The organism is Blastococcus sp. VKM Ac-2987 (genome assembly GCF_026967805.1).
Lineage (GTDB): Bacteria > Actinomycetota > Actinomycetes > Mycobacteriales > Geodermatophilaceae > Blastococcus.
The window spans coordinates 1-40,614 of the sequence record NZ_JAPVBG010000006.1; the positions used below are offsets into that span (position 1 = coordinate 1).

38 protein-coding genes and 1 pseudogene are annotated in these 40,614 nt (G+C 75.3%); 27 read left to right on the forward strand and 12 right to left on the reverse strand.

The window, feature by feature from the left end:
* Positions 1 to 50: 50 nt before the first annotated feature.
* Both O2W17_RS21975 and O2W17_RS21980 read right to left on the reverse strand, forming a co-directional pair.
* Positions 51 to 839, reverse strand: a complete 789-nt coding sequence (locus O2W17_RS21975) for a PRC and DUF2382 domain-containing protein (RefSeq protein WP_269194620.1) — start codon at positions 837 to 839, stop codon at positions 51 to 53.
* A 134-nt stretch (positions 840 to 973) separates the two neighbouring features.
* Positions 974 to 1,768 carry a TetR/AcrR family transcriptional regulator C-terminal domain-containing protein gene (locus O2W17_RS21980; RefSeq protein WP_269194621.1) on the reverse strand — a complete coding sequence of 265 codons (795 nt, stop codon included), beginning with the start codon at positions 1,766 to 1,768 and terminating at the stop codon, positions 974 to 976.
* Positions 1,769 to 1,915: 147 nt separating this feature from the next.
* Between O2W17_RS21980 and O2W17_RS21985 the strand changes: the two genes are divergently transcribed.
* From O2W17_RS21985 to O2W17_RS21995, 3 genes are read left to right on the forward strand one after another with little or no spacing between them, the layout of a single operon-like run.
* Positions 1,916 to 4,516, forward strand: coding sequence for a molybdopterin oxidoreductase family protein (locus O2W17_RS21985; protein ID WP_269194622.1), 2,601 nt, complete (start codon positions 1,916 to 1,918; stop codon positions 4,514 to 4,516).
* Complete coding sequence (gene nirB / locus O2W17_RS21990) at positions 4,516 to 7,044, forward strand: nitrite reductase large subunit NirB (protein WP_269194623.1); 2,529 nt, start codon at positions 4,516 to 4,518, stop codon at positions 7,042 to 7,044. The genes O2W17_RS21985 and nirB overlap by 1 nt, the downstream gene beginning before the upstream one ends.
* A complete protein-coding gene (locus O2W17_RS21995; protein WP_269194624.1) occupies positions 7,041 to 7,445 on the forward strand; it encodes a Rieske (2Fe-2S) protein in 405 nt (134 codons plus the stop codon). Before nirB ends, O2W17_RS21995 begins: the two co-directional genes overlap by 4 nt.
* Here the strand turns inward: O2W17_RS21995 and O2W17_RS22000 are convergent, their stop codons facing one another.
* Positions 7,446 to 7,910: a DUF2000 domain-containing protein gene (locus O2W17_RS22000; RefSeq protein WP_269194625.1), complete on the reverse strand. Its 465-nt coding sequence runs from the start codon at positions 7,908 to 7,910 to the stop codon at positions 7,446 to 7,448.
* Between the two features lie 107 nt (positions 7,911 to 8,017).
* Between O2W17_RS22000 and O2W17_RS22235 the strand changes: the two are divergent.
* Both O2W17_RS22235 and O2W17_RS22005 read left to right on the forward strand, forming a co-directional pair.
* Positions 8,018 to 8,314 (forward strand): annotated as a pseudogene (locus tag O2W17_RS22235) (AraC family ligand binding domain-containing protein); the annotation flags it as partial.
* Between the two features lie 202 nt (positions 8,315 to 8,516).
* A complete protein-coding gene (locus O2W17_RS22005; protein WP_269194626.1) occupies positions 8,517 to 8,753 on the forward strand; it encodes a helix-turn-helix domain-containing protein in 237 nt (78 codons plus the stop codon).
* Here the strand turns inward: O2W17_RS22005 and O2W17_RS22010 are convergent.
* A complete protein-coding gene (locus O2W17_RS22010; protein WP_269194627.1) occupies positions 8,735 to 9,328 on the reverse strand; it encodes a helix-turn-helix domain-containing protein in 594 nt (197 codons plus the stop codon). The genes O2W17_RS22005 and O2W17_RS22010 overlap by 19 nt on opposite strands.
* A gap of 67 nt (positions 9,329 to 9,395) precedes the next feature.
* Between O2W17_RS22010 and O2W17_RS22015 the strand changes: the two genes are divergently transcribed.
* Positions 9,396 to 10,343 (forward strand): NAD(P)/FAD-dependent oxidoreductase, encoded by a 948-nt coding sequence (locus O2W17_RS22015; RefSeq protein WP_269194628.1) that lies wholly within the window; start codon positions 9,396 to 9,398, stop codon positions 10,341 to 10,343.
* Positions 10,340 to 10,987, forward strand: a complete 648-nt coding sequence (locus O2W17_RS22020; RefSeq protein WP_269194629.1) for a class I SAM-dependent methyltransferase — start codon at positions 10,340 to 10,342, stop codon at positions 10,985 to 10,987. Before O2W17_RS22015 ends, O2W17_RS22020 begins: the two co-directional genes overlap by 4 nt.
* 154 nt (positions 10,988 to 11,141) lie before the next feature.
* Here O2W17_RS22020 and O2W17_RS22025 read toward each other — a convergent pair whose 3' ends face one another.
* Complete coding sequence (locus tag O2W17_RS22025; RefSeq protein ID WP_269194630.1) at positions 11,142 to 11,933, reverse strand: hypothetical protein; 792 nt, start codon at positions 11,931 to 11,933, stop codon at positions 11,142 to 11,144.
* Between the two features lie 122 nt (positions 11,934 to 12,055).
* Positions 12,056 to 13,504: an MFS transporter gene (locus tag O2W17_RS22030; protein WP_269194631.1), complete on the reverse strand. Its 1,449-nt coding sequence runs from the start codon at positions 13,502 to 13,504 to the stop codon at positions 12,056 to 12,058.
* A gap of 164 nt (positions 13,505 to 13,668) precedes the next feature.
* Between O2W17_RS22030 and O2W17_RS22035 the strand changes: the two genes are divergently transcribed.
* Positions 13,669 to 14,241 carry a GNAT family N-acetyltransferase gene (locus O2W17_RS22035; protein WP_269194632.1) on the forward strand — a complete coding sequence of 191 codons (573 nt, stop codon included), beginning with the start codon at positions 13,669 to 13,671 and terminating at the stop codon, positions 14,239 to 14,241.
* Between the two features lie 33 nt (positions 14,242 to 14,274).
* Here O2W17_RS22035 and O2W17_RS22040 read toward each other — a convergent pair whose 3' ends face one another.
* The 3 genes from O2W17_RS22040 to O2W17_RS22050 form a co-directional block, all read right to left on the reverse strand.
* Positions 14,275 to 15,393 (reverse strand): uroporphyrinogen-III synthase, encoded by a 1,119-nt coding sequence (locus O2W17_RS22040; protein ID WP_269194633.1) that lies wholly within the window; start codon positions 15,391 to 15,393, stop codon positions 14,275 to 14,277.
* A gap of 95 nt (positions 15,394 to 15,488) precedes the next feature.
* On the reverse strand, positions 15,489 to 16,049 hold the full coding sequence (locus O2W17_RS22045) for a uridine kinase family protein (RefSeq protein WP_269194634.1): 561 nt from the start codon (positions 16,047 to 16,049) through the stop codon (positions 15,489 to 15,491).
* On the reverse strand, positions 16,028 to 17,077 hold the full coding sequence (locus tag O2W17_RS22050) for an MBL fold metallo-hydrolase (protein ID WP_269194635.1): 1,050 nt from the start codon (positions 17,075 to 17,077) through the stop codon (positions 16,028 to 16,030). The genes O2W17_RS22045 and O2W17_RS22050 overlap by 22 nt, the downstream gene beginning before the upstream one ends.
* Positions 17,078 to 17,130: 53 nt before the next feature.
* Between O2W17_RS22050 and O2W17_RS22055 the strand changes: the two genes are divergently transcribed.
* The 6 genes from O2W17_RS22055 (at position 17,131) to O2W17_RS22080 (ending at position 20,991) form a co-directional block, all read left to right on the forward strand.
* Entirely contained in the window at positions 17,131 to 17,622 is a 492-nt protein-coding gene (locus O2W17_RS22055; RefSeq protein WP_269194636.1) for a PH domain-containing protein, read from the forward strand.
* Between the two features lie 361 nt (positions 17,623 to 17,983).
* Entirely contained in the window at positions 17,984 to 18,571 is a 588-nt protein-coding gene (gene infC / locus O2W17_RS22060; protein WP_442864592.1) for a translation initiation factor IF-3, read from the forward strand.
* Between the two features lie 102 nt (positions 18,572 to 18,673).
* Complete coding sequence (gene rpmI / locus O2W17_RS22065) at positions 18,674 to 18,868, forward strand: 50S ribosomal protein L35 (protein ID WP_269194637.1); 195 nt, start codon at positions 18,674 to 18,676, stop codon at positions 18,866 to 18,868.
* A 40-nt stretch (positions 18,869 to 18,908) separates the two neighbouring features.
* On the forward strand, positions 18,909 to 19,292 hold the full coding sequence (gene rplT, locus O2W17_RS22070; RefSeq protein ID WP_269194638.1) for a 50S ribosomal protein L20: 384 nt from the start codon (positions 18,909 to 18,911) through the stop codon (positions 19,290 to 19,292).
* Between the two features lie 93 nt (positions 19,293 to 19,385).
* On the forward strand, positions 19,386 to 20,180 hold the full coding sequence (locus tag O2W17_RS22075; protein ID WP_269194639.1) for a TrmH family RNA methyltransferase: 795 nt from the start codon (positions 19,386 to 19,388) through the stop codon (positions 20,178 to 20,180).
* Positions 20,181 to 20,373: 193 nt separating this feature from the next.
* Positions 20,374 to 20,991, forward strand: coding sequence for a TetR/AcrR family transcriptional regulator (locus O2W17_RS22080; RefSeq protein WP_269194640.1), 618 nt, complete (start codon positions 20,374 to 20,376; stop codon positions 20,989 to 20,991).
* 24 nt (positions 20,992 to 21,015) lie between these two features.
* On the opposite strand, the gene O2W17_RS22085 is transcribed toward O2W17_RS22080, so the two are convergent.
* Both O2W17_RS22085 and O2W17_RS22090 read right to left on the reverse strand, forming a co-directional pair.
* Positions 21,016 to 23,196, reverse strand: a complete 2,181-nt coding sequence (locus O2W17_RS22085; protein ID WP_442864591.1) for an EAL domain-containing protein — start codon at positions 23,194 to 23,196, stop codon at positions 21,016 to 21,018.
* 138 nt (positions 23,197 to 23,334) lie between these two features.
* Positions 23,335 to 24,177, reverse strand: a complete 843-nt coding sequence (locus tag O2W17_RS22090) for an EamA family transporter (protein ID WP_269194642.1) — start codon at positions 24,175 to 24,177, stop codon at positions 23,335 to 23,337.
* 181 nt (positions 24,178 to 24,358) lie between these two features.
* Between O2W17_RS22090 and pheS the strand changes: the two genes are divergently transcribed.
* The 4 genes from pheS (at position 24,359) to O2W17_RS22110 (ending at position 29,217) form a co-directional block, all read left to right on the forward strand.
* Positions 24,359 to 25,426 (forward strand): phenylalanine--tRNA ligase subunit alpha, encoded by a 1,068-nt coding sequence (gene pheS, locus O2W17_RS22095; protein WP_269194643.1) that lies wholly within the window; start codon positions 24,359 to 24,361, stop codon positions 25,424 to 25,426.
* A gap of 49 nt (positions 25,427 to 25,475) precedes the next feature.
* Positions 25,476 to 27,971 (forward strand): phenylalanine--tRNA ligase subunit beta, encoded by a 2,496-nt coding sequence (gene pheT, locus O2W17_RS22100; RefSeq protein ID WP_269194644.1) that lies wholly within the window; start codon positions 25,476 to 25,478, stop codon positions 27,969 to 27,971.
* On the forward strand, positions 27,964 to 28,770 hold the full coding sequence (locus O2W17_RS22105; protein ID WP_269194645.1) for an SDR family NAD(P)-dependent oxidoreductase: 807 nt from the start codon (positions 27,964 to 27,966) through the stop codon (positions 28,768 to 28,770). The genes pheT and O2W17_RS22105 overlap by 8 nt, the downstream gene beginning before the upstream one ends.
* Before the next feature lie 90 nt (positions 28,771 to 28,860).
* The gene (locus O2W17_RS22110; RefSeq protein WP_269194646.1) at positions 28,861 to 29,217 is read left to right on the forward strand and encodes a hypothetical protein; all 357 of its coding nucleotides are present in this window, start codon (positions 28,861 to 28,863) and stop codon (positions 29,215 to 29,217) included.
* Positions 29,218 to 29,263: 46 nt separating this feature from the next.
* Here the strand turns inward: O2W17_RS22110 and O2W17_RS22115 are convergent, their stop codons facing one another.
* Positions 29,264 to 30,145, reverse strand: coding sequence for a diacylglycerol/lipid kinase family protein (locus O2W17_RS22115; RefSeq protein ID WP_269194647.1), 882 nt, complete (start codon positions 30,143 to 30,145; stop codon positions 29,264 to 29,266).
* 886 nt (positions 30,146 to 31,031) lie between these two features.
* On the opposite strand from O2W17_RS22115, the gene argC reads away from it, so the two are divergent.
* From argC to tyrS, 9 genes are all read left to right on the forward strand, one after another.
* Positions 31,032 to 32,072 carry an N-acetyl-gamma-glutamyl-phosphate reductase gene (gene argC, locus O2W17_RS22120; protein ID WP_269194648.1) on the forward strand — a complete coding sequence of 347 codons (1,041 nt, stop codon included), beginning with the start codon at positions 31,032 to 31,034 and terminating at the stop codon, positions 32,070 to 32,072.
* On the forward strand, positions 32,069 to 33,220 hold the full coding sequence (gene argJ / locus O2W17_RS22125) for a bifunctional glutamate N-acetyltransferase/amino-acid acetyltransferase ArgJ (RefSeq protein ID WP_269194649.1): 1,152 nt from the start codon (positions 32,069 to 32,071) through the stop codon (positions 33,218 to 33,220). The genes argC and argJ overlap by 4 nt, the downstream gene beginning before the upstream one ends.
* Positions 33,217 to 34,251 carry an acetylglutamate kinase gene (argB, locus tag O2W17_RS22130; RefSeq protein WP_269194650.1) on the forward strand — a complete coding sequence of 345 codons (1,035 nt, stop codon included), beginning with the start codon at positions 33,217 to 33,219 and terminating at the stop codon, positions 34,249 to 34,251. The genes argJ and argB overlap by 4 nt, the downstream gene beginning before the upstream one ends.
* Entirely contained in the window at positions 34,248 to 35,525 is a 1,278-nt protein-coding gene (locus O2W17_RS22135) for an acetylornithine transaminase (protein ID WP_269194651.1), read from the forward strand. The genes argB and O2W17_RS22135 overlap by 4 nt, the downstream gene beginning before the upstream one ends.
* Positions 35,522 to 36,469: an ornithine carbamoyltransferase gene (gene argF / locus O2W17_RS22140; protein WP_269194652.1), complete on the forward strand. Its 948-nt coding sequence runs from the start codon at positions 35,522 to 35,524 to the stop codon at positions 36,467 to 36,469. Before O2W17_RS22135 ends, argF begins: the two co-directional genes overlap by 4 nt.
* Before the next feature lie 61 nt (positions 36,470 to 36,530).
* On the forward strand, positions 36,531 to 37,070 hold the full coding sequence (locus O2W17_RS22145) for an arginine repressor (RefSeq protein WP_269194653.1): 540 nt from the start codon (positions 36,531 to 36,533) through the stop codon (positions 37,068 to 37,070).
* Positions 37,067 to 38,509: an argininosuccinate lyase gene (argH, locus tag O2W17_RS22150; RefSeq protein WP_269194654.1), complete on the forward strand. Its 1,443-nt coding sequence runs from the start codon at positions 37,067 to 37,069 to the stop codon at positions 38,507 to 38,509. The genes O2W17_RS22145 and argH overlap by 4 nt, the downstream gene beginning before the upstream one ends.
* Before the next feature lie 2 nt (positions 38,510 to 38,511).
* Positions 38,512 to 39,174, forward strand: coding sequence for a DNA-3-methyladenine glycosylase (locus O2W17_RS22155; RefSeq protein ID WP_269194655.1), 663 nt, complete (start codon positions 38,512 to 38,514; stop codon positions 39,172 to 39,174).
* Entirely contained in the window at positions 39,171 to 40,448 is a 1,278-nt protein-coding gene (gene tyrS, locus O2W17_RS22160) for a tyrosine--tRNA ligase (protein ID WP_269194656.1), read from the forward strand. Before O2W17_RS22155 ends, tyrS begins: the two co-directional genes overlap by 4 nt.
* Positions 40,449 to 40,614: the final 166 nt, after the last annotated feature.

The following is a 40,614-nucleotide window of genomic DNA, read 5'->3' on the forward strand; positions in this document are numbered from 1 at the left end:
ATCAGCAGGACTGCCAGCCCGCCGACGCCGCCCGACCGCTGCGGCCGGGGTCAGCGGCGGGTGCCGGTGCCGTCCGTGCCGTCGGTGTCCAGCTCCACCTGCTCCTTGCGGACCTGCTCGGTGACCGTCTCCTGCTCGGTGACGGTCTGGGTGTCCAGGCGCACGCGCTCTACCGGCACGGCACCCTTCTCCACGACCGGGCGCTCGCCGTGGAGCACGACCTCGTGCTCCTCCTCGGAGATGGCCGGGCCGTCGAGGGCGTTGCCGACGTTGGCGTCGGTGATCGGCTCGCGCTCGATGCGGATCTCCTCGTGCGAGACCGGCACGGTCTGCGAGACGTTCTCCGTGACGACGTACTTGCGCAGCCGGGCGCGGCCGGTCTCCACCCGCTGGGTGCCGACGTGCAGCTGCTCCTCCGACCGGGTCATCGCGTCGTCGGTCGTGGGCCCGGAGGTGTCGTGGCCGACGGCACCGCGCGTCGTGTCCGTCGTCGTGGTGCGGGTGGTGTCGGTGACGTCGGTACCGGTGCCGCCGGCCAGGCCGTAGTACCGGTAGAGCTCGGTCTCCTCCGCGGGGGAGAGGTGCCCCTCGCTCTCGATGTGCGGGGCGTTCTTGACCTTGTCCTTGGCGTAGGGCACGCGCAGCTCCTCGCCGGAGATGTCGGCGTCGGCCAGGGGGACGAAGGCCTCCTTGGTGCCGAACATCCCGGTGCGGACGGTGGCCCACTCGGGGCGGCCGGTCTCGTCGTCGAGGTAGACCTCGCCGACGGTGCCCAGCTTGCCGTCGGGGCCGACGGCGGTGCTGCCGATGACGTCGCTCAGCTGGTGCTCGGTGATCATGCGCAGGACTCCTGGGGCTCGAAGAACAGGGAGAGTGAGGCCTCGTCGCGGCGTGTGCTCGCCGACGGGGTCGTCCCTAGCGGTGCCCGCGCATTTACAGCGTAAACACTTGTGAGGGGTCTGACCTGGCCGGATCAGCTCCGCGGGTCGCCGCGCCGCGGGGTGCGCGACTCGGTCAGCACGACCTCCAGCCGGCCGAGCAGGTTCTCCAGCGCCTCCTCGAACTCGGCGGCCGACTCGTCGAGCGAGAGCAGCGACTCGAGCCGGACGACGGTGGGGTAGTCGCCGAGTTCGGTGCTCGCCGCCGCGTCGGGCACGCCCTCGGGCTGGTCCAGCGGGCTGATCTTCACGCCCTTCTGCGACACCTCGAGCAGCAGGTGGCCCAGCAGGAAGCTCGAGTACGCCCGGTAGGCCGCGACCGCGGCCTCCTCGGTGAAGCCGCTGTCGATGAGCGCGTCGAGGAAGGACTCCACCCAGCGCAGGCTGCGCAACGGCGGCCGGACCCAGGGGGCCGCGGGCGGCCGGGTCGCGACCAGGGGGAAGACCTCCGGGTGGGCCAGGGCGATCCGCCGCACCCCGTGCGCCAGCCGCTGCAGGTAGTCCTGCCAGCCGCGGGACGCGGCCAGGTGCACGTCGGGATCGCCGTAGAGCTCGTCGATGACCGACTCCACGACGCCGTCGAGCAGCTGCTCGCGGCCGGGCACGTAGCGGTACAGCGCCATGGCCTCCACGCCGAGGTGCGCCCCGAGCCGGCGCATCGTCAGCGCGTTCAGCCCGTGGGCGTCGATGTACTCGATCGCCGCGCCCAGGATGCGGCGCCGGTCGAGCCCGGCCCGGCCGGCACCGGGCGGCGCGGCCGGCACCGCCGCGGCCGCACCTCCGCGGCCCTCCGGGCTGTCGGGGTCGGCGGTCGGGTCCGGCTGGCTCATCGTGCTCTCCCTCGGTCGGCGCGATCTGCCGTGATGATGCGCGCTGGGGTACCGCACAGGGACCGGCGCCCTCGTGTGAGGCCGACGGAACCCAGCGTTGACGCCGGGGCCCACGAAGGGAAACGCCCGCCCCCGACGCTGGCTGCCGTGTCCGCTCCCGTGTCCCCCGCTCCCGCTCCGGCGGGGATGCGCGCCTCCCGGACCACGAACACCCACTGCCCGTACTGCTCGCTGCAGTGCGGCATGGCGGTCACCGCCGGCGCCCGACCGGCCACGCTGGTGCCGCTGGACTTCCCGACCAACCGCGGCGGCCTGTGCTCCAAGGGCTGGTCGTCGGCCGAGCTGCTCGACCACCCGGAGCGGCTGCTGCGGCCGCTGGTGCGGGCGGTCCCCGGCGACCGCACCAGCCCGCTGGTCGAGGGCAGCTGGGACGAGGCGCTGGACCGGGTGGTCGCGGCGATCGAGCGCACCCAGGCCCGCCACGGCCGTGACGCCGTCGGCTGCTTCGGCGGCGGGTCGCTGACCAACGAGCAGGCCTACCAGTTCGGCAAGTTCGCCCGGGTCGCGCTGCGCACCAGCGCCATCGACTACAACGGCCGCTTCTGCATGTCCTCGGCGGCCGGCGCGGCCAACCGCGCGTTCGGGCTGGACCGTGGCCTGCCCTTCCCGCTCAGCGACATCGCCGAGGCCGACGTCGTCGTCCTGGTGGGCAGCAACCCGGCCGACACCATGCCGCCGGCCATGCAGTGGTTCGACGCCGGCCGCGAGCGGGGCGCGCAGCACGTCGTCGTCGACCCGCGGCGCACCGCCACCGCCCGCAACGCCGCGCTGCACCTCCAGGCGCTGCCGGGCACCGACCTCGCGCTGGCCAACGGGCTGCTGCACATCGCGCTGGCCGAGGGGCTGGTCGACGAGGAGTACGTGGCCGCGCGCACCACCGGGTTCGACGCGGTGCGCGACGGGGTCGCCGCCTACTGGCCCGACCGCGTCGAACGGCTCACCGGGGTGCCGGTGCCCGACCAGCGGCGCACCGTCTTCGCCCTGGCCCGCGCCGAGAAGGCGATGATCCTCACGGCCCGGGGTGCCGAGCAGCACCGCAGCGGCACCGACACCGCCCAGGCGTGGATCAACCTCGCGCTCGCCCTCGGCCTGCCGGGCCGGCGGGGGAGCGGCTGGGGCACGATCACCGGCCAGGGCAACGGCCAGGGCGGCCGGGAGCACGGCCAGAAGGCCGACCAGCTCCCCGGCTACCGGTCGCTGGCCGACCCCGCCGCCCGGGCCCACGTGGCCGCCGTCTGGGGCGTCGACCCCGACGACCTGCCGCTACCGGGGAGGAGCGCCTTCGAGCTGCTCGACGCCCTCGGCACCGACGGCGGGGTGCGGACGCTGCTGGTCCTGGCCTCCAACGTCGCCGTCTCCGCACCCGACGCCCGCCGGGTGATCAGCCGGCTGGGCGACCTCGACTTCCTCGCCGTCAGCGACTTCTTCCTCTCCGAGACCGCCGAGCTCGCCGACGTCGTCCTGCCCAGTGCGATGTGGGCGGAGGAGGCCGGCACGACCACCAACCTCGAGGGCCGGGTGATCCGCCGCCGCCGGGCGCTGGACCCGCCCGACGGCGTCCGGGACGACCTGCAGCTGCTCGCCGAGCTCGCCGGCCGCCTGGGCGCCGGGGAGCGGTTCAGCGGCGACCCGGAGACGGTCTTCGACGAGCTGCGCCGGGCCAGCGCCGGCGGGACGGCGGACTACTCCGGCATCAGCTACCGGCGCGTCGACGAGGAGCAGGGCGTCTTCTGGCCGTGCCCGACCGACTCGCACCCCGGCACGCCCCGGCTGTTCCTGGACCGCTTCGCCACCCCCGACGGGCGGGCCCGGTTCCTCCGGGTCGAGCACGTCGACCCGCACGAGCGGCCCGACGCCGACTACCCCTACGTGCTCACCACCGGCCGGGTGCTGGCCCAGTACCAGTCGGGCACCCAGACCCGCCGGACGCGCAGCCTGCAGCTCATGGCCCCGACCCCCCGGGCCGAGCTGCACCCGGATCTCGCGCGGGCGCTGGGGGTGGGCGACACCGACGTCGTCGAGCTCGCCACCCGCCGCGGGCGGGCCCGCTTCCACGCGTCGGTCACCGACACCATCCGGCCCGACACGGTCTTCGTCCCGTTCCACTGGGGCGGCGGGGCCAGCGCCAACGCCCTCACCGACGCGGGCGTGCTCGACCCGGTCAGCCGGATGCCCGCGTTCAAGGTCTGCGCCGTCGCGATCACCCGCGTCGGCGGGCCGGAGGAACGCATCCCGCCCCCGGCCGCCGCCACCCAGCCCCGCTCGCCCGCGCACCGCCCGGCCGCGGCCCCCGTACCGCACCCGCCGTCCCGCTCGACGTCCACCCCGAGGAGAACACCCGTGAAGAGCACACCCCGCTTCCTGCAGGGCGTCTTCCCGATCACCGGCGAGGGGCTGGCCAAGCCCGGCCCGGTCGACCCGGCGCTGCGCTACACCGTGCCCGCCGGCCGGACGGCGCAGGCGCTGTACTTCCGCGGCGGGAACGCCACCGGCGAGCTGGTCTACGTGCTGCTCGTGCACGACGGCGAGCCGATGCGCTGGTTCCCGATCGGCGCCAGGGCCGACACCCACGTGCCGCTGCGCGTGGTCGAGGACCTGGTGGCCGGCTCGGTCGTGGAGCTGCACGCGGCGGCGCCCGAGGGCGTCACCGGCGAGATCGTGGTCGACCTCGGGCTGGTGGAGGTCTGATGACGTCGATCCTGGGCGGCCGGCTCGGCGGCGCCACGACCCTGCACCTGGACGACGCGCTGGACACCCGTAGCCGCCTGGTGGTCGTGGGCAACGGCATGGCCGGTGCGCGCTTCGTGGAGGAGGTGCTCGAGCGCGGGGGCGGCGAGCAGTTCCGGATCACCGTCTTCGGCGACGAGCCGCACGGCAACTACAACCGGATCATGCTCTCCCCGGTGCTGGCCGGGGAGTCGCACGAGGACGAGATCGTGCTCAACTCGCACGAGTGGTACGCCGACAACGGCGTCGACCTGCGTGCGGGGGTGCGGGTCGAGCGGATCGACACCGCGGCCAAGCAGGTGCACGCCGCCGACGGCAGCGTGACCGGCTACGACCACCTGGTGCTGGCCACCGGCAGCTACTCGTTCGTCCCGCCCATGACCGGGGTCCGCACCGACGACGGCTCGCTGCTGCCCGGCGTGTACGGCTTCCGCACCATCGACGAGACGCGGGCGATGCTGGAGGCGACCGGCCGGTGCACCCGCGCCGTCGTCATGGGCGGTGGGCTGCTCGGGCTGGAGGCCGCGCGGGCGCTGCAGGGCCACGGGCTGCAGGTGGAGCTCGTGCACGCCATGCCGTGGCTGATGAACGCCCAGCTCGACGCCGAGGCCGGGGCGATCCTGAAGCGGAGCGTCGAGTCGCTCGGCATCACCGTGCACCTCGACGTCCTGGCCACCGAGGTGCTGGGCACCGAGCACGTCCAGGGCGTGCTGCTCAAGGACGGCCGGCGGCTGGACTGCGACCTGCTCGTCGTCGCCGCCGGGGTGCGGCCGCACACCGACCTCGCGGTCCGGTCGGGGCTGGAGGTGCAGCGGGGGATCGTGGTCGACGACCAGCTGCGCACCGAGGACCCCGACGTCTACGCCATCGGGGAGTGCGCCCAGCACCGCGACCAGGTCTACGGCCTGGTCGCCCCGGCGTGGGAGCACGCCACGGTGCTCGCCGACGTCCTGACCGGCACCGACCCCGACGCCGAGTACCACGGCAGCCGGACGGCGACGAAGCTCAAGGTCGCCGGCGTCGACGTCGCCGTCATGGGCGTGAACACCCCCGAGCGCGACGACGACGAGTTCCTGGTCATCTCCGAGCCCCGGCGCGGGGTCCACCTGTCGGTGGTGATCCGCGACGACAGGCTCGTCGGTGCCACCCTGCTCGGCGACACCCGCAAGGTCGCCTTCCTCACCCAGGCCTTCGACCGCGGCGCGCCACTGCCCGAGGAGCGCATCCGGCTGCTGGTCGACCTCTCCGACGGCGTCGAGGAGGTGGGCGTCGCCGAGATGCCCGCCGACAGCCAGGTCTGCAACTGCAACGGCGTCACCAAGGGCGATCTCTGCGGTGCGGTCTCCGGGGGCTGCGCCACCGTCGGCGAGGTCATGGACCGCACCCGCGCCGGCAAGGGCTGCGGCTCCTGCAAGTCGCTGGTGAAGCAGATCGTCGAGTGGGCCGCCGACGGCGAGCTCACCGAGGACCCGGCGGCGTCCTGGTACGTGCCGGGCATCCCGATGCCGAAGCCCGAGCTGATCCGGGCCATCCGCGAGCACGACCTGCGCAGCGTGTCCGCGGTCTTCGCCACCCTCGCCCCGGACGGCAAGGACGACGCGAAGTCGAAGATGGGGCTGACCTCGCTGCTGAAGATGATCTGGGGCCACGACTTCGTGCCGGAGAAGGACGGCGAGTTCATCAACGACCGGGTGCACGCCAACATCCAGCGGGACGGCACCTTCTCCGTCGTCCCGCAGATGAAGGGCGGGGTGACCACGCCCGCGCAGCTGCGGAGGATCGCCGACGTCGCGGAGAAGTACGAGGTGCCGATGGTCAAGGTGACCGGCGGCCAGCGGATCGACCTGCTCGGCGTGCGCAAGGAGGACCTGCCGGCCATGTGGTCCGACCTCGGCATGCCGTCCGGGTACGCCTACGGCAAGAGCTTCCGCACCGTGAAGACCTGCGTGGGCAGCGACTTCTGCCGCTTCGGCCTGGGCGACTCCACCCAGCTCGGCATCGACCTGGAGACCCGGTTCCAGGGCATCGAGAGCCCGGCGAAGATGAAGCTCGCCGTCGTCGGCTGCCCGCGCAACTGCGCCGAGGCCTACGTCAAGGACGTCGGCGTCGTCGCCGTCGGCAACGGCAGATGGGAGGTCTACGTCGGCGGGGCCGCCGGGGCCACCATCCGCAAGGGGGACCTGCTGGCCACCGTCGGCTCCCCGGACGAGGTGATGACGCTGGCCGGGCGGTTCATGCAGTACTACCGGGAGAACGCCAACTGGCTCGAGCGCACCTACGACTTCGTGCCCCGCATCGGGCTGGAGAAGATCAAGGCGGTCCTGCTCGAGGACAGCGAGGGCATCTGCGCCGACCTCGACGCGGGCATGCAGCAGTCGATCGACGCCTACACCGACCCGTGGGGCCAGGACGCCGGCGAGCCGGCCACGCCCGGCCAGTTCCGCTCCGCGCTGCCGCTGGTCGCGCTGCCGCAGGTGCCGGTCCGATGAGCGCGCCGCACCTGGAGGCCGCCCGGCCCACGACGCCGGGCACCGAGCTGGGCACACCGGCGACGGAGACGCCGCCCGGCACGGCCGCGCCGGGCACCGGCACCCCGCACGTGGTCGGCCGGGTCGACGACGTCCCGCCGGGGGAGGGCCGGGCCTTCGTCGCGGGGGATGTGCAGGTGGCGGTGTTCCGGCTGCGCGACGGCTCGCTGCACGCCACGCAGGCGGCCTGCCCGCACGCCGGGGGACCGCTCGCCGACGGGCAGACCGACGTCGACGTCCTGGTCTGCCCGCTGCACCTGTTCGCCTACCGGTGGGCCGACGGCGCCGCGACGTCGGGCGCCGCCCCGGTCCGGGTCTACCCGGTGCGCGAGGAGGACGGCCTCCTCGTCGTCTCCGTGTAGCTAGGGGTGCATGCGAGCGCCCTTGACCACCTTGTCGACGGCGTTCTTCGGCCCGTGCAGCGCGATCCCGACCAGGTCGAGGTCCGCCCCGCGCACCGCCTGGACCGCGGCGCGGTTCTCGGCGTCACCGCCGGTGGCGAAGAGGTCCGCGGTGAACACCGACGTCGGCAGGGCGCGCTGCACCGCGCGCTCGCGGGCCCGTGCCAGCACGTCGGCCGGGCCGGTCATCACCAGCACCGGCTGCCGGATCGTGGCCAGGTACCGGGTGCCGTCGGCGTCCTCGTAGGGGCGGCCGATCAGCTCGGGGATCGCGGCGGCCACCGCGCCGGCGAGGAAGGCGGTGACGTTGAGCTCCTGCCACGGGAGCAGCCCCTCGCGCAGCAGGACGACGATCTTCGTCGGCCAGGGTGGGCCGACCTCGGTCGTGGTGGGCTGGGATTCGGTGGTGGTCTGCACGGTCGTCACGGCACCCAGCATCCGGCCGCCGGCGCCTCCCGGTCTTGTACGTTCCTGACGTGACCGGCCCGGCCGACGTGGTCGCCTGGCGCCCGCAGGTGCCCGGGCTGACCGAGGTGCTGCACGCGCGGTTCACCGACCACGCCTACCCGTCGCACACCCACGACGCGTGGACGCTGCTCCTGGTCGACGACGGCGCGGTGCGCTACGACCTCGACCGGCACGCGCACGGCGCCTCCCCGGCTGCGGTCACGTTCCTGCCGCCCGGCGTGCCGCACGACGGCCGGTCGCAGTTCCCCGGCGGGTTCCGCAAGCGGGTGCTGTACCTGGCGCCGGGCACCCTCGGGGTCGACCGGGTCGGCCCGGCGGTGGACCGCCCGGCCCTCGCCGACGAGGTGCTGCGCACCCGCGTCTCCCAGCTGCACGCCGCGCTCCGGCCGCACGCGGAGGACCTCGAGGTGCAGAGCCGGCTGGCGTTCGTCCTGGAGCGGCTGGCGCAGCACCTGGACCGGGAGGTCGGACCGGTCGCCGCGGTGCGCGACTCCGGGGTCGCCGACGCGCTGCGGGAGCTGCTGGACGCCCGCGTAGTCGACGGCGTCGACCTCACCGCAGGCCGTGCGGCTGGGCGTCTCCCCGACGCACCTCGTGCGGGCCTTCACGCAGCGGCACGGCCTGCCCCCGCACCGCTACCTGACCGGCCGGCGGGTCGACCGCGCCCGCCGGCTGCTGCTCGACGGGATGCCGGCCGCGGAGGTGGCGACGGCCGCGGGCTTCTACGACCAGGCGCACCTGACCCGGCACTTCCGCCGGATGCTCGCCACGACGCCGGCGGCCTACGCCCGCTCCGTCTGAGCGCCGGCCGGGCGGGCGCGGACGTGCATCCGCTCGCCCTGGGGGCCGAAGAGGATCAGCGCCTCCGCGGGCTCCGGGAACGGGTTGGAGAAGGCGTGCGGCACCCGGGTGTCGAACTCGACCACCTCGCCGGGCCCGAGGATGAAGTCGCGGGCCCCGAGCAGCAGCCGGATGCGGCCGGAGAGGACGTAGAGCCACTCGTAGCCGTCGTGCACCTTCTGCTCGGTGTTGCCGACCTGCCACCGCGGTGGGAGCTCCATCTTGTGCGCCTGCGGCCCGCCGCCCTGCCGGGTCAGCGGCACCATCGTCATGCCGTCGCGCTCCACCGGGCGCCCGAGCACCCGCGGGTCGGCGGGCGCCGGGGTGTCGACCAGCTCGTCCAGCGCGACGCCGTAGGCCCGCGCCAGGGGCAGCAGCAGCTCCAGGGTGGGGCGCCGCCCGCCGGCCTCGAGCCGGGACAGCGTGCTCACGGAGATGCCGGTGCCGGCCGCGATCTCGGCGAGGGTGGCGCCCCGCTCGGTGCGCAGCGCGCGGAGGCGCGGACCCACGTTCTGCAGGACGTCGTCGTCGGACATGGCGCCCACTTTGCCATTGCGGCAAAGGTGATTGCCATACCGGCCTGTCGGGTCGACAGTTGCCGGCATGGACGAGCGATACGACGTGGTGGTCATCGGCGGCGGCGCGGCCGGGTTGAGCGGGGCGCTCACCCTGGCCCGCGCCCGGCGCAGCGTGCTGGTGGTGGACGCGGGGGAGCCCCGCAACGCACCGGCCGGGAACGTGCACAACTACCTCGGCCGGGAGGGCACCCCGCCGGCCGAGCTGTACGAGATCGGCCGGGGCGAGGTGGAGTCCTACGGGGGCACGATCCGGACCGGACGGGTGGTCTCGGTCCGCCGGGAGGACGACGGCTTCGTCCTGGCCCTGGACGGCGGCGGGGAGGTCCGCGCGCGGCGCGTGCTGCTCGCGGCCGGCCTCACCGACGACCTCCCCGACGTCCCCGGTGTGGCCGAACGGTGGGGGAGCACGGTGCTGCACTGCCCCTACTGCCACGGCTGGGAGGTGCGGGACCGCACGGTCGGCATCGTCAGCACCGGGCCGCTGGGTGCCTACGCCGCGAACCTGTGGCGGCAGTGGACCGACGACGTCGTCCTCTTCGTGCACACCGGCGCCGAGCCGGCCGGGGAGGATCTGGAGAAGCTGGCGGCCCGTGGCGTCCGGATCGTGCGCGGCGAGGTGGCCGGCCTCGAGGGTGGCGCCGACGTCCGGCTGGCCGACGGCGAGCTGGTGACCCGGGACGCGGTGGTCGTGGCCCCGCGGTTCGTCGCCAATGGCGAGCTGCTCGCCGACCTCGGAGCCGTGCCGGTGCCGATGGAGATGCACGGCGCCGTGCTGGGCACCTACCTGCCCGCCGACCCGACCGGGCGCACCGACGTCCCGGGCGTGTGGGTGGCCGGGAACGCCGGCGACCTGAGCGCCCAGGTGATCGTCGCCGCGGCGCAGGGCCTGAAGGCCGGAGCGATGATCAATGCGGACCTGATCGAGGAGGACACCGCGCGCGCGGTGTCCGGGCAGCGGAGCGTGGCGGCATGAGCGAGCTTGCGAGCGCCGTGGACCGGGGGTCCTACGACGAGCTGTACCGCTCGGCGCCGGCGGTGTGGAGCGGCCGCCCCAACCGGCAGCTCGTCGTCGAGGTGGGCGACCTCCCGCCCGGGCGCGCGCTGGATGCCGGCAGCGGTGAGGGCGGCGACGCCCTGTGGCTCGCCGAGCGCGGCTGGCAGGTGACGGCGGTCGACTTCTCGCCCGTCGCGCTGGATCGTGGCGGCAAGGCGGCCCGCGCCCGCGGGCTGGGCGACCGGATCGAGTGGGTGCACGCCGACCTGGACGGGTGGAGCCCGCCGGAAGGGCGGTTCGACCTGGTGACGGCGCACTACCTGCACGCCACCTGGACCGACCGCGCCGCGATGTTCCGGCGCCTCGCCGCCGCGGTCGCGCCGGGGGGCACGCTCCTCGTCGTCAGCCACCTGCACGGCGAGGCCTGGGGCCACGGGCACGCCTCCGCCCACGACGCCGGGGTGCTCTACACGGCCGACGACGTCGCCGCGGTGCTCGACCCGGCGGAGTGGCCCGACGTCGTCACCGGGACCAGGGACCGCGACCACGGGGCGGCGGAGCGGACGGGCAACCCGGTGCCGGACAGCGTGCTGGTCGCGCGACGGACAACGGGAGTGCGGTAGCCGGGCCGGGCGGTTCCCTCCTCCGCGACGTCGGCCTCTGCCCACTGCAGCTGGGCAGAGACCGATCGCGCGATAGGGCTCTGCCCACCGGGGCTGGGCACAGACGGACCTCACCGGAGGCCTTACGGCCGGGCCCGCGGCGGCGAGGGACCGATCAGGTGCGGGGCAGGCCCAGCTCGGCCAGGGCCGCGGCGACGGCGTCGTCGCGGAGCAGCTCGAGCACCAGCAGCCGGTGCACCAGCACCCCGCGGCGGGTGAGCCGGAGGTCGGCGGGCCGCAGCCGGGGGAGCGCCGCGCCGCCCGGCCGGGGCTGGGCCGGCGGCGGGTCGAGGAGGCCGGCGCGCTGCAGGTCGGCGACGTCCTCGCGGGCGCCCCAGGCCGTCCAGCCGCGCGGCTCGTCCTCCAGCGGGGCCATCGGCAGCGGAACGCGGTCCCGGCGGCCGACGGCGGCCAGCAGCGCCAGCTGGCGCCAGCGCAGCTCGCCGGCCAGGCGCAGGGCGCGGTCGGCCAGCTCGGTGTCGATGTCGGGGGAGACGCCGACCTCGGCCAGCAGGTAGCCCAGGTGCCGGACCCGGCGCTCGTCGGTGGACCGCCGGGCGGTGGCCACGACCGCCTCGACCAGGTCGTCGGCCACCGGCCGGCCGCCGGGCCGCGGGGTGAAGAAGTCGTCGGTGCGCACCGGCCGGCCGGTGCGGTGCAGCGTGGCGGCGTACTCGACGGCGAAGGCCAGCGCCGCGCCCGCCCGCACCCGCTCCCGCTCGACCGCGATGCCCGCGGCCTCCCCGGCCGCGGTGCGCAGGGCGGCGGCGAACCGGTCGTCGACCTGCACCCGGGCCGTCGCCGGCTCGAACACCACCGTCGCTGCGGCGCTGCTCATCGACCCGGCGACCGGGCTGCCCGCCTCGATCAGCGCGCGCCCGGTGCTGGTCTGCTCGGCTGCGGTCACGCGGTGATCCTCGTCCGTCCGGAGCCCCGCGTGCACCCCGGGACGAGGCGGCCTCACCCGCGCGGGCCACGGCCCGCCGCCGGGACCGGGCGCGAGGGCCCGGTCCCGGCGGTGGGCAGGGGTCAGACGCCCGCGCGCTGCATCAGCGTGCCGCGACGGAGGTAGACCGACCAGGTCACCGCCACGCAGGCGATGTAGAAGGCGCAGAAGGACAGCAACGCCGTCTCCACGCCGCCGGTGGCCCCGTAGGACTCCGAGACGATCCGCGGGATGAAGACCGCGCCCAGGGCGCCGACCGCGGAGATGATGCCGACGGCGGCGGCGGTGTCGCGGCGCGCCCGGTAGAGGACGGCCGCCGGGGAGTCGCCGGGGTGGCCGGCGGCGGCCTCGGCGCGGTAGATGATCGGGATCATCCGGTAGGTCGACCCGTTCGTCATGCCCACGATCGCGAACAGCACCAGGAAGCTGGCGAGGAAGCCGCCGAAGCTCCCGGCCCGGAGGAAGGCGATGGCGGTGCCGATCGCGACCGCCTGCCCGACGAAGGTGACGACGGTGACCTTCGCGCCGCCGACGCGGTCGGCCAGCCAGCCGCCGAACGGCCGGGACAGCGAGCCGACCAGCGGGCCGAGGAACGCGTAGCGGTAGGCGTCGGCGGCGAACTCGTTGGCCAGGACCAGGGGGAAGGCGCCGGAGAACCCGATGAAGGACCCGAACGCGCCGATGTACAGGAACGACATCACCCAGGTCTGCTTCCGGCGGGCGATCGCCGCCTGGTCGGCGATGTTCGCCCTGGCCCCCGACAGGTTGTCCATGAAGAACCAGGCGCCCACGACGGCCAGCACGATGAACGGGACCCAGATCAGCGCCACGTTCTGCACGTACCGGGCCTCGCCGCCCTCCGTCGTCCCGGTGCTGCCACCCACGAAGGCGATGGCGCCGGCCGTGACCGCCAGCGGCCCGACCAGCTGGATGATCGCGACCCCGATGTTGCCGCCGGCGGCGTTGAGCCCGAGCGCGAAGCCCTTCTCCTTGTCCGGGTAGAAGAACGAGATGTTCGCCATCGAGGAGGCGAAGTTGCCACCGCCGAACCCGCAGGTGATCGCCGTGAGCACCCAGAACCAGTACGGCCGGTCCGTGGTCGCCGCCACGGTCAGCAGGGTCACCGGCACCAGCAGCAGGGCCGCGCTGACCACCGTCCAGTTCCGGCCGCCGACGAGGGCCGGCATGAACGTGTAGGGCACCCGCATGATGGCGCCCACGAGGCCGGCGGTCGCCACCAACCAGAACAGCTGGTCGCTGGTGAAGCCGTAGCCGATCGAGGCCAGGACGGCCGTGGCGATGCTGAACATCTGCCACACGCTGAAGCCGATGTTCTCGGCCAGCACCGACCAGACCAGGTTCCGCCGGGCCACCGGCCGGCCGTGCGGGGAGGCCCAGAAGGCGGGGTCCTCGGGGTTGAAGTCGTCGATCCAGCGGGAGCCCACCCGGGCGACCGGGCCGGTTCCCGACGGCGGGGCGGCGACGGGGCGGGCGAGGTCGCCGTCGGGGCGGACGGTCGGGGGAGAGGTCATGGCGCGACGCTAGGAACGGGCCGTTTCCCCGGGGCCGCGCGCGGATGACCTCTCGGGAACGGTCCGCTCACCGCACCGTCCGGCCGCTGTGAGGCCCGGGAGGACGACCGGCTCCGCGGGTGCGGAGGGCGCGAGTTGTCGGACGGCGCTGCCACGATGCCGGCATGGCGATCGAGGTGCGTCCGGCGACCGTGTTCGACGACGTCGCGACGATGGTCGGCCCCAGGCGGCCGGACGCGAACGTCTGCTGGTGCCTGAGCTACCGCATCCCCTCGAAGGAGAACCAGGCGCTGACCGGCGCGGCCCGGGGCGAGCGCGTGCGGGAGCTGCTCGGCGAGGACCTGCCGCCCGGCGTGCTCGCCTACGACGGGGACGAGGTCGTGGGCTGGGCGGCCATCCACCCCCGGGCGGACACGACCTTCGCGCGGAACCGGAAGATCCCGCAGGTCGACGACCTGCCGGTCTGGTCGCTGTGGTGCATCCGGGTGCGGCCCGGGCACCGGGGAACGGGCATCAGCCACTCCCTGGTCGAGGGCGCGGTCGAGTTCGCCCGGGGGCACGGCGCCCCCGCCGTCGAGGGCTACCCGGTCGACAACGACGGCCGGAAGGTCGACCTCACGATGGCCTACGTCGGCACCCGGCGGCTCTTCGAGCGAGCCGGGTTCGTGCACGCGGCCGACACCGGGTCGGTGCTCAACGGCTTCCCGCGCGTGCTCATGCGGCACGACCTGCGTTGAGCACGGGGCAGGTGCGCCCGGTCGGGCGGTCCGCTAGACCGCGAGCCGGTAGCCGCGCTTGACCACGGTCTCCACCAGCGGCGTCCCGAGCGCGGCCCGCAGCCGGGTCACCGCCATCTCCACCGCGTGCCCGTCACCCCCACCGGGCAGCGACGCCACCAGGTCCGGCCGCGGGACGACGTGCCCGGGCTGCCGGGCCAGCTCGCGCAGCACGGCCAGCGGGCCCGGGGCCAGCTCCACCAGCTGCCCGTCGACGACGGCGGCGTGCCCGCGCACCTGCAGCGTGTGCGGCCCCACCTGCAGCACCGGGTCGCGCTCGGGCAGCCGGGCGACCACCTCGCGCGCCAGCGCGCCCAGCCGGGCCCGCTCGGGCCAGGCGTAGGGGATGCCCGCCGCGTCCAGCGGCCCGCCGGTCACCGTGCCGACGGCGACCGCCAGCACGCGCCGCGCGAACGCCGTCACCACCTCGTCGTGCCGGCCCAGCTCCCCGGCCACCTGGAGCAGGCTCGCGGCGGCCGGTGCGCTGGTGAAGGTCACCGCGTCGACGCCCCCGGCCACGATCGTGCCGATGAGGCGGCGCACCGGCGCGACGTCCTCGGGCAGCACCCAGCGGTAGACCGGGACGGTCAGCACGTCGGCGCCGGCGTCGCGCAGCCCCGACACCAGGTCGGGCAGCGGGTCGCCGTGCAGCTGGACGGCGATCCGGCGGCCGGCCAGCGGCCCCTCCGCGCCGGAGAGCAGGTGCTCGAGCACCTCGGCGGAGGACTCCGACTCCGGCGACCACGCGTCGACGAGGCCGCCGCCGCGGATCGCGCCGCGCGCCTTCGGGCCGCGGGCCAGCACCCGGGCCCCGCGCAGGTGCTCGACCAGCGGCAGGTCCCAGGCGTCGGCGGCCTCCAGCCAGCCGCGGAAGCCGACACCGGTCGTGGCGACGACCAGGTCCACCGGCGCCCCCAGCACCCGCCGGGTCGCCGCCACCAGCTCCGCGTCGTCGGCGAGCGGGACGATCCGGATCGCGGGGGCGTACACGACGCGCGCACCCCGGCGGTCCAGCAGCGCGCCGAGCTCCTCCTTGCGGCGGGCCGCGGTCACCGCGACGGTGTAGCCGGCCAGCGGGAGCCCGGCCGGCTGTTCCCCGGCGATGTCGGTCACGTGTCCCCCTCTGATGCGGTAGACCCCCATCCTCCCGGCCCGGGGTTTCCGGCGTGTGTCCCCGGCCGGGGCCACGCTGGCCCGGGTGACGCGGCTCACGCCCCGCCGTCGACCACCACGTCGGCGCGCGCCCGGGTGCCGTCCGCGGCGAAGTGGGCGGCCTCGGTCCGCTGCCACCGCAGCCACTCACCGGTCAGGTGGTCGCCGTCGCGCGCCAGGCCCCGGGCCAGCCGCACCGCAGGGTCGGCCTCCACCCAGATGCGCAGGCTCGCCCAGGGGTCGATGGCGTGGCAGGCGCTGCCGCAGCCCTCCACGACCAGGACGGCCGGCGTCGGCACCGGGGTGGGGCGGACGGCGAACCGGCCCGCCGCCCAGTCGTAGCGGTGGTAGGCGCCCGGGCGCCCCCCGGCCAGCGGGCGCAGCACGCCGGCGGCCAGCCGGGCCGCGGCGCCGGTGACCGTCCAGCCGGCGTACAGGTCGTCCATGTGCACGGTGACCGGGTCCGGCAGGACGGCGGCCAGCCGGGCGGCGAGCGTGGTCTTGCCCGATCCGGCCGGCCCGTCGATGCACACCAGCCGGGTGCCGCCCACCCGCGGGGGAGCGGCCAGCAGCCGGGCGGCCAGGCCGGCGACGGTCAGCGGGGCCGCGGCGTCCACGTGGGCACCGGTCCGCCGCTGCCGGTCACCAGCCCGCGGCTGGCCAGCAGCCGCAGGTGCGCGTCGGTCTCGGTCACGGCGAAGATCCGCATCCGCCGCTCGTACTGCTCCCAGGGGCGCGACCAGGTCAGGTGCGCGGCCAGGTCCCAGGGCGTGGAGCCGGGGTGGGCCGCGATGGCGGCCAGCAGCTCGGCCAGGCGCGCCTCGTGGTGGGCGGTCAGCGCGTCGACGCGGTCGGCCAGCCCGCGGAAGCGCCACTCGTGCCCGGGCAGCACCTCGGTCGGCTCCAGGTCGCGCACCCCGGCGAGCGAGTCGAGGTAGTCGCGCAGCGGATCGGCCGTGCCGTGGCCGGTGCTGGAGATGTTGGGGCTGATCCGCGGCAGCACGTGGTCGCCGGAGAACAGCAGCCCGGTGCGCTCCTCGGCGAAGCACAGGTGGCCGGGGGTGTGCCCCGGCGTGTGGACGGCGCGCAGCGACCACCCGGGGAACGCGGCGTGGTCGCCGTCCTCGAGCAACCGGTCGGGCACCGCCATGCGCATGAAGCCGGAGAGGTTCTCGGCACCCCCGACGTCGGCCTCCGCGTCCGCCCGGGGGGCGCCGAGCCCGACGAGGAACTCGACCTCGGCCGCCACGGCCGCCCGCGCTTCGGTCCTGGTCAGCCGCTCGACGGCGCCGGCGTCGGCCGGGTGCATGGCGACCCAGGCGCCGCTGGCCTCCCGGACCCGCGCGGCCAGCCCGAGGTGGTCGAAGTGCAGGTGGGTCACGAGCACGCCGCGGACGTCGTCGACCGAGCCGCCGATCGAGGCCAGCCCCTCGGTGAGCGCACGCCAGCCCGCGTCGCTCTCCCACCCGGTGTCGACCAGGCCCAGCCCGCCGCCGTCGAGGGCGAAGGCGTACACGCTCACGTAGCGCAGCGGGTTGTGGGGGATCGGGACCGGGACCGACCAGAGGTCGGCACGCAGCTGCTCTACCGGGGGCAGGGTGCGGGCCTGCCAGGCCGCGTGCTGGGCGGTGCCGGTGATCTCCACGTCGTCGCACTCTGCCAGCCGTCCGCGGCGGGGGTCCTGTCACCATGGGGGGCGTGAGCGGTCCCCAGCCCGACGTGTCCACCGTCTCCGCCACGCCCCGCCGGATGCGGCTGCTCCTCTCCGTCCTGGCCGGCGTCGTCGTCGTGGTGATGGTGCTGGTCGCGCTCTCCCTGCCGTCGACGACGAACACGGTGGTCGACTACGGCCTGCTGGACCAGGCGGCGATGGTCGGCCTGGGCCTGGCCATGGCCGCCGGGCTGCTGTTCCTCGGCCGGTCCCGGCTGGACGCCGACGCCGGCGGCATCCGGGTGCTGAACCTCGTCGTCCGCCACGAGCTGCCGTGGACGGCGGTGCGCGCGGTGCGCTTCGAGCGCACGTCCGCCTGGGGGGCGCTGCTGCTGGAGAACGGCGACGAGATCTCGCTGCACGCGCTGCAGGCCGCCGACGGGGAGTCCGCCGCCCGGGCGGTCGAGGGGCTGCGCGCCCTGCACGCCGCGGCCCGGGCGGGCGACCCGGTCCGGCCGCCGCTGCTCTACGACGACTGAGGAGCGCCCGGTCCAGGGGGCGAGGGGGGTGGGAATGTCCTTCCCGGCCGGGACGCTGTAACGTGGGCGTGCCTCCCCCCGCTACATCGAGGCGCGCGAACCACCAGCGGCCCCGCCCCGGGCCGCTGATCCAAGAGGAGCCCGCTCCCACCTGACGCCGTCCAGGCGCCCAGGTCCCGGATCGCGAGAACCGGCCGCAGGCCGGTGATCGCGTACGCACGTACCCCTCGGGGTCCGTGCGTCACCGGCCGAGTGGGCCCCGTGAGCAGACGCTCGCGGGGCCTTCCGTGCGTCGGCGCCCGGGTGGGCCAGCGACTCCTCCCACGCAGCAGCGTAAGGAGAGGCCATCACCGAGCCCCGCATCAACGACCGCATCCGTGTCCCCGAGGTCCGTCTCGTCGGACCCGAGGGCGAGCAGGTCGGCATCGTGTCGATCGGCGAGGCGCTGCGCCTGGCCCAGGACTCCGAGCTCGACCTGGTCGAGGTCGCTCCCATGGCCCGGCCGCCCGTCGCCAAGCTCATGGACTACGGGAAGTTCAAGTACGAGTCCGCTCAGAAGGCCCGCGAGGCCCGGCGGAACCAGGCGCTCACCGTCATCAAGGAGATGCGGCTGCGCCTCAAGATCGACCCGCACGACTACGAGACCAAGAAGGGCCACGTCGAGCGCTTCCTCCGGGGCGGCGACAAGGTCAAGATCACCGTGATGTTCCGCGGTCGCGAGCAGTCGCGCCCGGAGATGGGCTACCGCCTGCTGCAGCGGCTGGCCGGCGACGTGTCCGAGCTGGGCGTCGTCGAGTCCAACCCGAAGCAGGACGGCCGGAACATGGTCATGGTGATCGCCCCGCACAAGAACGCCCAGGCGCTGCAGCAGCAGGCACAGCAGGCGCAGCAGAGCAAGAGCCGATCGGCGAAGGGCGAGCAGGAAGCGGAGCAGGCGCCCAGCGCCTGACCTCCTGCTCAGCAGCACCGCACCACCGAGACCACCGGGCGCGTGCGGCAGCTCCGTGCTGCCGCACGACCCGCATGAAGACGACCAGGACAGGCGAGGGACATGCCGAAGCAGAAGACCCACAAGGGCACCGCCAAGCGGGTGCGCGTCACGGGCACCGGGAAGCTCATGCGCGAGCAGGCGAACAACCAGCACAAGTTCGAGCACAAGTCCGGCACCCGCAAGCGGCGGCTCGACCAGGACCAGGTCGTCTCGCCGGCCGACGCCAAGAACCTCAAGAAGCTCCTGGGCATCTGAGCGTCCCTCCACTGAACCTTAGGAAGACAGGAGCACTCACGTGGCACGCGTGAAGCGGGCGGTCAACGCCCAGAAGAAGCGCCGGACGACCCTGGAGGCCGCAGCCGGCTACCGCGGTCAGCGGTCCCGGCTGTACCGCAAGGCCAAGGAGCAGCTGCTCCACTCGGCGACGTACTCCTACCGCGACCGCAAGGCGCGCAAGGGTGACTTCCGCAAGCTGTGGATCACCCGCATCAACGCCGCGGCGCGCCTGAACGACATGACCTACAACCGGTTCATGCAGGGGCTCAAGCTGGCCGGCATCGAGCTGGACCGCCGCGTCCTCGCCGAGCTCGCCGTCAACGAGCCGGCCGCGTTCGCCGCCCTGGTGGAGACCGCGCGCGCCGCGGTCGCCGCCGCCCCGGCGAACGACGCCGCCGCCTGACCCAGGCGGTACCGACGTCCCGACGCCGTCGGTGACCGGCCCTCCCGGGCCGGCACCGGCGGCGTCGGCGTCTGTTCCGGAGGAGGGGAACGCGTGACCGAGCCGCTCACCGAGCGCTCCGCCCGGATCGCCGCGGCGCGCAAGCTGACCCGGCGCGCCGGGCGGGACGCCGCCGGGCTGTTCCTCGCCGAGGGGCGGCAGGCCGTGGTCGAGGCGCTGGCGGATCCCGACGGCGTCCGCGAGGTCTTCGCCACCGAGGCGGCCGCGGCCGCGCACCGCGACCTGCTGGCCGGGGCGCGGGTGCCGGTGCGGGTGGTGACCGGCAGGGCCGCCGCCGGGTTGTCCGAGACCGTCACCCCCCAGGGGCTGGTCGCCGTCTGCGAGCTGCGCGACGTCCCGGCCGACTCGCTGACGACGGCGCCGCCCCGGCTCTCCGTCGCCCTCGCCGAACTCGCCGATCCGGGCAACGCCGGCACCGTGCTGCGGACGGCGGACGCCTGCGGCGCGGGGGCGGTCGTCTTCGGTGCGGGCTCGGCCGATCCCTACGGCGGCAAGGCGGTCCGCGCCAGCGCCGGCAGCATCTTCCACGTCGACGTCGTCCGCGGGGCGCCGCTGGCGACGCTGCTGCCCGCGGTGCGCGCGGCCGGGGTGACCGTGCTCGCCGCCGATGGCGGGGGAGCGGCGGAGCTGCCCGCCCTGGTCGCCGACGGCGGGCTCGCGGGCCCGGTGCTGTGGCTGTTCGGCAACGAGGCCCGGGGCGTGCCCGCCGAGTTGGCGGCGCTCGCCGACGCGCGGGTGCGCATCCCGATGCGCGGCCGGGCCGAGAGCCTCAACCTGGCCGCCGCCGCCGCGATCTGCCTCTACACCACCCAGCTCGCCCAGGGCTGACCCCGGCCGCGGCGCACCGGTCGGATCAGCAGGTGCCCGGACCGGCTCGCGAGGCGCCGGAGCGAGCAGTATCCGGGGACGGAAGGATGGCGGTACTCGGCGGCCTCCCCCGGGACGCCGAGCGAGGTCGTGGAAGAAGGTCGCTCTGAACGTGGAACACACCCAGCAGGTCGCCGATGCTCCGGCGCCGCCCGTGACGGACGGACGCCGGTCCCGGTGGACCGAGCACCGTCGCGCCCGGCGGGAGGACCTCGTCGGCGCCGCCGTCGAGGCGGTCCGCCGGGCCGGTCCCGACTTCTCCGTCGACGACGTCGCCCGCAGCGCGGGGGTCTCCAAGACGGTGATCTACCGGTACTTCAGCGACAAGGACGAGCTGATCGACGCCGCCCTGGAGCGCATCTCCCAAGCGATCCTGCTGCCCCGCCTGCTGGGCGAGCTGACCGCCGGCCGGGGCGACGACCGGCAGCAGCTGCGGACGGTCATCGCCGCCTTCGTGGCGCTGATCGAGGACGAGCCGGCGCTCTACCGGTTCGCCTACGCCCAGGCCGGGCGCGCCGGCCGCGCCGACCTGGTGGCGGCCACCGAGCACGCCGTCGCCGGTGCCCTGGGCGGTCTGCTGGGCCGGCGGCTCACCGACGCCGGGCGCCCGGCCGAGGGGGCGATGACCTGGGCCTACGGGGTCGTCGGGATGGTCCAGCTGGCCACGCACTGGTGGTCCCGGGCGCGCACCGTCTCCGCCGCCGACCTGGTCGACCAGCTCACCGACCTGGCCGACGGCGGCCTGCGCACCCTGCTCCCGCCGCGGAGCTGATCGGGGCGCCGGCCGCCGCCGTGCTCAGCCGGCGGCGGGCAGCCGGCCGGCCGCCCGGTCGGCCGCGGCCAGCAGCCCCGCGACGTCGTCGGCGTCGGCCGGGAAGCAGCTCGCCCCGGTGCGGGCGCCGGCGGACACCGGCGCGCCGCCCACGACGACGGGGCCGCGGGCGGCGTCCTCGAGCTCGGCCCGCACCCGGTCGGCCTCCCGGGCGGCGCTGCCGGCCGCGAGACCGGGCAGCACCACGACGAACGAGTCGTGGCTCCAGCGGGCGACCAGGTCTCCGCGCCGCAGCCGGCCGCGGAGCCGCTGGGCCGTGGCGGTCACGAGCTCCTCCGCGGCGGCGCAGCCGTACCGGTCCTCCACCGCGGCGAGGTCGTCGACGGCCACCACGACCAGCGCCACGGCGTCCCCGGCGGCGCGGGCGTTCCACAGCGCCGTCTCCGCCTGCTCCTGCAGGTGCCGGCGGGTGGCCAGGCCGGTGAGCGGGTCGGTGACGGCCAGCTCCTCGATCCGCGCCAGGTAGCCGCGGGCGCGGTCCCGCTCCTGCTCCAGCGCCCGCTGCGCCGCCACCCGCTCGGTGACGTCGACCTGCACGCCGATGTACTGCACGACCGCGCCCGTGGCGTCGGTGACCGGCGCCAGGTGCAGCTCGTTGTACCAGGGGATGCGCTCGGGCCCGCGGTGGTTGAGCAGCACCTCCCGGCACTCCCCGCCGGCGGCGACGGCGGCCCGGATGCGGGCCAGCGCGCCGGGGTCGGTGTCGGGGCCCTGGAGGAAGCGGCAGTTGCGCCCCAGCAGCTCGTCCCGGGAGAGGCCGGCCAGCCGCTCGAAGGCGGGGTTGACGTAGACCAGCGGCTGGTCGGGCAGGCGGACGTCGACCAGGCACACGCCGCTCGGCGTCGCCTCGAGGGCCCGCCGCACGAGCGCGGCGTCGCCGAGCAGCTCGGGGACCGCGACGGCCGCGGCGGTGACCTCCGGTGCGGGGGCCGCCGCGAGCACCCGCTGCTCCGGGGCGCCGGTGCGCGGCGCGACCCGGCCGAGCAGGCCGCGGGCCGCGCGCACGGCGACGTCGCGGTCGTAGGTCAGGGCGTACTCGAACTCGCGCTGCAGGTCCGGGCCGGTGGTCCCCAGGTCGCGCGCCAGCAGTGCGACGCTGAAGTGCGGGGCCAGGACGACGACGTCCCACTCGCCGCGCACCGGGTCGCTCGCGGCCAGGTCGGCGCCGCGCAGGCCGGGCAGCGGCTCGGCGGGCAGCCCCTCGCCGAGCGCGCAGACGAAGCCGGTGCGCTCGACCAGGTCGCGGTACCGCTGGGTCGTCGAGGGCGTGAAGTGGCGGGCCTCCTGGAAGGTCGCGGTCACCACGCAGGTCTCGCCCAGCCGCAGCGCCTCGCGCTCCAGCTGCTTGCTCAGCTCGATCAGCAGCGCCTTGGGTGCCCGGCGCAGCGCCGTCCCCTCGGGCAGGCAGCCGAACGGCGAGCCCGGGTCGGCGTCGACGGCGCAGTCCGCCACGGGCGGCGGCAGCGATCCCAGCGGGCGGTCGCCGGCCGGCTCGGGCGCGGGACGGCCGAACAGCCAGCCCTGCCCCAGCGTGGCGCCGAGCGCCCGGGCCATCGCCAGGTGGGTGTCGTCCTCGATGCCCTCGGCCAGCACCGCGGCCCCGGTGGCCTGGGAGTAGGCGTTGACCGCGTTCATGATCTGCGCGATCGCCGGGCCGGGGCGCTCCTGCACCAGCCGGAGGTCGAGCTTGACCACGTCGGGGCGCAGCAGCGGCATGAAGGCCAGCGACATCGCGTCGGCGCCGACGTCGTCCAGGGCGATGCCCCAGCCCAGCTCGCGGACGCGCGCCACCGTGCGCAGCAGCTCGGCCGGCCGGGTGGCGAGCGCCCGCTCGGTGATCTCCAGGACCACCCGCAGGCCGCCCGGCGCGGTCTCGGCGATGGCCAGCAGCTCGTCCATCGGCGCGGTGTCGAGCACCTCGGGCTCGACGTTGACGAACAGCGCCAGGGGAGCCGGCAGGCCGTGCCGCACCGCACCGCTGAACGCGGCCACGCGGCAGGCGGCGTCGAGCTCGGCGAGCAGCCCGGCCTCGCGGGCGGCGGCGAAGAGCAGGTCCGGGCGCTGCAGCGGGCCCTCGGGGCCGCGCGCGAGCGCCTCGTAGGCCACCACGGCGCCGGTGTCGAGCTCGACGATGGGCTGGAACACGCTGCGCACCCCTCCGGGGCGGAGAGCCGCGGAGAGGGCAGCGTCGGGATCGGGGAGCGCTGTGTCCACGGACCAGACATCGGCCGGAGCGGCGCCGGGCCGAAGCCGAGCCGCCCGCGCTCACCCCGGAGGGGTAGGTCAGCCCGGCATCGTGATGAGGACGACGGCGGCCGCGGCGGCGAGCAGGCCGGCCAGCTGGGCCGGCACCAGGCGCTCGCGCAGCAGGAGCTGGGCCAGCAGGACGGTGCTGACCGGGTACAGCGAGGCGAGGACCCCGGTGACGGCCAGCTGGCCGCCCTCCTGGGTGGCGAGCAGGAACAGGCTGTTGCCGGTCATGTCGCCGATGCCGGAGACCACCACCAGGGGCAGCGCCGTCCGCCCGGCCCGAAGCGACTGCCGGGTGCTCACCGCGACGGCGGCCACCAGCGCCACGGAGGCCAGCCGGGCGGTCACCAGCGGGGTGAGCCCGGCGTCCTGGGAGGTGCGGTCCAGGAGCACGAAGAACAGCCCGAAGGCCGCGCCGGCGACCAGCGCCGGGAGCAGGCTCGCCGGGCGTGCGGCGCGCAGGGCGGCGAGCCCGGCCTCGGCCGACACCAGGACGACGGCGACCAGCGCGAGGACGATGCCCGCCAGCGCCCACGGGCCGACCCGCTCCCCGCCGAGCATCCCGACCAGCACCGGGACGGCGGCTGCGGTGACCGCGGTGACCGGCGCGATCACGCTCATCACCCCACCGGCGAGCGCGCGGAAGAAGACCAGCAGCCCGGCGGCGCCCGCGAGCCCCGCCGCCGCGCCCCACGCCAGGTCCGCCGACGTCGACGGCCCGCCGAGCCAGGGCAGCAGGACCAGCAGGGCGGCGAGCCCGGCCAGCTGGGACAGCGCGACGACGCCGAAGACCGACGCCCGCCGGCTGGCCAGCCCGCCGAGGAAGTCCGAGGCGCCGTAGACGACCGCCGACGCCAGCGCCAGCACGACCGCCACCCGCACCTCCGGTTGCTCGCTGTTGATCAGGTCACCTGATCGACAGGGGTCCTGGCTCGGCGTCGACCGTGAGCCAGGACCCCGTGCGGTGAGCCAGGATGCGGAGGTCGGCGACGCCGGGCGATCCTCGCACCCGAACCCGGGCGCGGGCCGGGGCGGTCGCCGGGCAGAATGACCTCCCGTGTCTGGCGCCAACGATCCCTACGACCCGAAGCAGGTCGCCGCGCTGTCCCAGGAGGCCCTGGGCTCCGCGCTGGAGCTCGGCGTCGCGGCGTTCGCGAACGCCGCCGACCTGGCCCAGCTCGCGGCCGTGCGCCCCGACCACCTCGGTGACCGGGCGCCGCTGCTGCTGGCCCGGCGCGAGCTGGGCGCGCTGCCGCCCGCCGCGCGGTCCGACGCGGGCAAGCGGCTCAACAGCGCGCTCGGCGACCTCAAGCGCTGCTACGCCGAGCGGCTCGCGGAGCTGGAGGCCGAGCGCGACGCGCGGGTGCTGGCCGAGGAGCGGGTCGACGTCACGCTGCCCTGGGACCGCACCCCGCGCGGCGCCCGGCACCCGCTGACCACCCTGACCGACCGGATCGCCGACATCTTCGTGGGCATGGGCTACGAGGTCGCCGAGGGCCCGGAGCTCGAGGCCGAGTGGCTGAACTTCGACGCGCTCAACATCGGCCCCGACCACCCGTCGCGGTCGATGATGGACACCTTCTTCGTGGCACCCGAGGACTCCGGCCTGGTGCTGCGCACGCACACCAGCCCGGTGCAGGCGCGGACCATGCTCGACCGGGAGCCGCCGGTCTACGTCGTCGCGCCGGGGCGGGTCTACCGGACCGACGAGCTGGACGCCACGCACCTGCCGGTCTTCCACCAGGTCGAGGGCCTCGCGGTGGACCGGGGGCTCACCATGGCCCACCTGCGCGGCACCCTCGACCACCTGGCCCGCCAGCTGTTCGGGCCGGACGCCCGCACCCGGTGGCGGCCGCACTTCTTCCCCTTCACCGAGCCGTCGGCGGAGTTCGACGTCTGGTTCCCCGAGCACCGCGACGGCCCGCAGTGGGTCGAGTGGGGTGGCTGCGGGATGGTGAACCCCCGCGTGCTGCGCGCCTGCGGCATCGACCCCGACGTCTACTCGGGCTTCGCCTTCGGCATGGGCATCGAGCGGGCCCTGCAGTTCCGCTCCGCGCTGTCGGACATGCACGACATCGCCGAGGCCGACGTCCGGTTCACCACCGCTTTCGGGGTCGAGCAGTGAACGGTCCGACGGAGCAGGTCCCCCCCGTGCCGTCCGAAGGAGTCCAGCAGTGAAGGTCCCCGTGAGCTGGCTGTCCGAGCTCGTCGACCTCCCGGCGGGCATCTCCGTCGCCGACCTCGACGCGGCCTTCATCCGGCTCGGGTTCGAGGTCGAGGACGTCGGCCGCCCGCCGGTCACCACGGGCCCGCTCGTCGTGGGGCGGGTGCTGGACATCGAGGAGCTGACCGGCTTCAAGAAGCCGATCCGCTACTGCCAGGTCGAGGTGGGGGAGAGCGAGCCGCGGGGCATCGTCTGCGGTGCCCGGAACTTCGCCGTCGGCGACCTCGTCGTCGCCGCGCTGCCCGGTGCGGTGCTGCCCGGTGACTTCGCCATCGCCGCGCGGACGACCTACGACCACGTCTCCGACGGGATGATCTGCTCGGTCCGCGAGCTCGGCATCGGCGAGGACCACGCCGGCATCCTGGTGCTCGGGCAGGGCGGCTACGTACCGGGCACCCCGGCCGCGGAGATCCTCGGCCTGGACGACGTCGTCTTCGACCTGGACGTGACGCCGGACCGCGGTTACGCCATGTCGATGCGCGGGATCGCCCGCGACCTGGCCGGCGTGCTCGGGGTGTCCTGGCGGGACCCGGCGGACCTCCCGCTGCCGGACTGGCCCGGCGCCCCCGCCTGGGACGTCACGGTCGCCGACCCCGACCGGTGCGACCGCTTCTCGATGCTGGCGCTGGAGGGCCTCGACCCGGCCGCGCCCAGCCCGTGGGCGCTGCGCCGGCGGCTGGCCCAGTGCGGCGTGCGCAGCATCTCGCTGGCCGTCGACGTCACCAACTACGTGATGCTCGAGCTCGGCCAGCCGATGCACGCCTTCGACCGCGCCACCGTCCGCGGTCCGATCACGGTCCGCCGGGCGACGGCGGGGGAGCGGCTCACCACCCTGGACGGCGCCGACCGCGCCCTCGCCGACGACGACCTGCTGATCGCCGACGACTCGGGGCCCATCGGCCTGGCCGGGGTCATGGGCGGGGCGTCCACCGAGATCGGCGACTCGACGAGCGCGGTGCTGCTGGAGGCCGCGCACTGGGAGCAGACCGGCATCTCCCGCGGCGTCCGCCGCCACCGGTTGCCCAGCGAGGCCGGCAAGCGCTTCGAGCGCGGTACCGACCCAGACGTCACGGTCGTCGCGCTGGCCCGCGCCGCCGCCCTGCTCGTCGAGCACGGCGGTGCCGAGGTGGCCGGCGCGCCGGTCGACGTCGACACCCGCGGCCCGCGACCGGTCGTCGCCCTGGACGCCGGGCTGCCCGGCCGGATCGCCGGGGTGCCGTACACCCGGGCCCAGGTGGTCGAGGTGCTCGAGGCCATCGGCGCCGAGGTGGCCGGTGACGGCGACGCCCTGTCGGTGACCCCGCCGTCCTGGCGCGGCGACCTGCGGGAGCCCGCCGACCTCGTCGAGGAGGTCGTGCGCTTCCGCGGCTTCGACGAGATCCCCTCCATCCTGCCGACCGCCCCGCCCGGCCGCGGGCTCACCGAGCGGCAGCGCCGGCGGCGCAGCATCGGCCGCGCCCTGGCCGACGCCGGCTACGTCGAGGCCCCCGCCTTCCCCTTCCTGGGCACCGTGCAGCTCGACGCGCTGGGCCTGCCCGAGGACGACGAGCGCCGCCGGGTGACCACCGTGCGCAACCCGCTGTCGGAGGAGGCGCCGGCGCTGCGGACGACGCTGCTGCCCGGGCTGCTGGCCTCCCTCGCGCGCAACCTGGCCCGCGGCCGGCGCGACGTCGCCCTCTTCGAGCACGGCGCGGTGTTCCCCGGCGGGCAGCGCACGCCCGCGCCGCTGCCGGGGGTCGACCGCCGTCCCGACGACGCCACCCTCGCCGCGCTGCTGGGGGCCGTGCCGGCGCAGCCGTGGCACGTGGCCGTGGCGCTCACCGGGCAGCGCGAGCCGCGCGGCTGGTGGGGTCCGGGCCGCCCGGCGGGGTGGGCCGACGCGGTGCAGGCCGCCCGCGTGGTCGCCGAGGCCGCCGGCGCGGAGCTCACCGTGCGCGCCGGCGACCGGGCGCCGTGGCACCCCGGCCGGTGCGCCGAGCTGCTCGTCGGTGACCGGGTGGTCGGCCACGCCGGTGAGCTGCACCCCCGGGTCTGCGCGGCGCTGGACCTCCCGGCCCGCACCTCGGTGATGGAGCTGGACGCCGACGCGCTGCCCGCGCCGGCCGTGCCGCAGGCGCCGGCGATCTCCACCTTCCCGCCGGTGCACACCGATCTGGCCCTGGAGATGCCGGGCGACCTCCCCGCTTCCCGCGTCGAGTCGGCGCTCAGGGAAGGCGCCGGGCCGCTCCTGGAGGAGCTGCGCCTGTTCGACATGTACACGGGTGAGCAGCTCGGGCCGGATCGGAAGTCGCTCGCCTATGCGCTGACGTTCCGTGCTCCGGATCGCACGCTCACCCGAGCTGAGGTGGCGGAGGCCGTCGCTTCAGCGCTCGACAGCGCTGCCTCGGCCGGAGCGAAGCAGCGGGGTGCGGTCGGCGAGGCGGGCTCGGAGGACCACCGTGGCTGACCTCTCCGGCCAGGTGGCCCTGGTCACGGGGGCCTCCACCGGGATCGGCCGGCACCTGGTCGAGGGGCTGGCTGCGCGCGGCATGGCCGTGGCAGGCGTGGCCCGGACCGAGGACCGGCTCCGGACGGCCATGGCCGAGGTCGCCGCCGCCACCGGGGCACGCACCCTGGCGGTGGCCGCCGACGTCACCGACCGCGCGTCGGTGGAGGACGCGGTGGGGCGGGTCCGCGAGGAGCTCGGACCGGTCGAGCTGCTGGTCAACAACGCCGGGCTGATCGACGAGCTCGAGGTGCCGCTGTGGGAGGCCGACCCGGACCAGTGGTGGGACGTCGTCACCAGCCACGTGAAGGGCGGCTTCCTGCTCGCCCGCGCGGTCGTGCCGTGGATGGTGCTGCGCAACCGCGGCCGGGTGATCAGCCTCGCCAGCGGCATGAGCACCCGCGCGAACCCCGACTACTCCGCCTACTCGGTGGCGAAGACCGGCCTGATGCGGCTCACCGAGAGCCTGGCCACCGCGCTGGAGGGCTCCGACGTGCGGGCCTTCGACCTCGCGCCCGGCGTCGTGGACACCCCGATGACCCGCTCCATGCACATGTGGCAGGGGTTCGCCGACTGGACGCCGCCCGAGCAGGTCGTGCAGATCGTCGCGGCGATCGCGGCCGGCGAGCTCGACCAGTGGTCGGGCCGCTTCGTCCGCGCGGGCAAGGACGACCTCGACGTCCTCCGCGCCACCACGCCGGAGGGCGCCGCCCGGCAGCTGCGGCTGCGCCCCTACGGCGACGACGACCCGCTGGGCTGATCGCCCTCCGCGGGACCGTGCGCCCCGCGTCGTTGACCCCGCGGGGCGGGCCGTGCCACGGTGCCGGTGCCGAGCGAGGAGGAACCCACCATGGCGACCCGCTCCCGGGGAGCCTGCGGGCTGGTCGTCGTCTCGCTCGCCGGCCTCGTCGGGGTCGCGGCCTGGTACGGGCGCGCGGCGTGGGCGGACAGCGGCGCGTTCGCCCTCGTGCTGTTCGGCGTCCCGCTGGCCTGCGCGGCGCTCGCCCTGTGGGCGGAGAGCGGGAGCTCGACTCTCCTGGCGCCGGCGGTGGTCACCGGCTGCGGAGCCGTGTCGGTCGGCTGGTCGCTGGTCACCGGCCTGGGCATCGGTCTCGGCTTCCTGCTGCCGTCGCTGCTCCTGCTGGTCGCCGCGACGATCTCGTGGGTGGACCGCGGGCGGGACCGTGCCCGGCCGCTGCGCGGCTGATCCGCGGAACCGGGGGAGTGCTTGCCCGGCGCCGGCAGCGAGCCGGTCAGAAGATCGTGGCCAGCGCTCCCGGCGCGATGTCGACGGACACGAGCGTGCCGGCGTCGAGCTCCACCAGCTCACCGTCCAGCTGGAGCGGCATGGGGGCCAGCGTCGTGAAGGCGTAGTGGGTGGCCCTGGGCTGGGGGCCGAGTCCGCGGGTCGCTGCCCGGACGGCCATGGCCAGCACGCGCAGCTTGCCGGTCTGCTGCTCGGTGATCACCTCGAAGCGACCGTCGTCCGGGGTGCCGTCGTCGCTGAGCTTCGCGTACTTGGCCATCTCGGCGATGTTGGCGAACACCAGGCTGTCGATCCGGCGGCGACGGCCGCTCTCCAGCTCGATCGGGTGTGGATGGAACCGGGAGAAGCCCCGCACCACCGAGACGATCTCCCGCCACGAACCCTTGCCGCCCTTCTCCAGGTCGACGGCGACGACCGGGGTCAGGCCCACGCCGATGTAGGAGTGCGCGTAGCGGACCCAGGCGTCGGGGCCGCTCCCGACGGTCAGCCGGAGCAGGTCGATCCGCCGGACGTCGCCGGCCACGATCGCGTCCGCCAGCGGCCCCTCCCGCGTCGTCCGCCGGTGGTCGTTGGCGTTGCCCGCAGCGCGCACCGCGCAGACCGCCCGGTCGTTGCCGGCGTCCATGACGCCGTTGACCACCTCGTTGTAGCCGCCGTCCCCGCTCACCGAGACGATGAGCGGGCTGCCCGAGCCGGCGGCTTCCCGGGCGAGGTCGCGGGCGTGCCCGGCATGGTGGGTGGGGGAGAGCTCCAGCGGTACGGCCGCGAGCCGGTCCGCCAGCTCGCTGCGGAGCTCCTCGGCCGACTCGGGAGCGTTACCCGTGCTCTGCGGGTTGAAGACGATGACGATCCGGTCGAACGAGGTCACCTCCGGCCTCTGCCCACGGTGCGGGCTGCGCAGTCACCGGGTTCACCCGAGCGGGTCGTCGGTGAGGTCGGGCACAGTGCCCGGCCGTGAACCCGCAGTCCCGCAGCGCGCCCGCCGGCAGCCGGCTGGGCGGCGTCGTCGCCGCACTGTGCCCGGTCCAGTTCGTCGACGTGCTCGGCGTCACCGTGGTGGTCACCGCGCTGCCGCCCATGCTGGCCGACGTCGGCGGCAGCGCGGCCGACAGCACGCTCGTCGCCACCGGGTACGCCATGTTCTTCCGTCAACACGGCCACCACCAGCGGTGCCGCCACCCTGATCACGCTCTACCTCCAGGCCACGCTGGGCCGCACGCCGCTGGAGGTGGCGGCCACGCTGCTGCCGCTGAGCGTCTCGGTCATCGACGGTTCGGCCGTCGCCGCCCGGCTGGTCGTGCGACGGCCCCGGGAGGGGGTGACCGCGGCCGGGCTGACCCTCATCGGAACCGGCATCGCCCTGCCCCTGGTCGCGCCGGCCGCCCCCGTCCTCTCTCGGGGACCGGCATGGCCCTGCCGGTGCCGGTGCCGGTCTCGGGCTGGCCGCGGTCGCGACGACTTCGCTCGGCACGGACGTCGCGGAGAACCTGGCGGGCCACCTCGTCCGGCGACATCAACACCAGCGCCCAGCTCGGGACGGCGATCGGCACCGCGCTCGTGCTCCTCGTGGCGGCGGCCACCACGGGCTCCCGAGCGCGACCACCGAGACGCCGGTGCTCGCGTGGGCGGCGACGGCGGTGCTGGCGCTACTCGCGGCGGCGGCCTTCGCACGGCTGCCCCGGGGCAGGATGCCGACCACCGGGTCCCCGGTAGCGAAGTGAACGGTCATGCATGGCCGTGTATGGTCATGCATCGTGAGCACAGCGCAGACGTGGACGGTCGGGGTCACCGGCGCCACCGGGTACGCGGGAGGCGAGGTGTGCCGGCTGCTGGCCGGGCACCCGGACCTCCGGCTGGCCGGGGTGCACGCCAACTCGAGCGCCGGCCGACGCCTGGGCGAGCTGCAGCCCCACCTCCTCCCGTTCGCCGACCTGACCGTCCAGCCGAGCGACGCGGCGGGCCTGGCCGGCTACGACGTGGTCGTCCTGGCGCTGCCGCACGGCGAGTCGGCGGCGATCGCCGACCAGCTGCCGGCGGAGACCCTGGTCATCGACTGCGGCGCCGACCACCGGCTCAACGACCCCGCCGCCTGGGCCCGCTGGTACGGCGGCGTGCACTCCGGCACCTGGCCCTACGGCCTGCCCGAGCTGCCCGGTCAGCGGGAGAAGCTCGCCGGCGCCACGCGGGTCGCCGTCCCCGGGTGCTACCCGACCTCGGTGACCCTCGCGCTCGCCCCGGCGCTGGCCGCCGGCCTGGTGGAGCCCGACGTCGTGGTGGTCGCCGCCAGCGGCACCAGCGGGGCCGGCAAGTCGCCGAAGCCGCACCTGCTCGGCAGCGAGGTCATGGGCGCGGCCAGCGCCTACGGCGTCGGGGGGGTGCACCGGCACACCCCGGAGATGATCCAGGGGCTGTCGCAGGCGGCGGGCGCCCCGGTGACGGTCAGCTTCACCCCGACCCTGGTGCCGATGAGCCGGGGCATCCTCGCCACCTGCTCGGCGACGCTGCGGCCCGGGGTCGACGCCGCTGCCGCCCGCGCGGCGTACGCGGAGGCCTACGCCGACGAGCCGTTCGTCCACCTGCTGCCCGAGGGCCAGTGGCCGACCACCGCGCAGGTGCTCGGGGCGAACACCGTCGCGCTGCAGGTCGCCGTCGACGCCGACGCCAACCGGCTGGTCGTCGTCGCCGCCGTCGACAACCTCACCAAGGGCACCGGGGGAGCGGCGATCCAGTGCGCCAACATCGCCCTGGGCCTGCCCGAGACCGCTGGACTTCCCCTGGTTGGAGTAGCACCGTGACCGTCACCGCCCCGAAGGGCTTCTCCGCCGCCGGCGTGGCCGCCGGGCTCAAGTCCAGCGGCGCCCCCGACGTCGCCGTCGTCGTCAACCACGGCCCGGACGACGCCGCCGCCGCCGTCTTCACCACCAACCGGTTCCCGGCCGCACCGGTGCTCTGGAGCCGCCAGGTGCTGGCCGGCGAGCGGGCGCGCGCGGTCGTGCTGAACTCCGGCGGGGCCAATGCCTGCACCGGGCCCGAGGGCTTCCAGGACACCCACGCCACCGCCGAGCACGCCGCGGCAGAGCTCGGCCTGGGCGCGATCGACGTGGCGGTCGCCTCCACGGGGCTGATCGGGATGCGGCTGCCGATGGACAAGCTCACCGCCGGGGTCAGCGCCGCGGCGCAGGCCCTGAGCGAGGACGGCGGGGCCGACGCGGCGCGGGCGATCATGACCACCGACAGCGTCCCGAAGACCACCGTGCAGGAGCGGGACGGCTGGACGATCGGCGGGATGGCCAAGGGCGCCGGCATGCTCGCCCCGTCGCTGGCCACGATGCTCGTCGTCCTCACCACCGACGCCGTCGTGCCGCCGTCGGTGCTCGCGTCCGCGCTTAAGCAGGCCACGAGCCTCTCCTTCGAGCGGGTCGACTCCGACGGGTGCCTGTCGACCAACGACACGGTCCTCGTGCTGTCCAGCGGTGCCAGCGGCGTCACCCCGGGCGTCGAGGAGTTCACCGAGGCGCTCACCGCCGCGGCGACGGACCTGGCCATGCAGCTGCTCGCCGATGCCGAGGGCTCCACCAAGGACATCGCGATCACCGTCCGCAACGCCGCCAGCGTCACCGACGCGCTCACCGCCGGCCGGGCCTGCGCGCGCAACAACCTGCTCAAGACGGCGCTGTTCGGCAACGACCCCAACTGGGGCCGGGTGCTGGCGGCCATCGGCACCACCGACGCCGCGTTCGAGCCCGACCAGGTCGACGTCACCATCAACGGCGTCACCGTGTGCCGCGGCGGCTCGATCGGCGACCCGCGCGAGGGCGTCGACCTCACCGGCCGGGAGATCACCATCGACGTCGACCTCCGGGCCGGCGACGAGACGGCGACCATCTGGACCAACGACCTGTCGATCGCCTACGTGCACGAGAACTCGGCCTACTCCACATGAGCGAGCACCAGGACCCCACCGCCCAGGACCCCGCCGCCCAGGACCCGACGCCGCCCGACATCCGGGTCGACGAGCCCGCGCCTCCGCCGAAGCCCACCCGGACGGTCGGCACCCGCCGGGTCATGCGGAAGAAGGACCCCGAGGGCGACGCCGCCAAGGTCGCCGTCCTCACCGGTGCGCTGCCGTGGCTCAAGGAGTTCCACGGCAACGTCGTCGTCATCAAGTACGGCGGCCACGCAATGGTCGACGACGAGTGCCGCCGGGCCTTCGCCGAGGACATGGTCTTCCTGCGGACCTGCGGCATCCTGCCGGTCGTCGTGCACGGCGGCGGGCCGCAGATCAGCGCCATGCTGGCCAAGCTCGGCATCTCCAGCGAGTTCCGCGGCGGCCTGCGGGTGACGACTCCCGAGACGATCGACGTCGTCCGCATGGTGCTCACCGGCCAGGTCGGCCCTGACATCGTCGGGCTGATCAACCAGCACGGCCCGATGGCGGTGCACCTCTCCGGCGAGGACGGCGGCCTGTTCACCGCGCAGCGGACCACGGCCGTCGTGGACGGCGAGGCGGTCGACATCGGGCTGGTCGGTGACATCGCCGCGGTCGACACCACCCCGGTCACCGCGCTGCTGGCCGCCGGTCACATCCCGGTGGTCGCCAGCGTCGCCCCCGACGCCGGCGGCGTCGTGCACAACGTCAACGCCGACACCGCCGCGGCGGCGCTGGCGGCGGCGCTGGGCGCGGTCAAGCTCGTGGTGCTCACCGACGTCGAGGGCCTCTACGCCGACTGGCCCGACCGCGACTCGCTGGTCCAGCAGATCGACGCCCGCGAGCTGGCCGAGATCCTGCCCACGCTGGACGCCGGGATGATCCCGAAGATGGCCGCCTGCCTGCGGGCGGTCGAGGGCGGGGTGAAGCGGGCGACCGTCGTCGACGGCCGTACGCCGCACGCCCTGCTCCTGGAGACGTTCACCACCGAAGGCACCGGGACGATGGTCGTCCCGGCGAAGGACCAGAAGGAGGGCACAGCATGACCACGCACACCGAGGAGCTGGCCCGCCGCTGGTCGGCCGTGATGATGAACAACTACAAGGCGCCCCCGGTCGCGCTCGATCACGGCTCCGGGGCCACCGTCACCGACGTCGACGGGCGCGGGTACACCGACCTGCTCGGTGGCATCGCCACGACGATCCTCGGCCACGCCCACCCCAGGGTGGTCGAGGCGATCACCACCCAGGCGGCGAAGCTGGGCCACGTCTCCAACCTGGCGATGCACGAGCCGGGCGTCCAGCTCGCCGAGCGGCTGCTCGACCTCGCCGGCCGGCCCGGGCGCGTCTTCTTCTGCAACTCCGGCGCCGAGGCCAACGAGGCGGCGTTCAAGCTCAGCCGGCTCACCGGCCGCCCGCAGGTGATCACCGCCGAGGGCGCCTTCCACGGCCGGACGATGGGCGCGCTGGCGCTCACCGGCCAGCCGTCCAAGGCCGCCGCGTTCGCGCCGCTGCCCGGAGGCGTGCAGTACGTGCCCTACGGCGACGAGGCGGCGCTGACCGGCGCCGTCTCCGGCGACACCGCCATGGTGCTGCTCGAGCCGATGCTGGGCGAGGGCGGCGTGCTGCCCGCACCGGCCGGCTACCTCGCCGCCGCCGCGTCGGCGGCGACCGGGGCCGGCGCGCTGTTCGCCGTCGACGAGGTGCAGACCGGCGTCGGCCGGACCGGCCACTGGTTCGCGCACCAGGCCGACGGCCTGCACCCCGACGTCATCACGCTGGCCAAGGCGCTCGGCGGTGGCCTGCCGATCGGCGCGATGCTCGCCTTCGGGGAGGCCGCCGACCTGCTGACGGCGGGCTCCCACGGCTCGACCTTCGGCGGCAACCCGATCGCGGCCGCCGCCGCGCTGGCGGTGCTGGACACCATCCGCGACGAGGGGCTGCTGGAGCGCGCCAAGGAGCTCGAGCACCGGTTCACCACCGGGATCGAGGGGCTCGGGCACGCAGGGATCAGCGTCGTCCGGGGGAGGGGCGCGCTGCTCGGCGTCGTCCTCACCGCCGACGTCGCCGCCCAGCTGGAGACGACGCTGCGGGCCGCGGGCTTCCTCACCAACGCCGTCGCGCCCGGCGTCCTGCGCCTCGCCCCGCCCCTCGTCCTCACCGACGCGCAGGTGGACGCCTTCGTCGCGGCGCTGCCCGCCGCCCTCGACACCGCGATGACGACGGGCGAGCGAGCATCGCAGGGAGCGCCGGCGACCGAGGAGCGGAACGAGCCCGGAGTCGAGCAGACCGACACAGCCCTCCAGGAGAACGACTCGTGACCCGGCACTTCCTCAAGGACGACGACCTCACCCCCGAGGAGCAGGCCGAGGTGCTGGCGCTGGCCGCCTCGCTCAAGGCGAGCCGGCACACGGCCGACGCGCCGACCCCGCTGCGCACCCCGAACGGCACGCCGCGGGCGGTGGCGGTGCTGTTCGACAAGCCCTCGACCCGCACCCGGGTGTCCTTCTCCGTCGGCGTGGCCGAGCTCGGCGGCTACCCGCTGGTCATCGACGCCGGCAGCAGCCAGCTGGGCCGCGGCGAGCCGATCGAGGACACCACCCGGGTGCTCGACCGGCAGGCCGCCGCCATCGTGTGGCGCACCTTCGGCCAGGACCGCATCGAGGCGATGGCGTCGGTCAGCCGGGTGCCGGTGGTCAACGCGCTCACCGACGAGTACCACCCCTGCCAGATCCTGGCCGACCTGCAGACGGTGATCGAGCACAAGGGCTCGCTGGCCGGCCGCTCGATGACCTACCTGGGCGACGGCGCCAACAACATGGCGCACTCCTACCTGCTCGGCGGGGCCACGGCGGGCATGCACGTGCGCATCGGCTCCCCGGAGGCGTTCCGGCCCGATCCGGCCGTCCTCGAGCGGGCCGCGCGGATCGCCGGGGAGACCGGCGGCTCCGTCGGCTGGACCGCCGACGCCGAGGCCGCCGCGGACGGCGCGGACGTGCTGGTCACCGACACCTGGGTCTCCATGGGCCAGGAGGGGGAGTACGACGCCCGCATCGCGCCGTTCCTGCCCTACGCCGTCGACGAGGCCGCCCTCGGCCGGGCCGCCGACGACGCCGTCGTCCTGCACTGCCTGCCGGCCTACCGCGGCAAGGAGATCGCCGCCGAGGTGATCGACGGGCCGCAGAGCGTGGTCTGGGACGAGGCGGAGAACCGGCTGCACGCCCAGAAGGCCCTGCTCGTCTGGCTGATGGAGAGGAACTCGTGACCGTCGACCCGCCGGTTTCCCCCTGCTCCGCCGGTCCGCCGCGCCTGCCGGAGCGATCCGGGTGACCCAGGCCCTGACCCGGTCGGCTCGGCAGGCGCGCATCCGCCAGCTCATCGAGACCCAGCCGGTGACGTCGCAGACCCAGCTCGCCGCGTTGCTGGCCGGATCGGGCATCGAGGTCACCCAGGCGACGCTGTCCCGGGACCTGGAGGAGCTCGGTGCGGTGAAGATGCGCGGCTCCGACGGCGCCCCGGCGTCCTACGTGCTGCCGCCGGAGAACGCCCCGCTGCGCCCGGCCCAGGCGGCACCCGCGCGGCTGACCCGGCTGCTGGCCGACCTACTCACCAGCGCCGAGGGCAGCGCGAACCTCGCCGTCCTGCGCACGCCGCCCGGCGCCGCGCAGTTCCTGGCCTCGGCGCTGGACAAGGTGGGCCTCCCCGATGTCCTGGGCACGATCGCGGGGGACGACACTCTGCTGGTCGTCTCGCGCGACCCCGACGGCGGGCCGGCCCTGGCCGACCGGTTGCGGGCCCTCGCCCAGCGCACCCCCGCCGTCTACCCCGAACTGAGCGCCGACCTGGAAGAGGAACCCGGCACGTGAGCAGCAGTGCACCTGGATCGCAGACCCGGCTCTGGGGCGGTCGCTTCGGCGGCGGCCCGTCGCCGGCGATGGCGGCGCTCTCCAAGTCGACCCACTTCGACTGGCAGCTGGCGCCCTTCGACCTGGCCGGGTCCCGGGCCCACGCCCGGGTGCTGCACCGCGCCGGCCTGCTGGCCGACGACGAACTCGAGCAGATGATCGGTGCCCTCCGCGCGCTCTCCGACGAGGTCGCCGCCGGCACCTTCACCGCGATCGACTCCGACGAGGACGTGCACGAGGCGCTCGAGCGCGGCCTCACCGAGAAGCTCGGCGCGCTGGGCGGCAAGCTGCGCGCGGGCCGCAGCCGCAACGACCAGATCGCCACCGACCTGCGGCTGTACCTGCGCCACCACGTGCGCGCGCTGGTCGGCGAGCTCTCCTCGCTGGAGTTCGCCCTCGTCGGCCTGGCCGAGCGGTACGCCGACGTCCCGGCACCGGGGATGACCCACCTGCAGCACGCCCAGCCGGTGCTCATCGCCCACCAGCTGCTGGCGCACGCGCACTCGATCGCCCGCGACGTCGACCGGCTGGTCGACTGGGACAAGCGGGCGGCCGTCAGCCCCTACGGCTCCGGCGCGCTGGCCGGCTCCTCGCTGCCGCTGGACCCCGACGCCGTCGCCGCCGAGCTCGGCTTCGACCGGGCCTCGGACAACTCCATCGACGGCGTCAGCGACCGCGACTTCGCGGCGGAGTTCTGCTTCGTCGCCGCCCTGCTCGGCGTGCACCTGTCCCGGTTGGGGGAGGAGGTCGTGCTCTGGACCTCGACGGAGTTCGGCTGGGCCCGCCTGGACGACGCCTGGGCGACCGGGTCGTCGATCATGCCGCAGAAGAAGAACCCCGACATCGCCGAGCTGGCCCGCGGTAAGTCCGGCCGGTTCGTCGGCAACCTGACCGGCCTGCTCACGATGCTCAAGGGGCTGCCGCTGGCCTACGACCGCGACCTGCAGGAGGACAAGGAGCCGGTCTTCGACTCCATGGAGCAGCTGCTGCTCCTCCTCCCAGCCGTCACCGGGATGATCGCGACGCTCACCCTCCGTCCCGAGGTGCTGGAGGCCGCCGCGCCGCAGGGCTTCGCGCTGGCGACCGACGTCGCCGAGTGGCTGGTCCGGCAGGGCGTGCCGTTCCGGTCGGCGCACGAGATCAGCGGATCGATGGTCGCCTTCTGCGAGGAGGCCGGGCTCGAGCTCGACGAGCTCGACGACGACCAGCTGGCCGGCATCGACGAGCGGCTGACCCCCGACGTCCGCTCGGTGCTCTCCGTGCGCGGCGCGCTGGCCGCGCGCAGCACCCGCGGCGGGACCGCGCCGGAGCGCGTCGCCGAGCAGCTCGCCTCGCTCACCGACCTCGCGGCCGCCCACGGGCGCTGGTCGTCGTCGTCGCCGGTGGCGCCGGTCCTCTGACCGTGCCGGAGTCCGCACCCCCGGGGCCCGGCCCGCTCGTCCGCGCGGCGGACCTGCTCGGGCCGGTCGACGTCGTGGCCCCGGCCCTGCTCGGTTGCTGGGTGGTCACCGACCGACCGGAGGGCCGGGTGGCGCTCCGCCTCACCGAGGTGGAGGCGTACTCGGGGCAGGGGGAGGACCCGGCCTCGCACGCCCACGGCGGGCCGACCCCGCGCGCGGAGATCATGTTCGGCCCGCCCGGACGGCTCTACGTGTACTTCAGCTACGGCGTGCACTGGTGCGCCAACGTCGTCGTCGGCCCGGAGGGCCGCGGCTCGGCGGTGCTGATGCGGGCCGGTGAGGTCGCGGTGGGGGAGCAGCTGGCGCGGCTTCGCCGCCCCGCCGCCCGGGTCGCCCGGGACCTGGCCCGCGGCCCGGCCCGCCTCACCCAGGCGCTGGGGATCGGCCCCGAGGACCGGGGGAGCGACCTCCTCGACGCCGGCAGCTCCGTGCGGCTGCACCGGGGCGACCCCCCGGCCGCCGTCTCGGCCGGCCCGCGGGTCGGCATCAGCAAGGCAGCTGAGCTGCCGTGGCGGTTCTGGGAGACCGGCGCCCCCTCGGTGAGCGTGTTCCGGGCGGGTGGGAAACCCCGTCGCAGGGGCGCCGGGCAGGATGGACCCCCGTGACCGACGTGATCGACGAGCTGCACCGCCGCGGGCTGATCGCCCAGAGCACCGACGAGGCCGCGCTGCGCGCCCATCTCGCCGAGGGACCGGTCGCCTACTACGCCGGCTTCGACCCGACCGCGCAGAGCCTGCACGTGGGGCACCTGCTCCAGTTCATGGTCCTGCGCGCTCTCCAGCGGGCCGGCCACCAGCCCGTCGTCCTGGTCGGCGGCGCGACCGGCCTGATCGGGGACCCCCGGCCGTCGTCCGAGCGGCAGCTGAACGACCGGGACACCGTGGCCACGTGGGTCGGGCGCATCCGCGAGCAGGTCGCGCCGTTCCTCGACGTACCGGCCGAGACCGAGGGCCTGGCCGGCCCGCTCTACGTGGACAACCTGGACTGGACCGCGCCCGTCTCGGCGATCGACTTCCTCCGCGACCTGGGCAAGCACTTCCGGGTCGGCAAGATGCTGGCCAAGGAGGCGGTCTCGGCACGGCTGAACTCCGAGGCGGGCATCAGCTACACGGAGTTCAGCTACCAGATCCTGCAGGCCAACGACTTCCGCGAGCTGCACCGCCGGCACGGTGTCACGCTGCAGACCGGCGGGTCCGACCAGTGGGGCAACCTGACGGCGGGCATCGACCTGGTGCGCCGCACCGAGGGGGCGACGGTGCACGCGATGTCCACCCCGCTGGTGACGAAGTCCGACGGCACGAAGTTCGGGAAGTCCGAGGGCGGCGCCGTCTGGCTGGACCCGGCGCTGACGTCCCCGTACGCCTTCTTCCAGTTCTGGCTCAACGCCGAGGACGCGGACGCCCGGAGGTGGCTGACCCTGTACTCCGAGCGCCCGGCCGACGAGGTGGCTGCGCTCATCACCGAGAGCCTCGAGCGGCCGGCGGCACGGACGGCGCAGCGGGCGCTGGCCGAGGAGCTCACCCTGCTGGTGCACGGCCCCGACCAGCTGCGCCAGGCGGAGGCGGCCGGCCGGGCCCTGTTCGGCCGGGAGGACCTCGGCTCCCTCGACGCCGCCACGCTGACGGCGGCCCTCGAGGAGGCCGGGTCCACCACCGTCGAGGGGGAGCTGCCGACCCTCGCCCAGCTGCTCCAGCAGACCGGCCTCGTGGCCAGCCTCTCCGAGGCCCGGCGCACGGTGAAGGAGGGCGGCGCCTACCTCAACAACGAGCGGGTGACCGACGCCGAGGCCGTGCCGCCGGCGGACGCCTGGCTCGCCGGCGGGTGGCTGGTGCTGCGGCGCGGACGGCGCGCGATCGCCGGCGTCCGCCGGGGCGTCTAACCGCCCCGAGCCCCGGATGACCCCCAGGTGTCGGGGGCGTGGCGGGGGAGTGTCGGCCGTCACGGAGGGGCGGGTTGCACGGGGCCGCAGGGGGCGTGTAACTTTCTCTTTGCGCCGCGCGGCCCGGAAGGGCCGCCGGACCAGCCCCCGCTAGACGGGCTGCTGG

Coding starts and splice junctions, on each gene's coding strand:
- O2W17_RS22010 (WP_269194627.1), bottom strand. CDS start 9,328: ATGTCCGACGACGACGTCCTGCAGAACGTGGGTCCGCGCCTCCGCGCG.
- O2W17_RS22035 (WP_269194632.1), top strand. CDS start 13,669: ATGGCGATCGAGGTGCGTCCGGCGACCGTGTTCGACGACGTCGCGACG.
- O2W17_RS22015 (WP_269194628.1), top strand. CDS start 9,396: ATGGACGAGCGATACGACGTGGTGGTCATCGGCGGCGGCGCGGCCGGG.
- O2W17_RS22110 (WP_269194646.1), top strand. CDS start 28,861: ATGGCGACCCGCTCCCGGGGAGCCTGCGGGCTGGTCGTCGTCTCGCTC.
- O2W17_RS22020 (WP_269194629.1), top strand. CDS start 10,340: ATGAGCGAGCTTGCGAGCGCCGTGGACCGGGGGTCCTACGACGAGCTG.
- O2W17_RS22030 (WP_269194631.1), bottom strand. CDS start 13,504: ATGACCTCTCCCCCGACCGTCCGCCCCGACGGCGACCTCGCCCGCCCC.
- nirB (WP_269194623.1), top strand. CDS start 4,516: ATGACGTCGATCCTGGGCGGCCGGCTCGGCGGCGCCACGACCCTGCAC.
- argB (WP_269194650.1), top strand. CDS start 33,217: ATGAGCGAGCACCAGGACCCCACCGCCCAGGACCCCGCCGCCCAGGAC.
- O2W17_RS21980 (WP_269194621.1), bottom strand. CDS start 1,768: ATGAGCCAGCCGGACCCGACCGCCGACCCCGACAGCCCGGAGGGCCGC.
- O2W17_RS21995 (WP_269194624.1), top strand. CDS start 7,041: ATGAGCGCGCCGCACCTGGAGGCCGCCCGGCCCACGACGCCGGGCACC.
- O2W17_RS21975 (WP_269194620.1), bottom strand. CDS start 839: ATGATCACCGAGCACCAGCTGAGCGACGTCATCGGCAGCACCGCCGTC.
- O2W17_RS22135 (WP_269194651.1), top strand. CDS start 34,248: ATGACCACGCACACCGAGGAGCTGGCCCGCCGCTGGTCGGCCGTGATG.
- rpmI (WP_269194637.1), top strand. CDS start 18,674: ATGCCGAAGCAGAAGACCCACAAGGGCACCGCCAAGCGGGTGCGCGTC.